The 56,165-nt window shown below is 48.1% G+C and carries 60 protein-coding genes, 10 tRNA genes and 1 pseudogene (2 of these 71 running past the window's edge); 15 read left to right on the plus strand and 56 right to left on the minus strand.

From position 1 onward, the window contains the following. Window positions 1-1,508 carry the beginning of a hypothetical protein gene (locus MJ595_RS21195; protein ID WP_263080120.1) on the minus strand. 2,014 nt of this gene lie to the left of the window's left edge, so only the first 1,508 of its 3,522 coding nucleotides appear in the window; it begins with the start codon at window positions 1,506-1,508; the stop codon falls past the left edge of the window. A 31-nt stretch (window positions 1,509-1,539) separates the two neighbouring features. Between MJ595_RS21195 and MJ595_RS21200 the strand changes: the two genes are divergently transcribed. Beyond that, complete coding sequence (locus MJ595_RS21200; RefSeq protein WP_263080121.1) at window positions 1,540-1,983, plus strand: hypothetical protein; 444 nt, start codon at window positions 1,540-1,542, stop codon at window positions 1,981-1,983. Here the strand turns inward: MJ595_RS21200 and MJ595_RS21205 are convergent. After that, a complete protein-coding gene (locus tag MJ595_RS21205; RefSeq protein WP_263080122.1) occupies window positions 1,970-2,416 on the minus strand; it encodes a hypothetical protein in 447 nt (148 codons plus the stop codon). The genes MJ595_RS21200 and MJ595_RS21205 overlap by 14 nt on opposite strands. Window positions 2,417-2,535: 119 nt before the next feature. Between MJ595_RS21205 and MJ595_RS21210 the strand changes: the two genes are divergently transcribed. Beyond that, window positions 2,536-3,009, plus strand: a complete 474-nt coding sequence (locus tag MJ595_RS21210; RefSeq protein ID WP_263078037.1) for a helix-turn-helix domain-containing protein — start codon at window positions 2,536-2,538, stop codon at window positions 3,007-3,009. Beyond that, a complete protein-coding gene (locus tag MJ595_RS21215; protein ID WP_263322427.1) occupies window positions 2,931-3,584 on the plus strand; it encodes an IS630 family transposase in 654 nt (217 codons plus the stop codon). The genes MJ595_RS21210 and MJ595_RS21215 overlap by 79 nt, the downstream gene beginning before the upstream one ends. Window positions 3,585-3,600: 16 nt before the next feature. Here MJ595_RS21215 and MJ595_RS21220 read toward each other — a convergent pair whose 3' ends face one another. Beyond that, window positions 3,601-6,348: a tape measure protein gene (locus MJ595_RS21220; protein WP_263080123.1), complete on the minus strand. Its 2,748-nt coding sequence runs from the start codon at window positions 6,346-6,348 to the stop codon at window positions 3,601-3,603. Window positions 6,349-6,554: 206 nt separating this feature from the next. After that, a complete protein-coding gene (locus MJ595_RS21225; protein ID WP_263080124.1) occupies window positions 6,555-7,028 on the minus strand; it encodes a hypothetical protein in 474 nt (157 codons plus the stop codon). 131 nt (window positions 7,029-7,159) lie between these two features. Here MJ595_RS21225 and MJ595_RS21230 point away from each other — a divergent pair, with 131 nt between their 5' ends. Continuing rightward, on the plus strand, window positions 7,160-8,485 hold the full coding sequence (locus tag MJ595_RS21230; RefSeq protein ID WP_263078492.1) for a transposase: 1,326 nt from the start codon (window positions 7,160-7,162) through the stop codon (window positions 8,483-8,485). A gap of 133 nt (window positions 8,486-8,618) precedes the next feature. Here the strand turns inward: MJ595_RS21230 and MJ595_RS21235 are convergent, their stop codons facing one another. The 8 genes from MJ595_RS21235 to MJ595_RS21270 are packed head-to-tail and all read right to left on the minus strand — an operon-like array spanning window position 8,619 to window position 14,504. After that, a complete protein-coding gene (locus MJ595_RS21235; RefSeq protein WP_263080125.1) occupies window positions 8,619-9,362 on the minus strand; it encodes a hypothetical protein in 744 nt (247 codons plus the stop codon). Between the two features lie 32 nt (window positions 9,363-9,394). Then, window positions 9,395-9,805, minus strand: coding sequence for a hypothetical protein (locus MJ595_RS21240; protein ID WP_263080126.1), 411 nt, complete (start codon window positions 9,803-9,805; stop codon window positions 9,395-9,397). After that, window positions 9,783-10,403: a hypothetical protein gene (locus MJ595_RS21245; RefSeq protein WP_263080127.1), complete on the minus strand. Its 621-nt coding sequence runs from the start codon at window positions 10,401-10,403 to the stop codon at window positions 9,783-9,785. The genes MJ595_RS21240 and MJ595_RS21245 overlap by 23 nt, the downstream gene beginning before the upstream one ends. Further along, complete coding sequence (locus tag MJ595_RS21250) at window positions 10,393-10,686, minus strand: hypothetical protein (protein ID WP_263080128.1); 294 nt, start codon at window positions 10,684-10,686, stop codon at window positions 10,393-10,395. Before MJ595_RS21250 ends, MJ595_RS21245 begins: the two co-directional genes overlap by 11 nt. Next, a complete protein-coding gene (locus MJ595_RS21255) occupies window positions 10,671-11,666 on the minus strand; it encodes a major capsid protein (protein WP_263080129.1) in 996 nt (331 codons plus the stop codon). The genes MJ595_RS21250 and MJ595_RS21255 overlap by 16 nt, the downstream gene beginning before the upstream one ends. Continuing rightward, entirely contained in the window at window positions 11,663-12,043 is a 381-nt protein-coding gene (locus tag MJ595_RS21260) for a head decoration protein (protein WP_263080131.1), read from the minus strand. The genes MJ595_RS21255 and MJ595_RS21260 overlap by 4 nt, the downstream gene beginning before the upstream one ends. 15 nt (window positions 12,044-12,058) lie before the next feature. Further along, complete coding sequence (locus MJ595_RS21265) at window positions 12,059-13,051, minus strand: Clp protease ClpP (protein ID WP_263080133.1); 993 nt, start codon at window positions 13,049-13,051, stop codon at window positions 12,059-12,061. Next, window positions 13,032-14,504, minus strand: a complete 1,473-nt coding sequence (locus tag MJ595_RS21270; protein WP_263080134.1) for a phage portal protein — start codon at window positions 14,502-14,504, stop codon at window positions 13,032-13,034. Before MJ595_RS21270 ends, MJ595_RS21265 begins: the two co-directional genes overlap by 20 nt. A gap of 47 nt (window positions 14,505-14,551) precedes the next feature. Between MJ595_RS21270 and MJ595_RS21275 the strand changes: the two genes are divergently transcribed. After that, the gene (locus tag MJ595_RS21275; RefSeq protein WP_263080135.1) at window positions 14,552-15,115 is read left to right on the plus strand and encodes a hypothetical protein; all 564 of its coding nucleotides are present in this window, start codon (window positions 14,552-14,554) and stop codon (window positions 15,113-15,115) included. Window positions 15,116-15,121: 6 nt separating this feature from the next. Here the strand turns inward: MJ595_RS21275 and MJ595_RS21280 are convergent, their stop codons facing one another. Further along, window positions 15,122-16,597 (minus strand): hypothetical protein, encoded by a 1,476-nt coding sequence (locus MJ595_RS21280; protein WP_263079044.1) that lies wholly within the window; start codon window positions 16,595-16,597, stop codon window positions 15,122-15,124. 126 nt (window positions 16,598-16,723) lie between these two features. Between MJ595_RS21280 and MJ595_RS21285 the strand changes: the two genes are divergently transcribed. Beyond that, complete coding sequence (locus MJ595_RS21285) at window positions 16,724-17,056, plus strand: hypothetical protein (protein ID WP_263080137.1); 333 nt, start codon at window positions 16,724-16,726, stop codon at window positions 17,054-17,056. Here MJ595_RS21285 and MJ595_RS21290 read toward each other — a convergent pair. The 3 genes and pseudogenes from MJ595_RS21290 to MJ595_RS21300 all read right to left on the minus strand — a co-directional run bounded on the left by MJ595_RS21290 (window position 17,044) and on the right by MJ595_RS21300 (window position 19,591). Further along, window positions 17,044-17,235, minus strand: coding sequence for a hypothetical protein (locus MJ595_RS21290; RefSeq protein WP_263080138.1), 192 nt, complete (start codon window positions 17,233-17,235; stop codon window positions 17,044-17,046). The genes MJ595_RS21285 and MJ595_RS21290 overlap by 13 nt on opposite strands. Next, window positions 17,232-18,992: pseudogene (locus MJ595_RS21295) on the minus strand (phage terminase large subunit family protein). The gene MJ595_RS21290 and the pseudogene MJ595_RS21295 overlap by 4 nt, the downstream one beginning before the upstream one ends. A 92-nt stretch (window positions 18,993-19,084) precedes the next feature. Continuing rightward, the gene (locus tag MJ595_RS21300; protein ID WP_263080139.1) at window positions 19,085-19,591 is read right to left on the minus strand and encodes a hypothetical protein; all 507 of its coding nucleotides are present in this window, start codon (window positions 19,589-19,591) and stop codon (window positions 19,085-19,087) included. Between the two features lie 107 nt (window positions 19,592-19,698). On the opposite strand from MJ595_RS21300, the gene MJ595_RS21305 reads away from it, so the two are divergent. The 3 genes from MJ595_RS21305 (at window position 19,699) to MJ595_RS21315 (ending at window position 21,173) form a co-directional block, all read left to right on the plus strand. Next, window positions 19,699-20,169, plus strand: a complete 471-nt coding sequence (locus MJ595_RS21305) for a DUF3489 domain-containing protein (protein ID WP_263080141.1) — start codon at window positions 19,699-19,701, stop codon at window positions 20,167-20,169. 18 nt (window positions 20,170-20,187) lie between these two features. Continuing rightward, on the plus strand, window positions 20,188-20,517 hold the full coding sequence (locus MJ595_RS21310) for a hypothetical protein (protein WP_263080142.1): 330 nt from the start codon (window positions 20,188-20,190) through the stop codon (window positions 20,515-20,517). 230 nt (window positions 20,518-20,747) lie between these two features. Beyond that, on the plus strand, window positions 20,748-21,173 hold the full coding sequence (locus MJ595_RS21315; RefSeq protein WP_263080143.1) for a DUF393 domain-containing protein: 426 nt from the start codon (window positions 20,748-20,750) through the stop codon (window positions 21,171-21,173). Between the two features lie 150 nt (window positions 21,174-21,323). On the opposite strand, the gene MJ595_RS21320 is transcribed toward MJ595_RS21315, so the two are convergent. From MJ595_RS21320 to MJ595_RS21370, 11 genes are all read right to left on the minus strand, one after another. After that, window positions 21,324-22,109, minus strand: a complete 786-nt coding sequence (locus MJ595_RS21320; RefSeq protein ID WP_263080144.1) for a hypothetical protein — start codon at window positions 22,107-22,109, stop codon at window positions 21,324-21,326. Between the two features lie 78 nt (window positions 22,110-22,187). Next, window positions 22,188-22,559, minus strand: coding sequence for a holin family protein (locus MJ595_RS21325; protein ID WP_263080145.1), 372 nt, complete (start codon window positions 22,557-22,559; stop codon window positions 22,188-22,190). Continuing rightward, complete coding sequence (locus MJ595_RS21330) at window positions 22,556-22,993, minus strand: N-acetylmuramoyl-L-alanine amidase (RefSeq protein WP_263080147.1); 438 nt, start codon at window positions 22,991-22,993, stop codon at window positions 22,556-22,558. Before MJ595_RS21330 ends, MJ595_RS21325 begins: the two co-directional genes overlap by 4 nt. Before the next feature lie 3 nt (window positions 22,994-22,996). Continuing rightward, a complete protein-coding gene (locus MJ595_RS21335; protein WP_263080148.1) occupies window positions 22,997-23,272 on the minus strand; it encodes a hypothetical protein in 276 nt (91 codons plus the stop codon). Then, window positions 23,238-24,515, minus strand: a complete 1,278-nt coding sequence (locus MJ595_RS21340; RefSeq protein ID WP_263080150.1) for a site-specific DNA-methyltransferase — start codon at window positions 24,513-24,515, stop codon at window positions 23,238-23,240. Before MJ595_RS21340 ends, MJ595_RS21335 begins: the two co-directional genes overlap by 35 nt. A 198-nt stretch (window positions 24,516-24,713) precedes the next feature. After that, entirely contained in the window at window positions 24,714-25,079 is a 366-nt protein-coding gene (locus MJ595_RS21345; protein WP_263080152.1) for a DUF6362 family protein, read from the minus strand. Window positions 25,080-25,359: 280 nt separating this feature from the next. Continuing rightward, window positions 25,360-27,453, minus strand: coding sequence for an AAA family ATPase (locus tag MJ595_RS21350; RefSeq protein ID WP_263080153.1), 2,094 nt, complete (start codon window positions 27,451-27,453; stop codon window positions 25,360-25,362). A 64-nt stretch (window positions 27,454-27,517) separates the two neighbouring features. Continuing rightward, on the minus strand, window positions 27,518-28,267 hold the full coding sequence (locus MJ595_RS21355; protein WP_263080155.1) for a Bro-N domain-containing protein: 750 nt from the start codon (window positions 28,265-28,267) through the stop codon (window positions 27,518-27,520). Continuing rightward, window positions 28,264-28,512: a helix-turn-helix domain-containing protein gene (locus MJ595_RS21360; RefSeq protein ID WP_263080156.1), complete on the minus strand. Its 249-nt coding sequence runs from the start codon at window positions 28,510-28,512 to the stop codon at window positions 28,264-28,266. Before MJ595_RS21360 ends, MJ595_RS21355 begins: the two co-directional genes overlap by 4 nt. A gap of 170 nt (window positions 28,513-28,682) precedes the next feature. After that, on the minus strand, window positions 28,683-29,576 hold the full coding sequence (locus MJ595_RS21365; protein ID WP_263080157.1) for a hypothetical protein: 894 nt from the start codon (window positions 29,574-29,576) through the stop codon (window positions 28,683-28,685). Then, window positions 29,563-30,762 (minus strand): hypothetical protein, encoded by a 1,200-nt coding sequence (locus tag MJ595_RS21370; protein WP_263080158.1) that lies wholly within the window; start codon window positions 30,760-30,762, stop codon window positions 29,563-29,565. Before MJ595_RS21370 ends, MJ595_RS21365 begins: the two co-directional genes overlap by 14 nt. 355 nt (window positions 30,763-31,117) lie before the next feature. Here MJ595_RS21370 and MJ595_RS21375 point away from each other — a divergent pair, with 355 nt between their 5' ends. Genes MJ595_RS21375 through MJ595_RS21385 form a run of 3 tightly spaced genes read left to right on the plus strand, consistent with a single transcriptional unit; the run spans window position 31,118 to window position 33,358 of the window. Then, the gene (locus tag MJ595_RS21375) at window positions 31,118-31,564 is read left to right on the plus strand and encodes a DUF2924 domain-containing protein (RefSeq protein ID WP_263080159.1); all 447 of its coding nucleotides are present in this window, start codon (window positions 31,118-31,120) and stop codon (window positions 31,562-31,564) included. Beyond that, a complete protein-coding gene (locus MJ595_RS21380) occupies window positions 31,554-32,894 on the plus strand; it encodes a recombinase family protein (protein ID WP_263080160.1) in 1,341 nt (446 codons plus the stop codon). Before MJ595_RS21375 ends, MJ595_RS21380 begins: the two co-directional genes overlap by 11 nt. Window positions 32,895-32,896: 2 nt before the next feature. Continuing rightward, a complete protein-coding gene (locus MJ595_RS21385) occupies window positions 32,897-33,358 on the plus strand; it encodes a hypothetical protein (RefSeq protein WP_263080161.1) in 462 nt (153 codons plus the stop codon). Window positions 33,359-33,711: 353 nt separating this feature from the next. Here MJ595_RS21385 and MJ595_RS21390 read toward each other — a convergent pair. From MJ595_RS21390 to MJ595_RS21435, 10 genes are all read right to left on the minus strand, one after another. Beyond that, window positions 33,712-33,788, minus strand: a tRNA-Asp gene (locus MJ595_RS21390). A 31-nt stretch (window positions 33,789-33,819) separates the two neighbouring features. Continuing rightward, window positions 33,820-33,895: transfer RNA gene (locus MJ595_RS21395), tRNA-Val, on the minus strand. Between the two features lie 43 nt (window positions 33,896-33,938). Beyond that, window positions 33,939-34,015 (minus strand) — tRNA-Asp (locus MJ595_RS21400). A 31-nt stretch (window positions 34,016-34,046) separates the two neighbouring features. Continuing rightward, a tRNA-Val gene (locus tag MJ595_RS21405) sits at window positions 34,047-34,122 on the minus strand. A 43-nt stretch (window positions 34,123-34,165) separates the two neighbouring features. Beyond that, a tRNA-Asp gene (locus MJ595_RS21410) sits at window positions 34,166-34,242 on the minus strand. A 34-nt stretch (window positions 34,243-34,276) separates the two neighbouring features. Then, window positions 34,277-34,352, minus strand: a tRNA-Val gene (locus MJ595_RS21415). A gap of 43 nt (window positions 34,353-34,395) precedes the next feature. Next, window positions 34,396-34,472 (minus strand) — tRNA-Asp (locus MJ595_RS21420). Window positions 34,473-34,503: 31 nt separating this feature from the next. Beyond that, window positions 34,504-34,579 (minus strand) — tRNA-Val (locus MJ595_RS21425). 80 nt (window positions 34,580-34,659) lie between these two features. Then, window positions 34,660-34,736, minus strand: a tRNA-Asp gene (locus MJ595_RS21430). A gap of 31 nt (window positions 34,737-34,767) precedes the next feature. Continuing rightward, a tRNA-Val gene (locus MJ595_RS21435) sits at window positions 34,768-34,843 on the minus strand. A 176-nt stretch (window positions 34,844-35,019) separates the two neighbouring features. Between MJ595_RS21435 and rdgC the strand changes: the two genes are divergently transcribed. Then, window positions 35,020-35,994: a recombination-associated protein RdgC gene (gene rdgC, locus MJ595_RS21440; RefSeq protein ID WP_263080162.1), complete on the plus strand. Its 975-nt coding sequence runs from the start codon at window positions 35,020-35,022 to the stop codon at window positions 35,992-35,994. Between the two features lie 358 nt (window positions 35,995-36,352). Here the strand turns inward: rdgC and MJ595_RS21445 are convergent, their stop codons facing one another. The 5 genes from MJ595_RS21445 to dapA all read right to left on the minus strand — a co-directional run bounded on the left by MJ595_RS21445 (window position 36,353) and on the right by dapA (window position 41,530). Beyond that, window positions 36,353-36,712 (minus strand): hypothetical protein, encoded by a 360-nt coding sequence (locus MJ595_RS21445; RefSeq protein ID WP_263080163.1) that lies wholly within the window; start codon window positions 36,710-36,712, stop codon window positions 36,353-36,355. Window positions 36,713-36,840: 128 nt separating this feature from the next. Next, window positions 36,841-37,707: a tetratricopeptide repeat protein gene (locus tag MJ595_RS21450; RefSeq protein WP_263080164.1), complete on the minus strand. Its 867-nt coding sequence runs from the start codon at window positions 37,705-37,707 to the stop codon at window positions 36,841-36,843. Window positions 37,708-38,217: 510 nt separating this feature from the next. After that, complete coding sequence (locus MJ595_RS21455; RefSeq protein WP_263080165.1) at window positions 38,218-39,321, minus strand: phosphoribosylaminoimidazolesuccinocarboxamide synthase; 1,104 nt, start codon at window positions 39,319-39,321, stop codon at window positions 38,218-38,220. A gap of 168 nt (window positions 39,322-39,489) precedes the next feature. After that, window positions 39,490-40,626, minus strand: coding sequence for an outer membrane protein assembly factor BamC (gene bamC / locus MJ595_RS21460; RefSeq protein WP_263080166.1), 1,137 nt, complete (start codon window positions 40,624-40,626; stop codon window positions 39,490-39,492). Window positions 40,627-40,654: 28 nt separating this feature from the next. Continuing rightward, complete coding sequence (gene dapA / locus MJ595_RS21465) at window positions 40,655-41,530, minus strand: 4-hydroxy-tetrahydrodipicolinate synthase (protein ID WP_263080167.1); 876 nt, start codon at window positions 41,528-41,530, stop codon at window positions 40,655-40,657. Window positions 41,531-41,798: 268 nt separating this feature from the next. On the opposite strand from dapA, the gene MJ595_RS21470 reads away from it, so the two are divergent. Beyond that, window positions 41,799-42,266 carry a peroxiredoxin gene (locus MJ595_RS21470; protein WP_263080168.1) on the plus strand — a complete coding sequence of 156 codons (468 nt, stop codon included), beginning with the start codon at window positions 41,799-41,801 and terminating at the stop codon, window positions 42,264-42,266. 114 nt (window positions 42,267-42,380) lie between these two features. On the opposite strand, the gene MJ595_RS21475 is transcribed toward MJ595_RS21470, so the two are convergent. Both MJ595_RS21475 and MJ595_RS21480 read right to left on the minus strand, forming a co-directional pair. Then, window positions 42,381-43,442: an AI-2E family transporter gene (locus MJ595_RS21475; protein ID WP_263080169.1), complete on the minus strand. Its 1,062-nt coding sequence runs from the start codon at window positions 43,440-43,442 to the stop codon at window positions 42,381-42,383. An 11-nt stretch (window positions 43,443-43,453) separates the two neighbouring features. After that, the gene (locus tag MJ595_RS21480; RefSeq protein WP_263080170.1) at window positions 43,454-43,684 is read right to left on the minus strand and encodes a sulfurtransferase TusA family protein; all 231 of its coding nucleotides are present in this window, start codon (window positions 43,682-43,684) and stop codon (window positions 43,454-43,456) included. A gap of 318 nt (window positions 43,685-44,002) precedes the next feature. Between MJ595_RS21480 and MJ595_RS21485 the strand changes: the two genes are divergently transcribed. Next, window positions 44,003-45,487, plus strand: a complete 1,485-nt coding sequence (locus MJ595_RS21485; RefSeq protein WP_263080171.1) for a M48 family metalloprotease — start codon at window positions 44,003-44,005, stop codon at window positions 45,485-45,487. Window positions 45,488-45,544: 57 nt separating this feature from the next. Here the strand turns inward: MJ595_RS21485 and nadA are convergent, their stop codons facing one another. The 12 genes from nadA to MJ595_RS21545 form a co-directional block, all read right to left on the minus strand. Beyond that, a complete protein-coding gene (gene nadA, locus MJ595_RS21490; protein WP_263080172.1) occupies window positions 45,545-46,579 on the minus strand; it encodes a quinolinate synthase NadA in 1,035 nt (344 codons plus the stop codon). A gap of 141 nt (window positions 46,580-46,720) precedes the next feature. Next, window positions 46,721-47,401, minus strand: a complete 681-nt coding sequence (queC, locus tag MJ595_RS21495; protein WP_263080173.1) for a 7-cyano-7-deazaguanine synthase QueC — start codon at window positions 47,399-47,401, stop codon at window positions 46,721-46,723. Window positions 47,402-47,406: 5 nt separating this feature from the next. Next, a complete protein-coding gene (queE, locus tag MJ595_RS21500; protein WP_263080174.1) occupies window positions 47,407-48,057 on the minus strand; it encodes a 7-carboxy-7-deazaguanine synthase QueE in 651 nt (216 codons plus the stop codon). A gap of 106 nt (window positions 48,058-48,163) precedes the next feature. Next, window positions 48,164-49,852, minus strand: coding sequence for an SEL1-like repeat protein (locus MJ595_RS21505; RefSeq protein ID WP_263080175.1), 1,689 nt, complete (start codon window positions 49,850-49,852; stop codon window positions 48,164-48,166). 180 nt (window positions 49,853-50,032) lie between these two features. After that, entirely contained in the window at window positions 50,033-50,872 is an 840-nt protein-coding gene (ybgF, locus tag MJ595_RS21510; protein ID WP_263080176.1) for a tol-pal system protein YbgF, read from the minus strand. Window positions 50,873-50,888: 16 nt separating this feature from the next. After that, entirely contained in the window at window positions 50,889-51,449 is a 561-nt protein-coding gene (locus MJ595_RS21515) for an OmpA family protein (protein WP_263080178.1), read from the minus strand. Between the two features lie 175 nt (window positions 51,450-51,624). Further along, window positions 51,625-53,031 carry a Tol-Pal system beta propeller repeat protein TolB gene (gene tolB, locus MJ595_RS21520; protein WP_263080179.1) on the minus strand — a complete coding sequence of 469 codons (1,407 nt, stop codon included), beginning with the start codon at window positions 53,029-53,031 and terminating at the stop codon, window positions 51,625-51,627. Next, entirely contained in the window at window positions 53,028-53,852 is an 825-nt protein-coding gene (tolA, locus tag MJ595_RS21525) for a cell envelope integrity protein TolA (RefSeq protein ID WP_263080181.1), read from the minus strand. Before tolA ends, tolB begins: the two co-directional genes overlap by 4 nt. Before the next feature lies 1 nt (window position 53,853). Next, a complete protein-coding gene (tolR, locus tag MJ595_RS21530) occupies window positions 53,854-54,291 on the minus strand; it encodes a protein TolR (protein ID WP_263080182.1) in 438 nt (145 codons plus the stop codon). Window positions 54,292-54,304: 13 nt separating this feature from the next. Then, window positions 54,305-54,976: a protein TolQ gene (tolQ, locus tag MJ595_RS21535; protein WP_263080183.1), complete on the minus strand. Its 672-nt coding sequence runs from the start codon at window positions 54,974-54,976 to the stop codon at window positions 54,305-54,307. Window positions 54,977-55,011: 35 nt separating this feature from the next. Then, a complete protein-coding gene (ybgC, locus tag MJ595_RS21540; RefSeq protein WP_263080184.1) occupies window positions 55,012-55,446 on the minus strand; it encodes a tol-pal system-associated acyl-CoA thioesterase in 435 nt (144 codons plus the stop codon). A gap of 173 nt (window positions 55,447-55,619) precedes the next feature. Next, window positions 55,620-56,165, minus strand: the final stretch of a protein-coding gene (locus MJ595_RS21545; RefSeq protein WP_263080185.1) for a transposase. It continues 582 nt past the right edge of the window; 546 of the gene's 1,128 nt are visible here — the last part of the coding sequence; the start codon falls outside the window, past its right edge; the stop codon is at window positions 55,620-55,622.

Raw genomic sequence — 56,165 nt, forward strand, 5'->3', positions numbered from 1 at the left:
TACGTCACCGTCAAACTGCCGGGTTTAATACCAGGCTTTTCGGTGACATGGATAAAAGAGGGAGCATCGGCCACAGCATCCCCGGTATGAATAGCCATTTCATCATCATTCTGTGCCACATAGTTAAAGACAATGGCACTGTCCGGGTCGGGCATAGCATCAAGGGTGAGAGAAACACTGCCAGTAGCAAAATCCATAGTGCCTGTGCCACTTCCTTCCAGAAGTCCGTTGCCGGGATCAATCAAATCCTGCCATTTGTTCAAGGCAATAAAACTGATGGCGAGCGTCCCCGGTTTAGGTTTGGCCTCGGCCAGATTAAGGGTGTAGTTAAAGCCCCGATTCTGATTGGTAATCTCAAGGGAACTGCTAATGGCTGCCCCCACAACGGCTGTTGCAGGGGTATAGGTGACTGAAGCCTGGCCGGTGCTATAACTGCTATTGCGCCAGACATTTAACTCCCCGGTTTCATAATCCAGGGTGATACTGGAAAAGCTGTTAGCACCACTGCTATGGATAAACCCGCCCTTGCTATCATCCTGCCAGGTGCCACTTTCAAGGGACAAGGTCACACTACCGGGTAAAGCACCGGTTTGCAGAAAGGTACGGCTCTGGTTGCCGGTGATATGAATCAACTGACAGGATACTGAACGGCTGCTTTCACTGGCTGGCACCAAATTTTTAGCCGTGTATATACCTGACTGATCCAGCAGGGGGCTTTCCACCCGAGCCGATGGCACTAAAGGCGCATAAACCGAACGCACCTTAACGCTTAAATCCCCCTGGGTAATATCCGCCTTGGTTGGCTGGATACTGTAATACTTGGCCGCATCTGCAACTTGTGTGGCATTAATAATACTTTTGGGTTTGGTGGTGCCAGAGGGCGTTACCCGACCGCCAGGGAAATTAAAGGCCAGTGCCGAGCCGATTTCCATATCCACCTTGCGGCGAACCAGGTCAATATAACTGCCGGTGGCGTATTCATAGGTAAAGGTTTCCAGGGTATGCTCAACCGCTGTGACCCGGATAAACTGCTCATTGCCAGTATCCTCATCCAATAGCCGATAGACTTCGCCTACTTCCGGCAGTTTCTGTTCTTCCCGCTGAACCGCACTGATACTCCGCTGCCCGGCCATCTGGTTTCCCAATAATTCAAAACTGGCAATGGTGCTCGGCACCACATAAGCCTCAATCCGGTTACGGGCATCCTTGCGTTCATCGGTCTGGCTATCGGTATTAAACAACAGAACGGAAACATTGGGGTCATTAGGTGGATCAGTGAGGATGACATGACTGCCCAAATACACATCATCATTATCAGTATTTACACCTAAAAACGCCTTCCTTAATGCGACATCTCCAATTGTTCGGTCTATTCTTGAGATATCCTGAAATAGATTATTAATATTCTCATCTATGATTTCATTACCAGTGACTCGACCACCACCATCGTCTTTATCGGTAAGGTTTTCGCTTTCGTAGAGGTTAATGTTTTGATTTTCAATTGACATCAACAATCCTTGTGCTCGGTTATTGGGAGTTATGAAAGAGGTTTCTTTTTATTCAATCGCTTTACTCCTATCCATATTTTTCTTTGGAAAAAGTATTGCTGTAACTTTTGAGCGGAATGAATCTAGTGAAAGTAAAATAGTTCTAAAAGATAGTGATGGAAATCCTATGCCACCTCTTGAAATCACTGAATTAGAAGGTAGTTCTTCATATTTCATAAGTGGAATGATCGGAAGAAGAGCAACCTCCCCTCCAGTTTTTCATCTTTTTCTATTAACAGACACACATTCAATGATGATACCCATTTCTGACAGACAGAAAATAAGGCGACAAGATGCAAAAATCATACAAAGCTTTTCTATGCTCGTAGAGAAAGGTAAATCAGATGCAAGAATTTCTTTTACACATCTAGATTCCAAAAAAAACACAAAATATTATTATTCTGATGGTATAGATCTCGAGCCTATTGATAGATAGTTATTAAATTAATTACAACCTTATAAAAACTTTCTAACTCCCAGAACACCAATGGAAAAACTGGCTGAGCCTTCATAGGACCTCTACTTGCTCGATCCCAAACAACACTAAACTCTCTTCCATCAAACAAAGTCAGCATCATCGTTTCATTAGTATTTTTTACCAAGCTCATTAATTCCAAAACAGTGCCCCTGGTCACCCAGCCTGCCTCATCACCACCGGTTAAGGTAATCGGCCTGCCATGCAGTTTAGGTTGCTCCTGCACCATCAGCGCCCCGGTCAGACTGCGTTCAATATCCTGAGCCACCGGGTTCCAGTCAAATTCATCAACCCAGAGCAGATCATCAGGCAGTTCAATACCATCCAGTGTCATCAGATCGACCTCATCCCAGCCTGTTTCAGAGCATCTAAGTAGGTCATAGTTTGGTTTCAAATAAACTGGATGTTCGGCCAGTACGAGAAATCTACTTCTTGATCTAACGATCAGATAGCTATTGAATGATACATTTACTCTATTATAAAGAGAGTACTGGTCTTTAAATCCCTCTCCCTATGAAGTACGTCACTACAATCACTGATGAAGCTGTTTTATTAACTTTGAAATTCGCCAAACACTACGGACCTCTGAGATGTATAAGGGAAAGAGCCCATAGCCTTTTATTGAGCAATCGTGGCTTTACCCTTGAGCAAATTGCCGAAATACTTGAAATTAGATATCAAACTGCTTCTCAGTGGATTGATGATTGGGAAGAATATGGTATTCGTGCCTTGTACAAGGGGCATGGTGGCGGTAGGCCGTGCATATATGACGAATCCGAAGTGCAACGCATAAAAGAATTAGTGGCTGAAGAGCCTCGTCGCTTATCGTATGTCAAATCCAAGATCGAGGATGAAACCGGTAAATCTTCATCAAAAATTACTCTGGCAAACATTGTAAAAAAGCAGGGCTGGTTTACAAAAGACTCCGTAAATCATGCAAACATAAACGGGACGAAGAGCAATTCCATGACTGTAAAACTGCTCTGAAAGATGCCCAGGAAGCCGAGAGCAAAGGGTTAATCAATTTATTTTATTTTGATGAGTCCGGCTTTACCCAGGAACCTTGTGTGCCATACGGTTGGCAGGAAAAAGGAAAGCAGCTCAGAATACCATCAGTCAAAAGTAAACGCATCAACGTACTGGGGTTTATGAACCGAAGCTGTGAGCTATTTCATTATCCTGTTGTGGGTTCAGTGAATAGCGATACGGTGATTGCGGCCTTTGATGACTTTGCAGAGAAAATGGCAGATGAAAAATACAGCTCAAATGATCGTTACACGGTAGTTATGGTGGATAATGCCAGCATTCACACCAGCAAAAAGTTTTGTGCCAGAATTGATGACTGGATGATTGAAAAGAAATTGCTGGTCTGCTTTCTGCCAACATATTCACCTGAGCTCAACCTGATTGAAATCCTGTGGAGGAAAATAAAGTATGAATGGCTCAACCTCTTGTCAATCAAGAGCTTTGCGGAATTTGAAAAAGAAGTTGAACGGGTGCTTTTTTCATTTGGAGAGGAGTATATGATCTCATTTTCTAATACTGTCCGACTGGATGGTTAAATTATTCGAAAGCAATCTATACACTACTTAGCAACTTACTTTCATCCCTTGGGTCAATACCCACCTGGACATTACCGCCCGGATATTCAAAACGGATCACTTTATCGGGTGTTTTATTTGCCGGGCTTTTCTGCTTTGGTAGTGGTGTAACAGTGGCAGACTGTTCTTGCCGTTGCTGACGGGCATCCTGCCTTCGTTTTTCATCATAAATTTGGCGATTAAGGTTAAGAGCTTGCTGGATATTTTTTTGAGAGTTGTTATCACCGCTGGCCCTGGCCTCGGCTAATTGGCTTTGCAAATCCCGCTGCCGGGCCTGAAACTGTCGTTTTTCTATTTGCTCGTTTTTACCCTGCAATCTATCCAGTTCATTTTGCAGACTTTCCAGTGTGCTTTTGCTGCTATCTGCTAATCTTTCCATTCCAGCCTCGGCCTGCTGGATTGACTGGTTAAGCTGCTCCAGGCTTTGTTGATCCAGCAGATTCATTGTCGATGCAAATGCTTTCCCCTGACTAATAAAGGCCTCCATACTAATCCGCCCTTCCCTGTAAGCCTGCATTAACTCAGTCAGGGTGATTTTCTGCTCAAGAAACTGCGTCTTTATATAAGCGACATTGGCTCCGGTATTTTTTAGCCAGTTATCAATACCTGTTGGATCAGCCGAGATAGTGTCTGCCAGTTTTTGGGCTTCATTCTGTGCGGCTGCAAGCTGCTCTTTCAGACTGGCAATATCATCCTGAGCGTGATTGGTCCGGCTATCATCCACTCCCTGCATTGATTCAAACGCATCCAGCGCCGCCGCACTCATTTCACCCAGCTCGTTAGTTAATCCTGAGTAATAATTGGATAATACCTCTGCTACGGAACCAGCCTCCTTGCCTATAGCCCATTGCTGACTGGCTGCATTTTTTGCAGCGCTACCAAAATCATCAGTAGCCTGTGAAGCCTGCTCTGTTTCTTCTGTCAGCTCCGCCATTTTTTTCTGGCTGGCTGCTAATGCCTTGTTGTAATCCTGTTGGGTTAGAATGCCTTGCTGGAAACTCTGAACCAGTACCACACCCATATCAGCCAGCTCAGCTTTTGTTTCTGCACTATTGATGGCTTTCAGGGCTTGTGAAATATCAGCAAAAGAATTTTTAGCGGTTGCAGCTGTCTCTTCCAGGCTTTCCTGAACATCGGCCTGATCCTGCTTTATTGTTTCAGTGGTTGCTTTGCTTTCAGTACGAACCGCCTGTTGTGCCTGCTGGTTGGTTGCAGTGAAGGCTTCAGTGATACCGCCAAAGGCTGCCTGTATATCCTCCGCATCCTGCTTTATTTCATCAGCAAACTGGTCACCCATAGCTTGCATGGCAGCCTGTATTTCTGCTGCTCTGGCTGCCAGCTCATCGGCTTTAAGCAATGAGAACAACTGTTCAGCCCCTTTTGCCGCCTGACTGAAGACCGAACTCACCGCCAAGCCGAAGGCTTTAACAGACAGGGTAAAGCCATTAAAAAACAGCTTGAGGCCATTACCGGTTAAGGTGAAGGCTTTATTAAGCCCGGCCAGTGTTGAGCTAATAGTATCGCTGGCACTTTTTACCCTTGTGACCACGTCATCAAAAGTAATCCCGGCAAAGTTGGCTTTGATGGCCTCACCCATCTGGACAAAGGCATTGCTGACCGACTGCGCCAGTTTGGACAGACGACCATCATCACTCATTCGGGCTATTTGTTCAGCCATGGCTTTTAACTGAGCCTTGGCGTAATCCAGCGCCCCGCTTTGAGCCACTTCATCAAGAAAATTCTGCCAGCTGTCTTTCAGATTACTGACATAGCCGGATAGCAGGCTCATATTATCCGCTGCTGAACCCGCCGCACTTTTACCAATTTCATCAATCAGCAGTTTGATGGTTTCCTGGCCGAGCTTGCCTGCGGTGGAGAGCTTTTGAAGTTCCTGGACATTTTTACCGGTGGCCTTTTCCAGCAATGACCAGACCGGCACACCCCGTTCCACTAACTGCAAGATTTCCTCACCTTGCAACTTTTGTTTCGCCCATGCCTGACCCACGGCTAAGGTGATACCGTTCAGCCGTTCCATGCCACCGCCGAGCTTGGATGCCTGGTCGACAATGGCCTGCATGGTGCCATCCATAGGATCAAGGCCAAAAGCTTTCAGGCGGACAAAGGATTCGGCTACTTGCCCAAGCTGATAGGGAGTGTCCCGTGTGAATTGCTTAATCCACTGAACTGCCGCTTCACCCTGCTCAACGGAACCCATCACGGCATTAAGCTGCACCCGCAGACGTTCAAATTGATCGCCGGTTGCCAGTAATCCGCTAATGGCTCGCTTCAAACCATAAAGCCCAACGGTTGCACCGACTAGTGCCGCAAAGCGCCCTGATAACCGTTGCAGGCTACCTGATGCCCGGTCTGCATCTTTTGATAACTTGCTGAACGACTGGTTTTTGATATTGCGGGCAGTGCTTTTTACCCGGCTATTTAGGGTTTCAAAAGCTGTACTGGTTTGTTTGAGCTCCTTCTGTAATTTATTTTGCTGTGCCGTCAGGTTTCGATTGGAAAGACCTGCATCTTTTAAGCCATTGCGTAACTGACCCAGTTTCTCCCGCTGTTTCTGATAGGACTGGTTAGCCGCAATAACTGATTTTCTGGCCGCCTCTAATGACCGCTGCATCTGGCGGGAAGGCTTATCAGCATTGCTATACTCCCTCGCCAGCCGTTCAATCTTTTCCTCTGCCTCCCGATAGGCTTTGCCTGCATCCCGCACCACCTGAGTCTGACTTTTAAAAGACGATAACAGCTTGTCCTGTTGTTGCAGGTCAGACAGTCTGGTTTTTAGCTGGCGAGCTTCTTCCCTGAGTTTTTCAAGGGATGAGGCCGACTGGCTAACCGGGCGAGACAGGGCATCCCTCGCCTTTAAAACCAGCTGGATTGCAGATTGTTTGATTGAGGAGATAATAGTTACCTATGTTACGGTTAATTATGCGAATCAAGCTCTTTTTTCTTTAAACCTGTCACAATACCATTGAAATTAACTGACCCAACACTCGTAGCACTTTCAACGTAAGAAACTGATAGTAAATCATCATCTGTCAAATCATTTTCTGAAATACACTGTGCATCGATACGCAGCACTAATACATTACCGTCTTCAGTTGATTCTGAAATTAAACCGCTGAAGCTATTGGGAAATTCTTCTTCTTTTTCTTTATATGATACAATATCTCCAGCATTAAAAACGTACTGAACATTTTGAAGCCACTGATTATTGCCACCTTCTTTAAGTTTTTCTTTATCTTTTATCAGTAATAAAATCCCATAATTACCATCAGGAATATCCATTGTTTGAATGACAGTTTTTCCTTCAACTATTTCAAAAATTACCTCATCTCCAAAGCAAGGGATATAAAAAACCATTAAGAAAAAAAATGGAAATAGTTTGTTTTTCATGAGGATTCCAGCGAACTCAACAAAAATATGAACTCTACTTATAGTCCTCGACTTTAGAGTTACCAAAGAACAATAGTACGATTTTCATCTGAAATCGGTTAATAGCAACCATCTCCAAACAAAATACAAAGATGGTTGCTATGCTCACTTCAGATCATAAAGAGATCCTCCGGGAGCTTGCCTTATATACAACGTTTCTTGCTTCAGCGCTATCCCCAACAGCAGTACCTACGTTCTGCGAACTTCTTTTTGGCTGCATGCTATCCGGGCAAGGCTTTGTCACTCAGGCGCTGTTATCTATTAATAACTTTCAATGCGTATGGAGCAGTTACCACCATTGGCTCTCTCAAGGCAAGTGGCGGTGGAGGAGCCTCGCATGCCGGCTCATTCAGCTGGTATGCTCAAAAGTACCACGGGGTGAACTTATCAACATTGGTCTTGATGATTGGGTGGTGGAGCGTTTTTCTGACAAGGCTCCCGCTTGCCGAACCCATCACCAGCACAGTAAAAAAAGGAACCGGCCAACGTATATCTGGGGACAATGCTGGGTATCCCTGGCTGTTGTATTTGAGCGGGCTAAAGATGAAGTATTTACTGCCATCCCTGTGCTTTCCTTTCCATCTCCTGCTTCAGGCAATGCCAGTAAGCTAAAAATCGCTGTTGCCATGCTAAAAGTAGTGAGGCAAGAGGTGAAGGTGCAAGGACTGCGCTTGCTGACAGACTGTTGGTATATGAACTGGACGCTAATGCAACCCGTTCTGGAAATGGGCTATGAAGTAGTAGGGCAAATCCCGTTAAACCGGGCATTGTATGCCTTACCGTTGGAGTCCACTGCAAAAAAACGTGGGCGACCCAAAAAGTATGGCATCAAAATGACGCCCCCGGAAGTGGAGAAGCTACCGGAATATCAAACAACCGTAAGAATATACGGCAGATTTCGAAAGATACGTTATCGCACCCGGGTATGTCGGGCTCGCTTCCTGAAAGGCCGCAAGGTTCGGGTTGTCTGGGGTCGGTTTGAAAATGATAAAGGACTGACAGAAAGCCGTATATTCATTGCAACCAATACTGGACTTGAAGGTATAGACATCCTTCGTATTTATGCGAAAAGATGGCCGGTTGAACCCATGTTTCAGCAAATTAAACATTCATTTGGTTGCCGCCAGTTATGGCAGCAAAAGCTGAGAACTCTGTTGCGGTGGATGCATCTGAAGATGGCTGGATACGCATTATTGCAACTGTTGACCGTCTGTAAAAATCAAGCAAGCGTGGGCATTTCAAGGATTCCTTGGCGGGATCAGGATACAACCACCGCTGGCATGCTAAGATTTGCACTCGCAGGAATTATCCCCAGATTACCTATTCGTGAGGGCTGGAACCGATATAGCCAAAAATATGAGTTCAATTTTAATAGTTTGACTGACGGAATAGTCAAAGAAAAGAAAAAAGCGGCATAAATAGCGGCAACAACGCAATAATCAAGAATAATACCGAATCTGAAAAAACGTTTGGATGTATTTTTGCACACAATTTTTAAAATATAACCAAACGTTCATGTCATACTAACTCTAAAGTTAAGCTTATAGTCGATCATCCTGCTAAATCAATCTGCATAAACTGACTTAAGCCATTGCCGCTGATAGTGGTATCTGCCAGTACATCCAGTTGCAGGGTAATATTGGCAAAGTCATCACTGATAAAGCCCAGGTTTTGCACCGGGCTAAATTTCACCCGGTGAACCCGGATATTAAACGGGCTGCCTTCCTGGGCATCATTCAAGCCCTCCATAAACAACACAAACTCTTTACCCGAATTCACCAGCGCCTGCACCATACTGGCAGCCACCGGCGTATAGCTGACTTTGACGCCCTGATTATCAATACCACCGCCATCAACCACCTTGATGCCACTGGCAACCCGGACATAATCATCCCCTTCGGTGAGTACTGTATCCAGGGAGTCTTTGACGGTAATGGATTGACTGCTATCGGGCAGCTTATCGAAAGGGATCAGTTCATCGGCAATACCAAACGAAGCCTGCTCTTCATCAACCACCGGGGTAACCGCCACACTTTCAATGCCAGCGCGAAGGGCTAAAGCAAGATTGTCTGAGGTAAAATCATGGGCATTTAAAGAAGCAGTCACACCCGAAACCCGGCTGAGGACATTACGATTGCCGCCACCACCCAGATAATTTTTTAACTCTTTCCGATCTTCTTCAAAACTGAAAGTAAACTCACTGACGTTGCCAATGGGCAATAAAGGCGCGCTTTTATCATAGGGCTGGATATGAATCTGACCCGCACCAATAAAACTACGTTCTTGTAGGCTCATATAAACAATCCTTGTTGGTGTTTTGAGGGAATTTAAAGAATGGCTTCCACCGTCAAGGTGATATCCGCAAAGGACAACTGACTGTGGCCAGGGGCTATATCAAATTCGGTTTCGCTGAGGCTGTGTTTAATAGACGCCGGGCAGAGTTTTTCGTTCAGGGGGAAGACCTCCCTCACCTGCCGGGCATACCGCAATAATTCCAGGGTGGTCTCAGCCTGTGTTTTGACGGCTACGCTGATGATAAATGAGAACTGATAGCGGGCTTTGCTACCCTGGCGATTGATTTCACGCAATGTCTCCAGCTGCACCAGAATCACCGGAAACTGATCGCCATTATCGATGCCCGTGGCTGAATAACCGAGGCGCACATTGTCTATCACAGTAGCCAACTGACCGGTAATGGCATCAACAATGATGGCTTCAGGACTCAATATGGAAGGCATAATGGAGCTCCTGCTTCACCAGGGTGATGTAACGTTGTTCAAGTGATGGCTCAATGTCCTTTAATGCCCGCGCCGCATCGTCATGAAAGCTGTTCTTCTCCAGTTTAATGGGCAACCCCATCCACATCATGCGTCCCTGGCGACGAGAGCGCACATACCGATGACGCCATTCTTTTTTACGCTGAAATACCTGAGCACCATCGCCTGTTAAGCGCGGTACAATAAAGGCTCCCTGCCAGAATAGTCTGCCGGTTTTAACGCCTTTCGCCATCCGCTGGGGTTTGCCGTAATAATGCGCTGCAATCTCATTGGTACCGACAAAAATACCCAGTGTGTAGGCGTTGACCACCACATTGCCCGAGGGACCATAACTGGGGGTATAGAGTTTAACCTTCAACCTTCTGAGTTTTTTTAGCTGCTTCTGGGTAATCGGGTGGGCACGGCTGATCGCCCTTAATACCTGCCGTTCTGCATAGTTGGACAACTTGCGCATGGCCCGATGAACCGCTTTGCTGACCTTGTCCGGAGCCTGGGCAAACTCACCTTGTAATCGTTCCAGTTCTCCATCAATCCAGAGGGTATAGCTGTCACTGCTCATGGAGATTCCAGGTCACAAACTGGCCATCGTCTTTTAGCTTTCGATCCACTCGCCAGGTTTGCCCATCACGAATCACCTGATCACCTCGACGCAGGACAATATGGCGAGCCAGCCGGACTGTGGTCACGCATTGCATCACCTGATCAAACCCGTTAACCGGCTCCAGGGTTGAACGTACAATGCCGTAGCAACTGACCGACTCGCCACTCCCATGGTTAATGGTCACAGGCACACCCCAGGTGGCCTGCACTGCTTCCCCCAGCGCCTTTAACTCATCTTGCATTTGATCACCGCACGGGGCTTCAAACAGATAGGCAGTGGATTGGATTGCGTGTGCAGCTGCACTCCTTTATCAAAATCCAACACTTTCTGTTTGGCATAGCGGGGTAAGCCGATGGTGTTGACCGTCTCAATAAAATCTGCCGGAGCAAACCAGGTTTTAAAGATGCTGGTACCTTCTGGAATCACATAGGCTTCATCCGGTTTGATAAACGGCATATCACCCACCTGCCCCCGATACTCTTCCCAGTCAATATCGCCAAAGCGAAAACCGGCCTTGGGATCATTGCGTAAAAGAGCACTGTCCTGAAAACGCAGGTAGGCTTCTTTGACATAAGGATGCCCCACCAACCCATCGTAAAAGTCGGTGCCGCAAAACGCTCTTAACCCTGAATAAGGTTGTGCACCCAGGGCTTTATCGACTTTTCGGCGCAGCTTGACAGACTCAATGCGCACATCGGTCAGCTCATCAGTAAACTTGTAGGTATGGGTTTGCTGCTGTACCCCAAACTCCTGGAACAGGTCGTAGATAATGGTGCTGCCATCCCCATCCAGAATCTGCCCTTTGATCGCTCCAAGGCGTAAATGCTCCAGAGTCACTTCATGGTTGGCATTCATATCCGCCAGCCGTTGATTGACCACCGTCTTTACCCCTTCCAGGGCACTTTCTGAGCCAAACGCCCGCACATTGCGCACCTCATCGGCAACAACGGTGGCATCGTAGGGAATATGGGGAATCACAAAGCTGCGCACCTGTCGCTTACGGCCTTTGGCCTGAGGTGCAGGCGCACCCCGCTCAGCCGTTGACAGCAGGATCAACTCGCCATTGCGCGATTCAACCACCACCGTCGTGGTGTTAATGCCGCTTTCAGCAAACAGGCCCAATGAACCAATACGCCCCGGTTTATAGGGCTGATCATTGATGGTTGCCGTCAGGCTGGTCAGACTGAAGGCATCATCATTAAATATATCCAGCAAACTCATGGTTGCTCTCCCTGTCGTAAGATAATGTCCACTGCTTTCAACGCTTCAACAGCCGCTGCCTGTTGTTCTTCGGTAATCGCTGCGGGCCAGATCAATAATCGCTCATCGACTTCTGCCAGACGGGCAATGATCACCCCCTCTTTGCCAGTACTGCCGGTACGCTCATGATCCCAAAGGATACCCACCGCTACCTGCAAACCGTTATCAGCGGTGAGATCCAGTGGCCCATAAGTGCCCGTTGCGGTTTCTTTACCAAGCACTGTGCCCGGCAGCAGGGTCAACTCCGCAACCAGTGCGACACACTCCCGGCTGATACTGTTATTTCCTTCAGACACAATGAATTCGCCGGTATGAACCGGCTCGGTTTGCACAGGCATAGTGGTTTCCTTATGTTAGGGAGCGGTGGACTGATTTCGTTTGCGGTAGATGGACTGAGTATCCAACAGGGGTTGAGTAGGCTGGGTTTGTTGTTGCGGGTTCAGGGTGTTATCAATGCTGATATCATCCCTGGTTAACTGATCAAACAGGGCTTTGCGAACATCGTCTTCTGTTTTACCGGACTGGATAAACGCCTTAGCCCGCTCCGGGCAGTGAGCAGCGGCACACAGGGACTGAATCACCTCACACGCTTCCAGCCGTTGTTTGGCTGCTTCCAAACCGAGCTGTTTTTCGACAAACCCTTCGGCCAGCTCAGGATACCCTGCTTGATTACACAGGCGCATAATGGCCAGGGCATGGGTATTATCCGGTGTGATAACACTGGCAGCAGGAGGGGGAGTGACTGCCGGGGCTTTTCTAAACCCGGATAAATCAAAATGGGCTGCCAGGGTCACTGGGCTGTCGATGCTATCCACCAGACCATTCGTTTTCGCCTCTTCAGCAGTGAACCAGGTTTCTTCCTGCATCATCTGCTTGATGGTTTCTGGCTCATGTTCGCAATGATGGCAGTAGGTGTTGGCAATCACCTCGGTGGTTTTATCTAACAGGTCAGCCACTTTACGCATTTCTTCTGCCCCACCGCCTACCCAACCGAACGGGTTGTGAATCATCATCAGGGCATTTTCTGCCATGGTGATGGTGTCCCCGGCCATGGCAATCACACTGGCAATACTGGCGGCCATGCCTTCAATCCGCACATTGACGGTGGCTGGGTGATAACGAAGCGCGTTGTAAATGGCTATGCCATCAAACACCGAGCCACCGGGGCTGTTGATACGCACCGTTATACTGTCACTGTCGATATTTTTCAGGGTACTGACCAGCTCACGGGCAGATAGCCCGGCCCAGTCACCAATCACATCATAAATCAGTAATTCTGCCGGTTGGCCTGCCTGATTTTTCAGGGTAAACCAGGCCGTATTCTTTTTAGGGGTGGGGACGCTCATTATTATCTGACTCCTGTTCCGTGGAGGGGGTTGTTGGTGTGCTCACTCGGGCATCACTGTCATACTGAAGATCCAGCTCATCGGCCCGACGATTATCCGCTGCAATTTCATCATCGATCTGCTCACTGTCATAACCTTGCTCAGAGACCACTTCCGAACGGGATTTGAAGCCACCTCGTACGGCCAGGGTTTGTGCCTGCATATCCTGAACCGGGTGCATATAAGGCCAACCCTGAGGAATCCACTTCACCCGGCGGTAATCGCTTTTTTTCCTGTGATAGCCCGGTGCATGGAGCGCACCACTTAATACCGCAAGATCCAGCCAGCGCTGCCACACCGGACGACACAATTGGAAAATCAACTGATTATGCTGAAGCTGCTGCACCCGTCGACGAAACTCATTGAGCACTACCCGTAATGCCCGATCACTGACGCCTTTCATATCCCCGGACAGCACCTCATAGGGCAAACCAATCCCGGCAGCAACGGCCATTAGCTGCTGACGGATAAAATCCGGGTAATTACTCGCTGCCCCCGGCGGGGTATTGAAGGTAATCTCTTCTCCCGGCGATAACTCCTGCATGGTGCCTGGCTCCATGGCCACCATCGGTACGCCCTGCAAATCATAAACAATCGGTCTGCCGGTCAGTGGATCGACCTTCTCCTGCTCCGGGGCCGGTTTAGTGATAAAGCCGGTAAACAGATTAGCGATTTCCTGTCTGAGCAACGTCGCATCATCAAACTTGTCCAGATGAAACATCCGCAACAGCACCTGGGTTAACAGTGGCTGTCCCCGGAGCTGACCCGGTCTTAACGGCTCGTATAAATGCAGTACCTGTTCTGCCGGTACCCGATGCAAACCGGTGGTATCTAAGGTGGCGTGATCGGCAGGATGGTGCTTGTACATCCAGTAGGCCACCCGCTGACCGATGGCATTCAATTCAATCCCGGCACGAATTTTATGACCATTGCTCAGGTCATCCTGATAATCCCAGGGTACAAACTCTGCTTCCAGTAATTGCACCTGCAATGGAACCGTTAAACCATCGCCGGGCTGGCGCAGTCGTAACCGGGCAAAAACTTCTCCGGCTTCCAACATCGACCGAGCCGCTAACGCTTGCTGGCCATAAAAATCCAGCTGGCCATCGGCATCGGACTCATCGGTCCAATCCAGAAACAGGGTCTGCAGCTTTTTGCGAAACCGGTCACTGCTGGCTTCAGATTTTGGCTTGATGCCGGTACCGACAATATTCGCGACCAGTTTATCCAGGCCCGAGGCGGCCCAGGGATCATTACGAATCGCGGCTCGTGAACGATGAATCAAAGTACCCAGATTACCGGTCAATGCGGTATTGGGACCGGTAGCAGGCGCATGCCAACCACGACTGCGTCGGCTATGCCCGGCAGAGGTGTATACTTGATTATTAATTACTTTGCCTAATATTTTCGACAAAAAGCGCTGCACACCCATAGCTTTTGCATTCCTCATGAGGACAAAACGTGAAGTACTTAGTATTTAATATGCTTTTTGCCCTCATCTTTATCATCAGCTTTCCTGTGGTAGCTATGGACAATGAGGCTTCTGCCAACCACATGTACAGCGCTTTACTCAAAGAAAAAAGCGTTAATGCTTTGTTGAAACGCTCAAATAGCATGCCTGCCTTTCAGAGTTCATCGACATCGAGCGAGCCATTTATTGCTGTAGTTGAGCCTATACCTATCACAAGTTATACCCAATCAGATGAGAAAAGCTCTGAGTCCACAATTATCCATTTAGCTAACTCACTCTCTCGATCATCAATTAGTATGCTGGACGAAATATTAAACCCATCCGTTCTTAGCTCTAGAAGAAACATTAAATCGTTTGAATGTATCCAAGTAATTGGCTCTCGAGCCTTCGTTCATGCTGCAGCAGCAACTATATTAGCCGACAAACTTGGTTATTTTGAGTGGCACACTTATGCAGCTTCGGCATTACCTGTTGCTGTAGTGACCGGTGTAGTAAATGGTTTTTATGATTGCGGCGAAAAGATAGAAAATGAACGGGTGAAAGTCTCATATTGACCACAACTAAACACTGCCACCTTTCTCTGGGAATGGTATGACATTGCTTGTAGCAGCCTTGGTGACTTTCCCGCAATAAGTTGCAGCAAATAACTTCCAGCCATTTTCAAACCAGTGGCTCTGAACTAATGACCGAAGCGTCAATACGCCCTGACCACCCGGATTTCGCCAGCGCATACCTGAGCACTTCATCCGCTGGGTAACCAAGGTTTTACAGGCTGCCTCTACCACACCAGAGCCGATCGGAAGGTTATTCGACAAGTGTTCAGCATAGCGCATACGCTGGCGATTTTTTCTGAAATACTCCAGCTCGGTCTTTAATTTTGAGCGGCGCGGATGCTTTTTATGCTGATAAGCCAGGGCTTTAATAATGCGCTCAACCCCATCGAGTTCCTCTTTTAGGACGTGTCGGTAAGTGACAAACTTTTCTTTGGACTTGATGCTGTTTTCTCCATAAGCCTGGTCAAATGCTTTCTTCAGGTGATCGGCTGCGTGGTAGTAATCAATAACCTCAACACCCGCTGGTAGTTCCTGGGAAAGGTATGACCAGTTGTCCTTGGCGCCATCAGCGACTTTGACCAGTGACAGCTGTGGCTTTTGTCGCAACGCTTCTTGCAATAGTGCTGACAAAGACTGCTTGAGTGTGAGTTTTTTAGTTTCTGGCATTCGTCCTATGCGGACTGTTGATAAACGCTCCCCCTGTTGATCGTAAAACGACAAAGTTCCGCAACTGGCCTCCTTGCAACCTGTTGGCCCTTGAGTCCGTTTGCCTTCAGAAGCGCTCCTGGCTCGCTTTTCTACTCGTTTGCCATCTTTCATGGGCAGCATAACGCCATCCAGGGAGGCGGCTACTGTGACCGCATTGGTGGGCACGTTAAGTTTCTCAATAAGCATCTCTTCAAAAGGCTCACGGTGCTGTTCCCACTGAGTATTAAATTGCCTGGGGAAACGAGCAAGACTGCTTTCTGAGGGAGACATACCTCCCATGAGATCAAGGAGGCTTTTTGCTTCACCGGGAGACATTTGAGCAACAACCCAGGCAGCTTGCTTTGCAGCCCGAGGCGTCCAGAAGCCTTCCACGATCCCGGCTTTCAACTCCATGGGCACGATACACGGCTCTTTGCCGTTACGGTAAAGTGTTCGCATAACCCGGACTGAACCAACCGCTGTCTGGTAGGTTTTATAACTGCGCAACACCTGCTTATAAGTGATCCCGCTGACCTCAATAGCTGGGGTATCAATATCAAGCTCAGCCAGCGCCTCTGCTAAAAAATCTTGCTGAGCTTGATTAAAGAGAGCATTAACGGTCTGCTCAAACTCTTCAAAGTGCCTGATAGGATTGCCAGACTCTCGCAGAGCCTGCAATTGGTGGCCTAACCGTTGAATCGCATCACAAGAAATGGTGGCGGCTTCAGTCCGTAGCTGACATACTTCCATGGGGCGGCCTCTCACTGGCAAGGTGTTGTGTGCTATCAACATCATACCTGTGATTGGCTGCCTTCTGTTTAAGCATTGAAAAAATAGCTGCCTACTACTTTCCCCGGTTGGCAAGCTGAAGAAGCTCGGTCAATTTGAGACTTTCACCCAAATGAACAAACACACTCAGGAGTGTGGTGGCCATTAAAAAAAATAAGTTCATGTGTATACAAATCGATTCATTGCTTAACTCGATGTATTCCTGAGAGCATTCGTCCCTATGTTCGCCCCATTTTGATTGGTGCAAGTGCTTGTGGTACAGCTGCTACCATTATTGCTGACTTTATTGTCCACTTATTTAATGCAGGAGTCTTTACAAATCCATCTGTAACAGGAGTTGCTTGTCCCACTATTATTATCGCTGGAGTTATTTCAGGTGCCGTGCTAAGCGTAATTATTGTATATCGATCAAGGATCTCTGAATCAGATAACACCCTGTCTTTAAATAATATTCAAGTTGAATAGATACCGTACTGCCTTGGTCGTTTTTGCTGTTTGATCATTTCACGCTCAATGGCCTGCAACCGACGTTCCATTTCAGCAAAGCTGCTGTACTCCACTTTTTGGCCTTCAAACTCTACCGTTTTGGTCTGACGCAACAGTACTGCACGCTTGAGCGCTTGGTATTCAGTTGGAGTAATCATGATCGATCCAGGTAAGTACTGCGGGTTCGTCGGCGAGGCCGGGGCATCATGGGTTCCGGCTCAGTGCTTTGTTCTTCATCTATTATCAGTTCCGGAGCTGGGCGCTGTGCGGTCAGGGCATCCAGTTCCAGTCCCCGATGCTGTTGTAAAATACGCACTGCCGTAAAGGCATAGACCCGACAGTCGAGGGCTTCATTGCGTTTTTTACGGGCATCCCATTCAAAATAAGGTACTCCCTTTTTATATTTTCGAACCTTTTCTTCGGCGGTGGCCTGTTTGAAATAGTCTTCATCAAAACACTCTTTGACGGGCCAGTGACAATAGCCATTGCCGGGTTCCAGGATGCGGTAGCGCTGTTAAATGACTTCTTTTGCCGTATCTGTTCCCACCAGGGTGAGATACACCCCTTTTTTATTGCGCGTTTTCGGAAACGTCGCGATGGGTTTACCTGCCTGGGAAGCCCCCTTGATTGGGATTAACCAGTCGGCACCCTGCTTGCGGGAAAAGGCATAAACCTCATCGGTGTAATGGCCACCAGAGTCCATACAAATCTGTGCCAGATTCATTAACACCCCGTCCTGCCGCCGATAGGGTTTGCGCAGCTTATCTGCCAGAATGCTCCAGATGTCCGGTCGGGAAAGATCACCATAGAGGCGAATATAATCAATAGACCAACTTTCTTCGCCTGCTCCCCAGCCCACTACCTCATACTCAATACGGTCATCCTGGACATCGATGCCACAAGTGAGTACTTCAGCATGCCAGGGGACCTCTGCCGGGTAATGTTCACGACGTTGGTAGAGCAGTTCATAATCAACGGTTTCTCCGACTTCCTGCCAGGTTTGGCCGAGTACCGTATTGGTCCAGTCTTTCAATAACACCGGATCAGCTTTCGCTGCTAAAAAATCCTCGACGGCATTGGCCCAGCTGTACCAGCCGTTAGGACTGTAGAGAGAACTGAGATGATAACCACGGACCTTGCCATCAGCGTCAGGATTCATTGCGACCCACTGACCATTGGTCAGCAACTTTGGCTTATCATGCTCCTGCATCCGGTGGCTGCAGCGGATACATTCAAAGCAAGCGGTATCCGGATCATTGTCCTCAAAGCGAATCTGCTGCCATTCAATGGGCTGAAGATGATTACACTGAACACACGGCACATGGTATTGACGCTGATCACTGGCTTCATAAGCCGCTTCTATTTTGCTGGCCCCGGCAATATTCGGTGTGGAGACCATCAATATTTTGCGGTTGCGGGAAAACGTCGCGGTTCGCTTGATGGCCAGATTAATGGGGCTGCCCTCCCCATCCACATCATCGTCATAGGCATCCACTTCATCCAGAAACAGAAACCTCGCAGGCATGGAGCGCAGGCCGGTGGCTGAGTTGGCTCCGGTGATAATCAGGACACCGTTGGGAAACTCCTTCACCATTTGAGTATTGCCGGAATCCCTGGACCGGGGATCTTTTACCCGCTCCCGCAAGATAGGCATTTCCTCAATCATCGGTGCAATACGCTGCTTGGAGGTTCGCTTGGCCATATCCAGAGTAGGCAGCACATACATCATCGGACCGGGAGTATGGTGGACGACGTAGCCCAACCAGTTATTGCCGCATTCAGTGCCGCCTACCTGTGCGCCTTTCATAAACACGACTTTTTCAACTGGTGACGAAGGAGAGAGACAATCCATAATCTCTTGCAGATACGGCGTTCTAGCCGTCCGCCACTTGCCAGCTTCCTTTGCTGACTTCATGGGCAAGATACGGTACTTGTCCGCCCACTCAGAAACCGTTAGTCGTGTATCCGGTTTAAGTCCGGCAAAAAAACCATCAAGGTAAGGAGAGCTCATCCGTGGCTTATATCCGAGAGAATCATTTCCAGTTCCTCTTCCAGAAGCTGCCGCACCTGCCGCGGATCTTGCTCAGCAGCCAGAATGTCTGCTAACCGGTCAGGAATACCTAACAACGCATCCCGAATAATCCGCCCTGCCCGGAAGGCATCCTCGCGTACCTTCGAAGCATCCGTGAGCTTGCCTGCCTTTTCCTCATACTCCATCTTCGCCATCTTGGCCCGGAAGGCTTCGCGCATGGTGCGGGCGGAGGCGAAATCCACGGCTTTACGATTATCTACCGGGTAGCTGGTACTGGCGATCACCTCGCCCCGAGAAGGGTTACTCTGGCGCAATGCAGCGGATGGCTCGGCCAGTTCCTCTATCGCCTTTTTAGCCGCCACAGGGTCGATTCTGCCGCCTTTTACCTTGATCCGGCCCTGTTTTACCAGTTTGTTCACATATTGCCGGGACCAGCCGTTCTGGCGGGCAAATTCGGCCTGTGTCAACCACTCTCCGGCCATGACCTGCTCCGTCCGGAATCCTTGGATTTATTCCCCTGAATAACTTGCTAAGTGGCCAACACTGAGCCTGTATGTAAGTAGCCCGAACAATGATAACCAAGGAGCATATGATGAAAAAAACAACCCTTAGCGACAGCCAGAAAAACGTCCTGCAACTGGGCCATGACAAAGGTACCTTCACCGCAGATGATCTTCCCCTGAAAGGCGCACCCCGGAAAAAAGTGCTGGAAAGCCTGCTAAACAAACAGCTAATCAAAATCATCAAGCGTAATGACCAATGGCAGGATTACGCCCTCACCCCGGAGGGTCGGCAGGCTATCGGTGCAGAAGAACCAGAAAGCAAACCTTTAGGTAAAATCAGAACCGGCACCAAGCTGCACAGAGTCATTGAGTTACTCAGCCGACCCGAAGGCGCTGCCATTTTTGAAATTATGCGGGAAACCGGATGGCAGCAGCATACCGTCAGAGGCACCCTGGCCGGAGCCCTGAAAAAACGACTGGGGCTGACCATTGACTCAGAAAAACCGGAAGGCAAAGACCGCATTTACCGGATTACCGCAGGGCTGGAAACCCTTTGATCATCAACGGATAGCAAAATGCATAATCCCATTCTACTGGCGGTGAAACTGAGTAGCCGCCACTTTATGACCTGCAAGCTTTTTCATCCGGACCAACACACCCTCAGCCACCTGAACCGATGGCACTCCCCTTTGCACAAAGCCATTTTTCTTGTAGAGCTGGGTAACCTGCACAGTGTTGCTGGGCCGAAAGCCACCGCTATGCATCGGGACTGGGGAGAGAACCGCATGGACCATCAGGTTAAATTTGCCAGGAGCCAACGGGAGCTCCTGAGTCTGGCCAGAAGTGCAAAGATTTCTACCCTCTACTGCTTCGATAATAACTGTTGGCCGACACAGCCACTGTAACCGTCGGAAGCACAAAGAAAAACTTGAGTCACTCAGGAAATCAGTGGATAACTCGGTGAATAAACGGTTAAGAAGTAATCAACACCCCGAGGAAAATAGATTTAAAAGATTACTGTTTGTTTTTTAACCAGTGTAGATAAGTCACTGTTTTTGTGTATAACTACAACCCCATGATCTTACCCGGCATAAGCTACGTAAAAAGTGAGTACCGTTGCTCATGAGGGAATTCTATGACTATCAGCAGGAAAGATATCTCATTCCCTGTCACTCTGTTTTACGATGGCTCCTGCCCCTTGTGTATGAAGGAAGTGCATTGGCTGCAATCGAAAAACAACCGAAAGCGACTCCGCTTTGTTGACATAAAGCAAGCTGACTTTGCCCAACACTATCCTCATTTAGATGTTGATGCACTCGATAACACTTTGCATGCCCAGTGGAGCAACGGAAAAATAGTCAAGGGGGTTGATGCCACTGTATCAGCCTGGGAGGCTGTCGGTAAGGGCTGGCTGTTAACACCACTGACCTGGCCACTCTTTTCAGATGTGGCAACCTGTACCTATAAGACATTTGCCCGGAACAGGCACTGGCTTTCATCAAAGCTGGGGCCGTACATGGGTGACATTCCATGTCAACCACAAGCGCCTGACAAAAACTAAAAACGCTGGAGTTTAAAGCGGTTAGACCTACAACTGTCAACCAGTGTCAACCCCGATTTTCACCCTGTCGCTAGCGAAACTCCGCGGTCGGGCATACCCGCACTTGGCACAAGGCCCCAGGGTCCCCAGAAGAATGCTACAAATAGCATTTTATTTTTTCTTTGGCCTACGCTCTCTTTGATCATGTGTTTTTCTCATATCATCAGCTAATTTTTCTTTAGCTTTCAAAAAGTCTTGCGGCATTAGCATCCTAAAGGAGTCATAATATTTTCTCTCATAACTATGAGGCTTTATTTTTGAGACTCTTTCCTGATCAAGCTCTAGCGTAGACATTTTTCCTGTCTGCCTTTTACTATCTATTTGCCTTTGAAGTAAATTACATTGCCTGTCTGCCAAATATAAAATCAAATCATCTTCATTAAAGTCAAAGTTTCTTTTTTGCCGGATGCAAAACTCTCTATACTCCCGGCCTTTATCAATAAACTTTCTTGCCTCATCTAATTTCTCTCCTATTTCAGCCCAACCCTCACTATCATCCTCACCAATTTTAAACTGCACATAAGACATTACACACCTGGCTTTCAAGAAAAACATATATGATGGAAGGAAAAGTCTACATCTACTACAAAAAGGCCAGACTCCTTCAACATCATCAACTTCATTTAACCCCACAGAAGCCATTATATCGTCAATAGAACCATCAAAGTTTTCTAATTGATTATTGGTTCCTTCATTAACACCATGCTTAAACCCTTCATCTAATACATCTTCATGCTCCCTCTCAAAAGCACTCCATTGTTGTTCATCAGGAGTAACATCTTCCATACCATCAATTTGAAATGCGTACTGCTCCATACTTTTTGGGGGCATAGCGTTAACGGTAACGACATTAACAACAAGTAAAACAAATATAAAAAAATTATACTTTTTAAACACTATAAACTCCTAAACCCCAATAAACGTACAACATAACATTAGCTAACCAATAAAATTCAATACCATTTTTTTGGAATATTAATGCTTCTTAAAATTCCCCATTATTTTCTCCATACCACGGCTGGCAATGTAACCGCCAATGCCCAGCTGAACGATGGAGAACAGTTTCATTTCCAGCTCCGGTGTCAGTTCAGGGCTTGACCAACCCAGCCAACGACAAACGACCAGTGCCGTAAAGACCAGCATTACCAGGGGTCGCCAGTTGCGCTGCAACCAACTCTCTCCCTTGGCTTCTGTCTCAATCACACCGGCTTGCCTGGCCAGCTTATCCAGCTCGCCGTTGAGCATCATTTCAGCCAGCACCACTTTGACCTGCCCAGCGTTTTCAGCATCCGGGAAGACTTTATCGATGACCTTACCCAGCAGAGGGATAGCGCTCATCCAGCTCATTGCAGCACCGCCAGACCTTCATCATCCAGCCACTGCGCAACATCAAAGCAAGGACAATCTTTGGTAGGACGCAGGGAAGCATGACCTTTGACTTTCGCCTCGGCATACAAGCCATGCAGCCCGGCAACCAGCATCTTCAGCATTCTTTTTTGTGCCACAGTAAAGTTATCTTCAGGCTGGCTCTCCGCATCCAGGCCGCCGACCAGACAGATCCCAACACTTTCATGATTAACACCACGACAATGTGCTCCCCAGTCGTCCAGGCCTCTTCCCTGTTTCAGCGTGCCATCACGCTCAATAACCCAGTGATAACCAATATCCATAAACGCTCGTTCGAGCATATGCCAGCGCTTGATATCATCAAAACCGATATCCTGATTGGCCCGTGTTGCAGAGCAGTGCACCACAATCACCGTTGTTGCTGTCCGTTGCATGAATCATCCTCTGAGGTAGTACGATAACAAACCAATACAGGCGGTCAGCACCAGCCAACCGAAACGCTCAATGTAACCCAGCACCACACCCCGCGTGCTGGACTGGTATTCCAGTTGCCGCAGTCGTTTTTCCTGCTCGGCCAACCGTTCATCCTGACGGGCCAGGCTTGTGGTTTGATGGGTGATACGCTCTTCAATCATGGCCAGGCGAGAGACGGCATCGCTGAGCTTGTCGAGCTTCGAATCAATCTGATCCAGTCGCCGGGAGAGTTCGTCCATGCCGGTTTTGTCTTTCCTGGGAGAAGGTCAGCTGGGAGCTGTCAAGGTAAGCCTCCTTACCGGTGTACTCCTCCCAGCGGCGTACAATGACATCGACGTATTGGGGATCAAGCTCCATCAGCCGGGCACTGCGATGGGCTTTCTCACAGGCCATCAGGGTTGAGCCGGAGCCACCAAATAAATCCAGTACTACATCCCGTGATTTGGATGAGTTGCGTACAGCCCGCTCCACCAGCTCAACAGGCTTCATGGTCGGGTGCAGATCATTACGGGCCGGTTTGTTATAAAACCAGACATCCCCCTGATCCCTGGCACCGCACCAGAAATGATCATTGCCGTCTTTCCAGCCGTAGAGAATCGGTTCGTATTGGCGTTGATAATCGGCCCGCCCGAGCGTGAAGGTGTTCTTGGCCCAGATGATAAACGTGGACCATTTACCACCGCCTTCCCGAAAGGCTTTCTGCAAGGTATCCAGCTCTGACGAGGACATGCAAACGTAGATGGCCCCTTTGCACACCGCCAGCAGGTGAGTCATGGCCACCAGCAGAAAGCCATAAAATTCCGAGCCCAGGTTATCGTTTTTGATCCGCCGGTCTTTTCTGGCTTTGCCATTTTTTTCCGGATTAGCGTAATCGACGTTGTAGGGTGGATCAGTGAACACCATGTCTGCCAGCTGGCCAGCCATCAAGGTTTCCACATCGGCCAGTTCAGTGGCACTGCCGCACAGCACACGATGATCGCCCAGCACCCAGAGATCACCTGCCTGACTGACCGGCTGTTCTTCCGGTTCAGGAATATCATCCTCACCGGATTGTCCCTCGGGTTCGTCGGTGAGCAGCAAGCCTTCCAGCTCCTCATCAGAAAACCCCATGATATCCAGATCAAAGTCCATGTCTGCCAGGGCTTGCAATTCACTGGATAGCAGCTCTTCGTTCCAGGATGCCGTCGTCGCCAATTGGTTATCAGCAATCACCAGCGCCCGACGTTGTGCTTCGCTGAGGTGACCCAGCACAATGACCGGAACCGTGGTCATCCCCAGCTGCTTCGCTGCCATCAAACGACCATGACCTGCTACCAAAACCCCGTCACTGCCCACCAGCACCGGATTCACAAAGCCAAACTCGTCAATGGAGCGGGCAATCTGACCCACCTGCTCATCGGAGTGAGTGCGGGCATTCTGAGCGTAGGGAATCAGGCTCTCAACCGAGCGATGTTCGATGGTTTCAACCAGCACTCTGGACATGAATCTTCCTTGACCAACGGGCAATAAAAAACCCCGAACCTTTGCTGGCCGGGGCTTGGATGTACTTTGCTTCGAGCTTATCGAAAAGTATGGGCTAAAACCCCGATTTTGTCCCACCCCTTTTTTTCTGAATCCTACGCAGGACTACGCAGCATTACTCAGGCTTACGCAAATACCCGCAAATGCCCGCAAATACACTCATCGATTTAAGCGTAACGTCAGCTGCAACAGTGCTCGATGCCAGTGGCGGTGAACTGTGGTCCGGGGCATCTTCAGGTGTTTTGCAATCACCCGCCAGGGCATACCCGATGCCCGTAACCAGATCAGCTCCCGTTCGTGCTCATCCAGCCAACGCAACCAGCGCATGCATTCCACCATCCGCTCAACGGCATCGGCTTCCGGTGGTGTTCTTGCTGGCTGACGACCTTCGGCACAATAAATCTCCCATCGATTGGGTTTGATCTCTGGCCAATAGTTCGAATAACCCAGTGACTGATGACCGGGCACCTGACGGGCCACTAACCAGGCTTCACGATATCGTTGTCCAAGAATTTCTGGGGTCATAGCGGGCTCCTCCCTGCCGGAGTTTTTGTTATTTGAATAGGGGTGGAAATGACCTTTCCACCCTTATTTATATAAATAAGAGGGCGTGGAAACCGGAAACGGGTTATTTTTCAATGAGTTAACGTTTCCAAAATGCACCCAATTTCCGGAAATCTGGAAATGCGACAATTGTCTTTTTACTTGAAAATAATCGTTACTATTCAGCCGGTTACAACCATTTCCACGATTTAGCACCGTTTCCAAAACCCCCTCCAATTTCCGGAAATCGCCGGAAACGGTCCTATTTTGGAAACGCTTTTTTTGCTCTGAACTGACCCTCAACACCCTCGGAAAACGCACCCTGACCTTTGGCAAAATCCCCAAAAGGCGAGTCCAGCCATTTACTCTCTCTGGTGCCTTTCATCGTCCCCTTGACCAGCCTCGGCGGTCGTTCATTCAATAACTCCTGTACCAGACTTTCCAGCTTGTGCCGGGACTGGTGGTGAAAGGCTTCCGGCAAGCGATGACGTTGAGCAAAGACACCATTAACTCCCGTATGCGTAAATGGATACCCCTGCTCCGCTGCCGTTCGAACCGCTTCCGCCAGCTTCGCCAACAAGTCATACTCTGACGGTTTGCAACCATTAAGACGTGCCGTCAGGTCTTCCAGTAAACCGATACGGTTGCGTTGATACGTGCGCACACCACGATCAACCAGACCATTAGCTTTGACCACCGCGCCTTGATAAAAGCTGCGAGGAACAGGGACTTTGTTGAGACTGGTACATACCTGCTGCACGGTTTGATCAGAGGCAGGCCATAGGGCATAAGCCATTCGGACACCATCCACCAGCGCCGTTGTTCCTCGAATGGCATCTCTCGCCTGATCCGGACTATCGATAGGCTTTTGGCCGATGGCTTTGCGCATATGATGAACCAGAATCACCGATGCTCCCGTTTCTGTAGCCAGGTTTGCCAGCTGCCCGGTCAGATAACTGCCCGCTGCGGGGTCAGCATTAATATCGGCATGGACAAAGGATGATAAGGGATCAAAAATCACCAACTTTAAATCATCAATGGCCCGGAGTTGTTTAACAATGGCTGCAAAAGCCGGAGTACTGACAGGCCCCGAGGCTGAGTTTTTCATGACTGCAAATGGGCCACCAGCATTGGGCAAAGGAATCACCACCAGCTTATTGCTATACATCAGTCGTCGTTCCTGAGGATCAAGAGCCTGTAACCGTCGATGGATTTCACCCTGGTCATCTTCAGAGCTGAAAATCACCGATGTCCCATGGCTTGCAACCCGTCCCCCCAAAACATCGACGGTTTGCTCATGTTGGCAGGCTACTTCCAGCGCCAGCTTTAGGGTTAACATACCTTTACCGGTATCCCCCATAGCGGCCAAAAGACAGACGACACCCAAAGGCATCACACCATCGATCAAATATTCCTGTACCGGCGCTGCTCCCTGATATCTGCTGGCATACCAATCCGATAACTGCAAACCGGCAGAACGAATCACCTGACGCTCAGCCGTTTTTAGCCAACGCTTAATATCCATCTTCTCCTCGACAGCATCAGCGGCATCCCATTTATCCGGTTTATCAGGTGGCGGTGTGATGATGCTAATAGTTAAGGCTGTGGTTTGTTCAATGGCACTGGCCACTGTTTTTGCATAAGCTTTTCCTGGATCATCATTATCGGGCCAGATCAGCACATGCTTATTGTTTAACGGTGTCCAGTCGGTTTTATCAGTAGGCGCTTTGGCCCCGTTCATGGCTGTGGTGGCACAGAGCCCTTGATCAATTAATGCCTGTGCTGCTTTTTCACCTTCAACCACAATCACCCGTTTAGCCTTCAGCATACCAGGCTGGTTATACAGCGGTCGTACGGGAGGAGCCTGGTAACGTTTGGCGACAGCATCCCAGGGACGATAGGTTTTACCACTTGGTGTATCAAAGCGAAAAACCGAAGCCACTACCCGACCATTGCTATCAAAATAATCCCATTGACCAGCAAGCTTTCCTAAACCTGACTGGGAAGACACTTGCTTGGGCAGAGCAATAACCGGTGCATCAACAGGAGCCACTCCCAGCCAGTCAGACATAAAACGAATCACCGATAAAAAGTCACGACTGGTATCTAACCCCTGTTGTGCAGCGGTTAAATCCACAATGTCCCCACCCTTGCCTGTTGCAAAGTCATACCAAAGCCCGGCCTTTTCTCCGGTCAATGCCACTTCCAGACTTTGGCCTTTATCCCCATGGACATTGCCCACTCTAAATTTACAGCCCTGTCGCTTCCCCTGAGGAAAGAGATACTGTAAGTAATCAGGCAGCTGGGCCACCAGCCGTCGTTTCACCTCATCAGACGCTAATTTATTTTCCACCATGTTGTTATCCTTTTGCGGTGTTGAAGCCAGGCCTGACCAATGGTTCGGACAGGCCAGTGACCGATCACTCTGTCAGCTTTTTACATAACAGCCGGGCCAAGGCTCCACGTCCTTTGCTGTTGTAGAAAAATTGCTGCACTTGTTTATCGCTATGGGGGGACTTGCTGATACGGAACTCACCGTAGTCATCGCTTTTAAGATTGTTCTGGTTTGCCACCCGCCCCAGCTTCTGAGCGGAAATACCAAACTCACTGGCTAACTCTGTGGCCGTCCAGAACTTCTCTTGCACTTTTGGGAGTGGTACACACTCAACCCCAATAATTTCGCGGGTCAATGTTGCCATCAGTTCCTGCTTTGCTTGTTCTCCCAAACTGGGCAGGCTTTCGGTGGTTACTTTGAAATAATCCGTTACCGCTTCCAAAGCTTTGACGGGGTGAACAGGCTCAGGGTTGTGAAGGGTACCCCTATTAGGTGTACCCTTTAACAAGCTGTAATAACCGTTTTTTCTGAGTCCTGGTAATACATCATGAGTGACCCAGCGTTTAAACTTTTTGGCTTCAGGCTTTCTCGATTTCAGGATGCAGGCATAGAGGCCTGATTCATTGATAATACTGACCTGCTGCTCCCCTCCAGAGGTACTCATAATGTGAGTACCTTTTTCATCATCGTCCAAACCTTTAATCCCCGTATAAGCATCGCGAAAACCCAACGCATCCGTCACATCCTTTGCCACAAACCAGGTATTGTCCTCCTCATCAGACAGGGTACGGATATTGCCAAACTGCTCATGGTTAAACACAGTAAGTGCTTTCATTGATCAATCTCCTTTTGACTCTGCTGTTGATCATCCTGCTCAAGTTCTGGATTAACGGACTGACTGGTACTGATATAGCAATGACGGCGTTCAAATTCTTCAATGTCCTCCTCCCTGTACATCACCCGTCCACCCAGGCGTAGAAAGCAGGGACCAAATCCGGTGTGCCGCCAGCGCTCCAATGTCCTTATCTTGATTCCCCAACGACGGGACAGCTCACGAACATTCAAATGCTTCACTGCCATACTTAGCTCCTTGTGTTTTTATGTTGTCGTATTGGCATTGTGCAAAGCGCAAAGGAGGAGAATGGGAGGAAAAGGAGGAGATTTGGGAGGAGAGCAACAATTAATGATTTTTTTCATCAGACACAAAAAAACCGGCGCAGAGACCGGTTACAGGACATCATAGAAATTATTTATTCAGGAATCATCAACCAACACATACCCTCTTTCCAATCAATGACTTCACGCCAGTGATCGTGCCCCTTAAAAAGCTTGGTAATATGCGGACAATTAGACCCTATTTCTTCCAGCAGCGCCTGAATATTCCACTTGTTGTCCTTATCCAAACAGCGCTCATACATCAACTCAATGGCCATACTTTGCATGGTTCCTGAAAAACGAATAGGTTCCTTGCCCTTAACATAGAGCAGCTTTCGATTCTTGTCCCAATAAACAAGATCCTCCTCTGTTCCTCCCTGACCGTTAATAAAGCGATTCAGAGACAGGTGCCCCCGCTCATTTATCAGCTCATCGACTCGAACCAATGAAAAATCACCAGGTAACCGGACATTTTTATAGACCGGCTTTTGCTGGGTTAATATGATCCCCTCTTTCTTTTCAGGGTATCGGGCAAAAAACTCATAAACGCTGTCAAATGCACTGCCACTCAGAGACCGGCAAAGCCATACCTGTGTTTCTGTTGCATGTTTTTTATAGGAACCCAAATGCCATAATGTATCGGGCAGTGCTTCTTTCAGCTTGCCGCCAAGGTGCAATCGCTTCCTCAGCTCTGCTGGAAACCACGGCAGCTCAAAGCGATACAGCTGAATTTCTGCATCAGTCAACATGACCCAGCCACGGTCGAAATAAGCGTATTCACCGGGTGACGTCATCTCCACATCACGCCAGTCATCCGTTTCGATTTCCACAGAATCAGCAATACCATCAAGCACAAAACCGGATGCCAGCAATTTTTTTCTGTCGTAAGGGTATCTAAACACCAGCTTCAACTCTGACCATGTTCTACTGGCATGGCCTGCCTCAAAGGAGCTGATCAAAAAGTTAAAATAATCTTCATCCCACTCCATGACTTTCCTCCTGATTCGTTTTGACCAGCCCCCACTTGTCCAATAACCGATGCAGCCGTTTATCAATACCAGAAGTCGCTTTTAAATTGCAGCCTCTGGGTAAGGTGATCTCAACGATACGCGTTCTTGTACGATCCTCGGAGATCTTCATGTACCGGACAGATATCCGGGCACCCGTAATTTCATAGAGACTGCCATCAAGATAATCCTGTCGCTTATCTTCAGCCAAAAGTTCATAGATATCTTTGGTTTGATAACCTCGCCCCGGAACATTAATGCGATATATGCCACCACTTGCCCGAGATCGTAACACCAAGCCTTTTACCATAACTTGGCTGATAGCATCCTTAGGCTCACAGGCAAAAGAAGGCCGTGGCAGAGTGCGGAGCACATCTAAATCGTATGCTCGGGGTGGTATCACAAGAGGGAGGTCATTACAGGCCAGTACATACTCAGCAAATAACTGAGCTACCGTATCTCGATCCTGCTTTCTGTTAGAGATAATTTCCAACTGCCGAAGAACACCATCCCAAACCATAGTGGTTTCACGAGCAGGCTTAACTATCTTTGATTGGAGATCGTTTTGACCAACCTTACGGTCGACTTCACTGACTAATGATGGCATCCCCTCCCGATAAATAACGACCTGATAAACTGTATAAACCTTTCCAGAAGGCGCTTCATGAGGGCGCTCATACACTTCAATTAAAAACGCCTCACTGTCTTTAAAGTAATCCTTCAACTTGTGATAAAAAGCGTGATGAACCTTGCTTTTATCAAACCCTGATTTTGCACGAATCTGATATCTGGCCCACATACGCCCATGGCGATGTGCATCATGAAAGTAATGATGTTCAGCACACTTAAACGCTTGGGGTTCATTGCAAAATAACCAGGCACTGCGATCATAAGGGTTATCCAATGATCTCAGGGTCGTTAGATCCTGAGCGACAGACATTATAGTTTCCTGCCCTAACTCATTCTGACTTAATTGCAGTATCTGCTCTGAAGCTGTTCTTATTTTCTCCTGCTCGGCAATCGGTTTGTTATTTAAAAAATCCGTGATGTTGCTTACCGGCTCTTCCTTTGTTTGCCAGTTATCCGGATAGTCAATGGCAATAGTATCCAGTACAGCGTTGCGATACTTCCTTTTTGTGTTGCGGACAAACGTTGTCAAAGCAACCATTTTTATTATTCCTTCCATGCAGGATGGTTTGCATAACGCAACGACCAAGTATGAAGAAATACTTATATGTACGCAATAGCCGACAAATACAACCAATAACTGCCAATACCCCGCTATTCCCCGCAATTGCACCATAGATATAAGCACGTTATTGCATGCACAATAAAAAGCCCAAACGGTCAAAACAACAAAAACAATGAACAAAACTGACGAAATTCAAACCCTGATCGCCCTCGCCATTATGCGTTTGCGCCAACGACAGCAGCAGTCCCCAAATAAAGAGCCTGACTGACTGGATATATTCGCTATCTCCTGCCTGTATACAGACGCCCAAACAAAACGACAGAGGTAGATCATGAATAAACGATCCATTGCAGCACGGTTAGTAGCGCTTCAGCGCATGGATTCCAAAGAACTAAAAGCCCTGTGGCAGGAGCTTTATGGCAAGCCTGCACCTTTTCAGGATAACCGTATGCTATGCCAGCAGCTGGCACACCGCATACAAGAGCTGGCGTTCGGCAACCACCAGCGTGCTCAAATCGATAAACGTCTGGAACAGGCAGGCAAGCACAGTGAACATCGCAAGCCCCTGGGTAAAAAACGGCAGATCATGCCGCCGCTCGGCACTGTCATCTGCAAAGAATATAACGGTGAAAAGCATGAGGTGACGGTAACCCCTCAGGGATTGGAGTACCGGGGACAGGTTTATAGCAGCCTGACACGGATTGCCAACCTGATCACCGGCACCCAGTGGTCCGGCCCCTTATTTTTTGGCGTGAAAGGACGCAACTATGAAAAATAAAAAGAATGATGAACCCGTGATCGTGAAAAAACGCTGTGCGATTTATACCCGAAAATCATCAGAAGAAGGTCTGGAGCAGAGCTTTAATTCACTCCATGCCCAGCGGGAAGCCGCAGAGGCCTACATCCATTCACAACGTCATGAAGGTTGGGAAGTACTGACTGACCAGTATGATGACGGGGCATTTTCTGGCGGTAATACGGATCGCCCGGCGCTGAAAAGATTACTGGCTGATGTTGAAGAAGGACGAATTGATGTGGTGGTGGTTTACAAAGTCGACCGGCTCAGTCGCTCTCTGGCAGATTTTGCCCGGCTGATCGAGTTGTTTGAACAACATAATTGCTCCCTGGTTTCTGTTACTCAACAGTTCAATACCACCAGCAGCATGGGGCGGTTAACCCTGAATATTCTACTGTCATTTGCACAATTTGAACGGGAAGTCACCAGTGAGCGGATCAGGGATAAGGTGCAACTCTCCAAAGCCAAAGGGATGTGGATGGGAGGCAACCCGGCTCTGGGGTATGACATCAAAGAACGAAAACTTATCATTAACCGGGAAGAGGCCAGGATCATCAAAGCACTCTTTAAGCAGTTTGTGAAAACCCAGTCCATTATCAGCACGGTAGAATGGCTCAATAAAAAAGGCTATCGAACCAAAACCATTATTCTCAGAGACGGCTCGCTGCGCGGAAACATTCCCTTCAGTAAAGGGGCTGTCCACCGAATATTGCATAACCGACTTTATATCGGAGAGATTGGTAACCGGGGTCGGTGGTACCAGGGAGAACATAAAGCGATCATTCCTACCGAGCTTTGGCAGCAGGCACAGGATACGTTTGATGTTCATGCCAGTATTCGCTCAAGGTCTTCCTTTGCCCGAGCCAACCCTGCTTTCCTGAAAGGGCTTATCACAGGTCCGAACGGCAAAGCCCTCTCCACCAACACCACCCGCAAACGGGGCCAACAGTTCCGTTATTACGTGAGCCAAACCGCCCAACAGTATGGTGCGCAACAAAGCCCACTGCCGCCCCTGTCGGCCAGCACGCTGGAAGGCATGGTGGTAAACGACACACAAAAGCGGCTGGTCAGCCCAGAGCTTCTATTTAACGTTTGCCAGAGAGTACAGAAACAGCTTCCTGATACCACAGAAGATGAGATCCGAAGCGCCCTGAATAATCTCGGTGAGATATGGGGAGAGTTATTCGCACCAGAGAAGCGCAGACTGACTGAGCTGCTGATCGCTCGCGTCGAAGTGACACAGGAAAGTCTAACACTCTATTACCAACCCGATGGCATGCAGGCTGTTGTCAAAGAATTGCAAGGAGCATAGTCATGGCAACGATTAAACAAATCGGTGAAGAAACGGTCGAATACCTGGAAGATGAAAACCTGATCAAGGTCACCATTCCCATCAAGATTATTCGTAAAGGCGGCAGTAGTCATATTTATACGCCAGAAGGAGCCACCAGCATGGAAGCCATGCGTCCTTTGGAGAAAGCACTGATACAGGGACACCGCTGGCTGAAAATGATGATGAAGGGAAAGTTTTCTACGGTGAAAGCGCTGGCAGAAAAAGAAGGTGTCGACAAATCCCGTGTATCAAAGTGCATTCGCCTTACCGGCCTGGCACCGGATATCCAGGAAGCTATTCTGTGCAAAACGGGGACGTGGGTACTGATGCTCAGTGACTGTATGAAACCCTTCCCCTTGTCCTGGTCGGAACAACATGCACATTTTTCCAGGGTGGCTCTTATCTCTCCACACAGCAAAGAGAATGAGAGAAAGAGAGCCTGAGAGAAGCCAAGAGAGAGTAAGACAGAGAGAGAAAGAAAGAGAGTGGAGAAACTTACAAAAAAGTTCGCAGGGAGTTGTATCCGCCTACCACTCTGTCGCACTCAATCGAAGTAAAAAATAGACGACAATAAAAATCATTACTCTGTTGTTTTAAAACGATTTTTCAAAGTGGAGGAAGTGAAAATGAAAATCCGCCAGGCAGAGAGAGAAAAGAGGTGAAAACCGCAAAAATGGGAAAAATTCGGACGTGTAACGGTTTTTCCCATACCCCGCACAATAGCAAAACACCCCGTAAATACAGGGTTATAACGAAAAAAGCCCACGAAATGGTTCACTTCGTAGGCTTTAAATAGTGGCGGACCGGACGGGACTCGAACCCGCGACCTCCGGCGTGACAGGCCGGCATTCTAACCAACTGAACTACCGGTCCGCTACATTCTTGCTGCTCTTTCGAGCTAATGTGGTGGGTGATGACGGGATCGAACCGCCGACATTCTGCGTGTAAAGCAGACGCTCTCCCAGCTGAGCTAATCACCCTTACTCAATCATTTTGATGAAGTCACGCATCATCAGTAATAAGTGGCGGACCGGACGGGACTCGAACCCGCGACCTCCGGCGTGACAGGCCGGCATTCTAACCAACTGAACTACCGGTCCGCTACAAACTTGTTGCTCTTTCGAGCTAATGTGGTGGGTGATGACGGGATCGAACCGCCGACATTCTGCGTGTAAAGCAGACGCTCTCCCAGCTGAGCTAATCACCCTTACTCAATCGTTTTGATGAAGCCACGCATCATCAATAATAAGTGGCGGACCGGACGGGACTCGAACCCGCGACCTCCGGCGTGACAGGCCGGCATTCTAACCAACTGAACTACCGGTCCGCTACAATTTTTATTGCCCTTACCGAGCAAAATATGGTGGGTGATGACGGGATCGAACCGCCGACATTCTGCGTGTAAAGCAGACGCTCTCCCAGCTGAGCTAATCACCCTTACTCAATCGCTTTGATGAAGCCACGCATCATCAATAATAAGTGGCGGACCGGACGGGACTCGAACCCGCGACCTCCGGCGTGACAGGCCGGCATTCTAACCAACTGAACTACCGGTCCGCTACAAACTTGTTGCTCTACCGAGCTAATATGGTGGGTGATGACGGGATCGAACCGCCGACATTCTGCGTGTAAAGCAGACGCTCTCCCAGCTGAGCTAATCACCCTGAAGCGGTGCTGAACTATACCCGAAGGTATTTTTTATTCAACCCCAAAATCTCTAAAACCTTTAAAGATTTAAAATAAGTGGCGGACCGGACGGGACTCGAACCCGCGACCTCCGGCGTGACAGGCCGGCATTCTAACCAACTGAACTACCGGTCCGCTACAAACTTGTTGCTCTTTCGAGCTAATGTGGTGGGTGATGACGGGATCGAACCGCCGACATTCTGCGTGTAAAGCAGACGCTCTCCCAGCTGAGCTAATCACCCAAAGTGGCCGCTGTGTCTCTCAACGACGCGGCGCATTATAAGCATCAAAACCTTCTACTGGCAAATTTTTTTAGTCGGTTATTTTATAAACCCTTTTTTGGCGCCTGAAGATAGAAGCACGAAAATAACGACAGAGTGCTACCATAGGCTATCGTAACGATAATTCAGGAATAACCATGTGGTTTAAAAATCTGATTTTTTACCGCTTTACCCAACCGTTCACCCTCAATCAGGAAGCGCTGGAAGAAAAGCTTAAGGAAAAGCGTTATCAAAGTTGTGGCAGTCAGGATATGAGCACGTATGGCTGGGTACCACCACTGGGGCGCCATGGCGACTTGCTGACCCACTGCACCGGCTCCTTTATTATGGTGACAGCCCATAAGGAAGAGAAGATTCTCCCTGCCAGCGTCATTCGGGATACCCTTGAAGAAAAAGTTGAAGTCATTGAGCAAGAACAGGATCGCCAGGTTTTCAGCAAAGAAAAGAAAGCCCTGAAAGATGATGTCATTATGGAGCTGTTGCCCAAGGCCTTCTCTCGCCATCAGGACACCTTTGCCTACATTGACCCTGTGGGAGGCTGGATGGTTGTTGATGCCTCTTCTTTTAAAAAGGCTGAAGAATTAACCAGCTGCCTGCGGGAAAGCCTGGGTAGCCTGCCAATAATCAACGTACCCTTAAAAAACCATCCTTCCCAGTGCATGACCCAATGGCTGGAACAAAAGGTTGAAGTACCCTCCCCTTTTAGTCTCGGCGATGAATGCGAACTGCGGGAACCCGGTGATGAAGGAGGACAAATAAAGGCCAGTAAACAGGAACTGATTTCAGAAGAAATTGGCGTTCACCTGGAAGCGGGCAAACAGGCTAGTAAGCTGGCACTGTGCTGGGACGATGCACTGACTTTCGTTCTGGGTGATGACCTGGTTATCCGCAAGCTGAAATTCACTGAAGTGGTACAAGAGCAGTTAGATCAGGTTGAAGCTGAAACGGCAGCAGAGCAGTTTGATGCTGATTTTTCTGTGATGAGCCTGATGTTGCAAAAATTACTTACTAATCTGATTGAAGCACTGGGTGGAGAAAATACCGACATCAGCACAGAGGAATATATTGAGAAAAAAGTACTCAGTGTCAGCAAGCAGTTTGAGCCAGCCTAATAAACAGCTCTACTCGTTCTCAGGGTCCTGAGGGTATCGCGAAAGCCTGAGTTCTCTCCGTCGTCATCCCGCACAGGGATTGTACGGGATCCATATCACAGGGAGGTGAATCTCTCAGCCCGCATGATACGTGCGGTTAGACTGCCTTCCATCGCAGATGGATCCTGTACAATCCCTGTACAGGATGACGGCATTGAGTCTATTTCAGACTTCCGCGACACCCTCGGAACGCCGGGAACGAGGAGAATCATGTTTCCATGACCGGATTAAAGCGTAATTCAAAAGTGGCGTTTACTCAGAATATTTACAGGCTCCGGCCTGCAACAAGATGCTTGCAGGCTCTCATAGCCTCCACAAATCACGCATCGAACCCAATATCTTTAGCTTTTACATTCAGCTGAAAAGGTTGCCACTCTCCTCCTGAAAATTTAATTCGTGCTTTGACGGCTATCTCTTCAGGTGCATAAACAATGTTCTCTTCCCGGTATATTTTTCCATCCAACATTAGGTCTGTTGCTTTTTTCATTCCTCTTTTAATACCTCTCTCATACCAATCCAACGCCTTAGTTTTCATGGCATCAGACATATCCTCAACAATTTCCAAGAAATCGTCGCTTGGATTAGCAGTATGCCTGGGTTCAAGCTTGGCTGCCTCTGCAATTTTGTTGGTTGCCTTACGATAGGTAGCACTAGCAGCAGCTATGGGCGAATTTGACATTTTTTGACTCCTAAACTCCAGCCAATCCAAAAACCAAGTATTCGTAACTTGCTATCCGTTTAGCCCTTTCTAAAGCGCGCTTTGCCAAGATCCAACAACCCGTTCAACCTCAACAGCGCGCTTTAGGATTAGTGCAGCAAGCTAAACAGCTTACCCCGGTAGCGTTTAGCCAGCGGATGGCCCGCTCCCAGCTGGTCAAACACCTTGAGCATTAACAGACGGGCGCCGTCTTCACGAAAGCCTCTATCCCGGCGGACGATCAACAGCAGGTTTTCCAGCGCTTGCTCACTATTATCTGCAATCACTTCACGGATAGCTAACTGGTAACGGGCTTCATGGTCATTTTCATCCTTGGACAGGCTTGCTTCCAGCTCTGGCTTTAACGGTGCATCAGCCACCATCTCATAAAACATCAGCTTGGCTTTTGGCTGGGCAATCCCCTGTGCATCATCTGGTAGGGCTGAAATAATTTGGCGAGCCTGGTCAACCTGTCCCAATTCAAGCAGCAAATTAACTTGAATCACCTGCAAGTCATGATTATCCGGCTCTTCCTGCAAAATTTGCTGTACCAGCGTCAAGGCCTGATCCATCTGCCCCGCAGCAATCAACTCATCAATTTGCAATTTGATTCTTTCCACAGGACTCAGTGTCAGTGGATCCAGAACAGCCCTTAGCTGAGCTTCTGTCTGAAGCCCTGACAACACCTCCACCGGCCGCCCCTGATGAAAAATAATCAGCGTCGGGATACTTCGCACACCCAGCTGGGCCATCAATTGCTGAGCCAGCATTTGCTGCCCTTCCGCATCCAGCTTAGCCAGCAAGAACTTTCCCTGATACGCCTGAACCAGGTTTTCCAGAATAGGTAACTGTGCCTTACAGGGTTCACACCATTCCGCCCAAATATCCAGCAACACCGGTTTTTCTGTAGATTGCTGAAGAATATCCCGAATATTGCTTTCCGTGACCTCTATCACATTGAGCTGCTCATTCATCATTGTTTTCCACACTGTCAGAACCTGAGGCCACTTTAATATAAATAGTTAAGTCACTGCACCCCTATTGAAGGGCTTTTAATCCGGACTCAATGGTTGCTGCGCGGAACAATCTATTCCCGATCCGGCTTGCTGGGGGTTTATTGTGCAAAAAGACGATACACACCCGGATAGACAGGTACGAACATGGCTAAAAAAACACGTTCCGGGATGGCGATAAAACCCCTGTTTTTTCAGACCGATATGCTCCTGAGTACACCGCTAAAAAAACATCCAGAATGTTACCCACAAAACTTGTGGATAACATTGTGGAATTCTTTAGAACACCTTTCAGAAAGACTGATGAATACTGAACACTCATCAAATTGATCATTTTTTGATCAATTTTTTCCTTTTGATATCAATAGCTTAGAAAGTATGCACAGAGGATCTGCCATGAGAAAAAAACCAAAAAATAATGTTACAAACTCTTGACATTTGTGCATAAACACAAAACACAGATTCAAAAAAATATTAGTCAATCAAACCGTAATCATCCCGAAGCACCTGGATAATTTCAGCCTTGGGATTAGCAGAAAGATGCAGTTTTTGTCCCGTGATTTTTTCGGCAATATCCAGATAAATATTGGATATTTCCATCAGGACCCGCTCAGGCAATACATTATTCTTTGCCAGCGCCAGACGTTCATCCATTCGCTGTTTATTGAGCAACACATCAGGGTCAGGAAAATGATTAAGCAATAGCTGCCGGAAGGCCTCCTTGGAGTTTTCTACCACGCGCCCCTTTCGATAGGAGGGGCCATCCCAAATACGGGACGAATCCGGTGTTCCCACCTCATCCATATAGATCAGTTTTTCCTGACCGTTCTGGTCAGTGACGTAGCCAAATTCAAACTTGGTATCCACAAAAATCTGATCAAGCCTGGATAGCGAGCGGCTAATAAGATTAAAGCCTTCTTTTAAAAGCTTTTCATAGAGATCAATATCATCGGGCGAGCGAAAATTAAAGGCCGCATAGTTATTTTCAATGTCTTTTCGGGTGATATTGACGTCGTCCACTTCAGGGACACCGGGGATTCCAGTCAGAATTCCCTTGGTTGAGGGGGTAATCAGTAACTCAGGGAGTTGTTGGTCCTTTTCCAGTCCATCAGGAAGAGGTATCCCGCAACATTCACGTTCGCCCTTGGCGTAAGCACGCCACATGGAACCTGTAATATATTGGCGGCAAATGGCCTCGATCATTACCGGCCTGGCTTTCTGAACAATCCAGACAAAAGGATGGGGAATATCCAGGATATGGCTGTCAGCCAGCCCCTGATCACGAAACAACTTAAACCAGTGGTTAGAGACTGCATTCAGTGCCGCCCCTTTCCCCGGCACCCCGTTCATTCCCCCTTCACCGCGCCAGATACAGTCAAAGGCAGAGATTCTGTCACTGATCACCATAATGGCCAATGGCGCATCATCGGCAACAGGGTAACCCCTCTCTTTAATCAAGCGGTGACTATCCGCTTCCGTAAGCCAATAGACCGAGCGGACTTTGCCACTATGAACCGGTCGATCAGTACGAATTGGCAAATCGTTGTTTACTGCCAAAACCTTATCAGCAAGACTCATGACCCACTGTCCTTACGTGTTAATCGAGATACGGAACACTCGATCGCGAATTCTAACAGATCCTGAAAGGCCTGCCACACTTAACGGACGATGGGATAAAAATAATAGCTGGGGATTCAGGGGGCATGGCAATGGTTGCTTACCACACCCCATAATCATTTCGGCTTATTATTTCAGGTTCTTTCTAATAAGCTCCAGAAGCTTCTGGCTTTCCTCTTTTCCGGCAGAGGTCGAGGAGTCTTTTTCAACGGATACCTGTACCATATCAGGGAACTGACTGACACGAAGATGCAGGTTCTCCCCTTTGGCTTCAGGCTCTTTTTTGTCGCTGCCAAACAGCCTTGAGAAGAAACCCTTTTCTTTTTCAGGTGCTGTTATTTTCTTGGGGTCAAGTGGCAAATAATATATACCCGCTGAACGGTTTCTATCACTGACGGGTATCCCGGCCTTAGACAGAGCATCACCAATAGCTGCCCAGCTCTGGGCATAGGAAAGCCCTCTTATGGCCAGCAGCGGATTACCGTTGCCATCCTGGCTTAACTCGGTATTGCCTTTGATATCAAGCTCCTGGGCAAGATAAGACACAGAACCTTCATCGGATTTGGCCAAGAAAACCAGCATATCTGCAGACAGTGCCTGAATCACCCGGAGGCTTCTATCCCCCAGATTATTCCAGACTGCCGGCTCAGGGGCTTTCCCGGAACCTGATGGCGGGCGGCCTTTATGCTGAATATGGATTTCGGATGTCCCTTCCCTGGTGCCACGAATCACTTCAATACGGAACCTGTCCTCTATGGGGTCCAGGTCCTTGACTCCAACCCACTTCCCTACCGTTCTTAGTACCAGGCCATGTTCACTGTCTTTACCGAGATTAATCCAGCCGGTTTCCAGCACACCTTTTTTGGCATCCGCCCTGGTCACCGGTAGCTCCGCCTCTCCCACAAAGGCTTCCACCCGCGGCCATATTTCACTGGGATTTCTGGCAGCAAGCAACCAGGAGCGATCCCCGTCACGCTCTATACTGTATGTTTCGCCATCGCCCCTGGTTAATCGCTGGGCAGGCCTTGGTACCTCATAGTCTTCGGATAGCTTGACATGTTCATTTTCAATAGGGGGAATCACCAGGACACTGCCCAGGGACTTTGCATTCATTCCTTCCGGAACCTTAGCAGGCCCCGCTGTTTCAGCCTTGGTATAGTCCCCGGATTTATCCCGCAAATACCCTTGCTTACCAAAAGGGTTGGAACAACCTGCCAGCGCAACAGCACAAGCGATCAATGGCAAGCTTTTCAGCATAACTCTCATTTTTTACTAAGCTCCTTGCCCTGTTATATCAAAGCAGATCTAACTGAGCCAAAACCTGGCGAATAACGGGTTGATGGTTCTCTGCAAGCGGCGTTAAAGGCAGGCGAATCCCGCCTTTGATTAACCCCATCTGCTGCAAGGCCCATTTGACGGGAATCGGGTTGGACTCCACAAAGAGTTTTTTATGGAGACCTTGCAGTTGACCATTAATCGCCTCAGCGTCTTCCCGCTGGCCTTGCAGAGCGGCAATACATAGCCTGTGCATAAGTTTTGGAACCACATTATTGGTGACCGAGATCACCCCGTTAGCTCCCCTGAGCATTAACTCCATTCCTGTAGAATCATCACCGGAATAGATAGCAAAGTCACGACCGCATAATTCGCGTATCTCTGCGCCTCTTTCAATGATCCCCGTGGCTTCCTTGATCCCGACAATATTATCCAATATGGATAATCTCGCCACCGTCTCCGGCAGAAGATCAACGGCAGTCCTCCCCGGTACGTTATACAGAATTTGAGGTATCGCCACCGATTCAGCAACGGTCTTATAGTGGCGATAAAGCCCCTCTTGTGTTGGTTTATTGTAATAAGGAGTTACCAACAGACAGGCATCAGCACCCAGTGCCTTGGCTTCAGCTGTCAGGTGAACCGCCTGCTGGGTGGCATTGGCCCCGGTACCCGCAATAACCGGCAAGCGACCTGCAACCTGATCTATAACACGCCTGAGGACTTCGCAGTGTTCCTGGACTGTGAGTGTCGCGGACTCGCCGGTAGTCCCTGCAATAACAAGCCCGTCAGAGCCTTCCCTGATATGGTATTCCACAAGATTGTGTAGGCACGTCCAGTCCAGCTCCCCATTCTCATGCATAGGGGTGACAAGTGCTACAAGGCTACCGGTTATCATCAATTCACTCCTGTGAGCTTAAATCATTGTAATGTTACCGATGGAAAAAAGCCTTCACAAGTAACCTGACCACACTAGGGGCTGTTGAGGCAACCAATGAAAACTGTAAAGATATTAGCACTTATATGCTTGCAACAGGTTTGTCCGGACTTGGATTCCTGACGTAAACTAGGACAATCAGACATAGGCCTAATTGAATTTTCTTTCCAAAGGCTATTTATGTTTTCTTGTTACCTATCTCCAGAGACAATAAACTGAAGGACTGACAATGAGTATTGCACTAGGCCAGCAGGTCACGGACTTTACCGCAAAAGCGACTGGCGACCAGGATATTAAACTTTCAGCCCTGAATGGTACCAAAGTAGTTCTTTTCTTTTACCCTAAAGATAACACTCCCGGATGTACCAGTGAGGTGCAGGCCTTTCGAGACCATTATCAATCTTTCAGAGAAGCTGACACAATAATCTTTGGCATATCAAGAGATAGCCTGAAGTCCCATGACAACTTCCAGCAGAAACATCAGCTACCCTTTGAACTGATTTCAGATCCCGATGAAACCCTGTGCAACCTGTTTGATGTCATTAAACTCAAAAAATTATACGGCAAAGAGTACATGGGGATTGAGCGCAGTACCTTCCTCATTGACCGCAAAGGCATATTGCAGCACGAATGGAGAAAAGTGCGAATCAAGCATCATGTTGAAGACGTACTTCAGGCTGCTCAGGCTATTGAATAGGGAATAGGGAATAGGGAATAGGGAATGGTGAATGGTGAATGGTGAGCAGCCTACAATACGTCTTAGCACTAACCATTCCCTATTTCCCCATTCACTATTCCCCACTAATAACGACTAGACTCCCACATCCTGCACCTTAGGCCAGGCATTCATAACCGCTTTCAGCAGTGTTGCCAAAGGAATGGCAAAGAACACTCCCCAGAATCCCCAAAGGCCGCCAAAGACCAGAACAGCAATAATAATGGCAACAGGGTGAAGGTTAACGGTTTCCGAAAATAATAATGGCACCAGCACATTGCCATCCAGGGCCTGAATCACGCCGTAGACAATCATTAATATCAGGAACTCATTACCAAAACCCCATTGAAAAAAGCCAATGATAGTCACAGGCAGAGTGACCACTGCCGCCCCAATATAGGGAATCACCACTGACAGGCCCACCATCAGGGCCAGCAAGGCAGAATAATTCAACCCTAAAATAACAAAAGCAATAAAACTGACAACCCCGACAATAACAATCTCTATGGCCTTACCACGAATATAATTGGCAATCTGGTCATTCATTTCATCGGCAACCTGATTGATCAGGCGGCGCCTTGCTGGCAAAAGCCCACCAATCCAGGCTAGCAGGGGTTCCTTATCCTTAAGGAAAAAGAAAATAAGAATGGGAACCAGAATCAAATAAATGAGTATACCAAGGGCACCCGGCAGCTTTGACAGTGAAAAAGAAAGAGCCCACTGCCCCATACCAGCCAGTCTACTACTGATGGCGTCGGCAATAAGCACCGCCTGTCTCTCTGAGACAAACCCCGGGTATAGCTCAGGCAGGCTTTTAAACAGTTTTTGTCCCACATGTACCATTCTTGGCACTTCATTAAGTAAATGGGTAACCTGCTCCCAAATTAATGGAACCAGCACCAGAACAAACATGAGGAGAACAGCAACAAACGCAGCAAAAACCAGATTGACAGAAAGCAGGTGAGGCACTCCCTTTGCCTCCATGCAGTTAATCACCCCCTGCATAAGAAACGCAAGTACCAATGCAGCAAATACCGGTGCCAGCATATACCCCATGGTCAGCACCACAAGAAAGCCAAACACCAGTAACACTAATAATACCAGCGCTTCATAATCAGATAAGTAACGTTGAAACCAATCTTTTATAATCTCAAGCATTCACCCACCCACTATTTATGCCGTAACACATGGATAAAAACACCGCCAACCGTCTCGCTTGAGACCAGTGTATGCCCCACAATACGGGCATAACTGGCAAAATCCCTGACAGAACCCGGATCCGTTGTCTGCACTCTAATTACCTGTCCGGAACTCATCTGGCTCATGGTTTGCTTGGTTTTCAACAAAGGTAACGGACAATTCATCCCTTTAAGATCCAACTCCAGATCCGCTTCAATCATGTGACGGATAAACTCCCGTTTTATTTTACAAAATTCATTTCGACAAGACACCTAATAACAGAACCCTGTGGTGTAAAAGCAAGAGACCGGTTACTATCTTAAAAGTATTATCAATAGGTACACTGTTTAGGGACTGTTGAGCTCATGATAAAACCTCAACAACCCCTAAGAGCAACCCTGCATACTTTTTTACACCTGTTTATTTTCAGGCCTGACAAAATATAAGCCAATCCGTGATAAACAGATAACAGTCTCAGATTGAGCCTTGCAACCTTTACCGCTAGAGTGTACCGCAGATCACACAAAGATGGATAACCTATGAAACCACCGGGTTTTTTTCCGGCTATTTTTCTGAGCTTCTGGATAGCTGTATTTCCTGTCCACGCCAGCAAGACCTCCATTGATCTACCCAGCCTGGGAGACGCCACTTCTGGCATCATATCACCACAGCAGGAATATGAGCTTGGCCGCACTTACCTTAAAGTCATTCGCAGCCAAACCCCAACAGTCAGTGACCCTGAACTAAAAGACTATCTGGAGCGCCTGATATCCCGACTGGCTGCCTCCAGTGAAATCATTGATCACAGGCTGATCACCCTGGTTATAGACAATACCACCATCAATGCTTTCGCGGCACCCGGTGGCATCGTTGGTGTCAATACAGGACTTTTTCTCAATGCCGATACCGAAGCCCAGTTTGCCGCGGTACTGGCCCACGAATTAGCCCACTTAAGCCAGCGCCATTATGCCCGTAACGTGGAAGAAGCCAGAAACAAAAGTTTGCCAACGGCGGCCGCCATTCTTGCCTCTGTTCTTATCATGGCGGCAGGTGGTGCAGATGCCGGAGCGGCTGCTCTGACAAGTACGGTGGCAGGCCTGCAAAGCTCACGTCTGAAATTCAGCCGTCAATATGAGCGTGAAGCCGATAATATGGGTATACAGACCCTGGCGAGGGCTGGATTTGACCCCCATGCCATGCCGGAAATTTTTGAACAAATGAACAAGTCAAGTCGCTATGGCAGCCGTCCTCCCGAGTTCCTGTCCACTCACCCGGTTACAGAAAACCGGATTGCTGACTCCAGGGCCCGGGCAGACCAGTTTCAATCCGGCGGTTCAAAAGGGGGTATCGACTTCCAATTAATGAAAATGCGCACACTGGCCCTGAGCGCTAAAAATCCCCATGAGTTGATAAAACAACTTAGCAGGGAGCTGGAAACCGGCCACACCGGAGCCCCCAATATCAGCCGCTACGGCCTGGCACTAACAGCCATTCAAACCCGGGACTTTACCACGGCAGCCAAACAGCTGGATAGGCTTCTAAAAACAGCGCCCGATAATCTCCACTACATTCTGGCCAGGGCCAACCTGGATGCGAACTCCGGAAATGCCACCACAGCCCTTAAGACCATCGACAAGGCACTGGAGATTCATCTTGACTACTATCCCCTACTGGCCACTAAAGCAAAGATCCTGACCCAAACAGCCGCACATATGAAAAAGGAAGATCCCTTAACCAGGCAATATCAACAGGACGCCCGCACCATTTTATTAAAGCTCAGTCAAATGCGCCCGGAAGACCCTGATATTTGGTATGAACTGGCTGAGGCCCAGGGACAGGCACAGGATATTCTTGGACTACACCAGGCCAGGGCAGAATATTTCTTCCTGACGGGTAATCTGGATGATGCCATCAGGCATATTGAATACGCTAAAAAACTGGCTGGAGATCGCTATGCCATAAAGGCAAAGCTCGATAAAAAGCTGGCTGATATGTACGAGTATCGTCGCAAGGTTATTAAGTAATACTTTTATAACGGGAATGGTTACACTGCCAACCATTCCCTATTCCCTCCCTCCGCTCTACAAAGGAAAGTTCACCATCCGTTCCAAAGGAACCAAAGCCTGACGTCGAATGTTTTCAGGCACTTTTATTTCATTCTGTTCGGATGGTGCTGCAAGACAATCAATAAGGCTATCCAGTGTATTCATCGCCATCCAGGGACAATGGCCACAGCTTTTGCAGGTTGCCCCATTGCCTCCGGTGGGTGCCTCAAAGAACTCTTTCTCCGGGCATTGCTGCTGCATTTTATAAAAAATCCCCCGATCTGTTGCCACAATAAACCGTTGGTTTGGCAGCTCATAAGAGGCTTTTAACAGCTTGCTGGTTGAGCCCACCACATCAGCCATTGCCACCACCGGTTCCGGTGATTCAGGATGTACCAGCACCGCTGCATCCGGGTAAATCTTCTTAAGATCAGCCACCCCTTTCGCCCGAAACTCCTCATGGACAATACAGCTACTATCCCAAAGCAGCATATCAGCACCAGTTTGCTTCTGGATATAACCCCCAAGATACTTATCTGGCCCCCAGATAATCCGTTCACCCAGGGAATCAAGATGCTCAACAATTTCAAGGGCACAGCTTGATGTTACAACCCAGTCCGCCCGCGCCTTGACCGCAGCCGATGTATTGGCATAAACAACCACGGTTCTATCAGGGTGCTGATCACAGAACCGGGAAAAACCTTCAACGGGACACCCTAAATCAAGTGAACATTCCGCCTCAAGGGTTGGCATTAATATTCGCTTGTCAGGACTCAATATCGAAGCGGTTTCCCCCATAAACCGGACACCGGCAACAACCAGCGTGGAGGCAGGATAGCCACTGCCAAAGCGCGCCATTTCCAGCGAATCCCCAATAAACCCTCCGGTTTCCTCCGCCAGGGACTGAACCACCGCATCTGTATAGTAATGGGCAATCAATACCGCATTGTGCTGCTTTAATAGCTGATGAACTTGCTCTCTTTTATTCTTTTCATCCCCCGGCACCAATGGCTCTGCAACGCCCTGTGAAAAATGACCCTGCACCTGCTTTCTGAGATTTACTGCGCTCATAGGCTCTTATTTACCGTAGTCAAAAGTATTCCCGGCACCTGAATAAGGTATTGTTTTTTATAACCGGAGGCATTCTAGCACAGGACTGAAGGGAGATTAGAAGCAACCCTGGGAGCTGCTTCCAGAGATTAACTATAGATGCTACTGATAAGGTGTCACATCCTCAACACCCGCATCCTCAAATCCCTTTTTGCGGTAACGACAACTGTCGCAGACACCACAGGCCTTGCCTTCATCATCAGCCTGATAACAGGAAACGGTTAGTGCATAGTCAACACCGAGACGAGTCCCCTCTTTGATGATTTCACCCTTGGTCAGTTTCAACAGAGGGGCACGGATATGGAAATAATCCCCCTCAACACCGGCCTTTGTCGCCAGATTGGCCATTTTCTCAAAGGCATCAAGAAATTCTGGACGGCAATCCGGATAGCCAGAGTAATCCACATCATTGGCGCCGATAAAAATATCCCGTGCCCCCAGCACTTCTGCCCAGCCAAGAGCAAGAGATAAAAATACGGTATTTCTGGCGGGTACATAAGTTATAGGAATCTCGGAACCCAGCTCCTCAGGCACATCCAGATCATCATCAGTCAGGGCAGACCCCCCAATATCACGCAGCCCCAGGCGAAGGATTTTATGGGATACAGACCCATGAGCCTTAGCCACCCGCTTGGAGGCTTCCAGCTCAGAGCGGTGTCGTTGACCGTAGTCAAAACTCACCGTATAGCACTCATACCCCTGATCCCTGGCAATAGCCAGCACAGTGGTTGAATCCAGTCCGCCGGACAATAAAACAACAGCTTTTTTCTTCACTTTTTCCATCTCCATTAAACCCCCGTCTTATCTCCCCAAATAAGGCGATGCAACTGCAACTGAAAGCGTACATTCAGACCATCATCCAGAATCCATTGAGCCAACAGTTCAGGTTTCATTTGATCCGCCACCGGTGAAAACAGCACATCAGAAACCTTATCATCAAGGCCATACTCTTTAAGCTTCGACACTGACCACTCATAATCTGTGCGATCGGCAATCACAAACTTCACCTGATCCTTGTTATCCAGATACTGAATATTTTCATGCAGGTTTCGTTTCACCTCACCGGAGCCAGGGGCTTTAAAATCCATAACCTTGACAACCCTGGGATCAACCCGGGAGAGATCCATGGCACCACTGGTCTCAAGGGACACCTCATAACCCTGGTCCACCAGTTTTTCTAACAGGGGAATACAGTTAGGCTGCGCCAGTGGCTCGCCACCGGTAACCGTAATATAACGGGGGCTATACTTCTTGATTTCAGCCTCAATGGCTTCCAGGGTCATTTTTTCACCGCCCTGAAAGGCATACTCCGTATCACACCATACACAACGCAGAGGACACCCGGTCAAGCGTACAAACACTGTAGGCAACCCGGCAGTTCGGGTCTCACCTTGCAGGGAGTAAAACATTTCAGAAATTCTAAGGGTATTGGTTATCATTAATTCTACACCAGTTAACTGGTGCAGAATGGTAGTCAGTCAAAAGAAACTCTGCAACCTGCTTCCCTGCCCCCGGCATTATTTTTGTAGGAAACCCCGTTTTTCTTTAACCCTCTCTTTCATTGCTACTGTAATCTTCGATTATTTTGTCCAAAGCTTGTTCATAGGCAGTTAACTCTTGCAACGATATAGACCGCCTGCCGCCTTTTAACATGTGTTTCACGCTGGCTGAATCTATTTCCCCTTCAGTCAGAAAGGCTTTAATCCTTTCAACTGGCTCCTCAATACTGACCTTACCCATTGCAATTTCAAGCCCTTTCATACTTGCATTTATACCGTCCTCTTCCTTTATTGACAGACTTTTCCATGAAAATCCGGGGGAAACACAAACGTTTAACTGACGCAGTACTCCACGAATGTATTCACAGGCTTCAACCATTGCTTTTCCCTTCGCTGGGCTACTAATCTGATAACCTTCATCAAACGATATACTGCGTTCTCTCCCCTTGAGTTCTTTCAATTGTTTTCTCGTTAATGGGCATGCTTGATATTTATACAACACCTCAATATCATCCCTTAAATCACCAAGAACAGAAGCCTGCTCTAAATGCTTTTTGATATCACTTTCAGCTTTAAAAAAGCTGGATAGCTTTCGATAAGCTGCCGGATAACATAATCTTGCAGCCTTGATATAAAATCTCTCTGCCTTCTTCCTATTAACTGCCACCCCCCAACCCAATTCACACATTTGACCCAGTTTAAAATAGGCTGGCGCATAGGGATGACCGTTATTTATAAGAAGACTCAATAGATTAATAGCTTCTCTATAATTCTTTGATTCCAATAGATCCAGGCATAAAGAAAACTGGGTATAACAGTCCATTACTACCTGCTTCCTCAGATGCCCAGGATGATAGACCAGCCCGTACAAATCCTTAGCCTGACAAGCCCCGCAGGGGGCCTCTCCTAATAACCTTATAGGTGCATCTTTATAAATCTCATTCAAAACTGCTACAGCTTCTGGCTGGCCATATTTTGCGGCCTTTTTATAATATTTCACCATCTCGTCTGGCTTACTGTCTTCTTTATAAAGAATCGCTACTTTATATAGCAAATCACCCCCGGCAAATTCTCTGGCCCACAGGGGCCAAGATGGAACACTGGCAGCCATTTTTTTATATCCTTTATCTGTCCCCCTGCCCTGATAATTAAGCTCTACAAGCATTAGCCCTGCAAGCGCAAAGCCTTTCTCCTCCGAACTATCAAAACAAATACAAGCCTTTTCTTCACTTTGAGTCACTCCCCAACCATTGAGATACATCATGCCTCGCTTATATTGAATAAGCCCGGTAAGTTTTTTAGATAATTTCTGCTCACATGCAGTCTTGTAATAATGTTCTGCCATTTGATCATTTTGATCAGTGCCAATCCCCAGCTCAGTCATCACAGCAACTTTCAGTAAAGCTGGCAAAAAATCTTCATCTTTTAATTGCCTATAAATTTCAAATGCCTCTTTTTCATTCTTTTCCCCTCCCAAACCGTGCTCTAGCATATACGCCCAATTTGCCCTCAATGCCTGAATTTCACTCCCTCCATCAATAGCCCGCTTAAAAAAACCAAACGCCTTTTTATAAAAACCCTCTTTTTCAAACTTGTCTTCGCTTTTTTCTGCTTGTTTTACTAACCACATTCCATAATTACAACAAGCCTCTGGCATGCCTTGAGTAGCCGCTTCCACAAGAAGCGTATCTGGCTTACCAAAGGCATCCGACCTTTCCCACTGGAAACCAAACACTAGCACTAAAGAAACACAAAAGAGTCGTGACAGAAAGGAAACACAAAACATGCTGGATAAATACCGCAGGATATACTCAGACCTGAGTATAGACAGTCTTTTAACAGGGCAAAGTAAAGGTGTAAAAAAAGGGCTTTGCGCCCTTTTTTATGTCAACAGACCTACAATGTATAAACGTGCTCAGTCGCCCAGGTTCCTGAGATAGGTATCAGAAAGCCTTGATGCCGCTGACTCAGGATACTTACTAATGACAGATTCCAGGTATTTGCGAGCCTGTTGCTGATCACCCTGAAGATCAGATAAACGTCCCAGTTTATAGATGGCATCCGGTATCTTGGGGCTATTCGGGTAGTTATTCAATACACCAGAGAATGCCTCCTGTGCCCCCGGATAATTCCCCTGAGCCATATAGACTTCACCTAACCAGTACTGGGCATTGTCCGCATACTGGCCCTTTGGATAATCAGCCAGCTGTTTTTTCAACGCCTGACGGGCTTCATCGAAACGCTTATCCCTGATTAACTGAAACGCTGCATTATAGGCAGTTTCTTCCGTTTTCCCGGAACCAGCAGCGGGGAAAGCGGTTGTTTTTCCCGGAGAAACACGGCTTTTCCCTGCTGGTACTTCACTGGTATCACCCAAGTGGGCAATCCGCTCATCCAGATCCAGGTAACGATCCCTGTTTTCCTGTTGCAACTGCTTTAACAAATACCCCTGCTCTTCCAATTGCCCACGCAGTTCCATGACATCACTGCGCAATTGGTCAATAACATTCAGCATATGCGCAACCCCAGCTTCAGAACCCAGGGTTTTAGCCTCAGAAACCGGCTGAGGAAATCCATCCCCACCGCTTTCAATAGCCATCGCAGGCGTAGAGTCAACCACTGGCACTGATGATGCATTTGCATAACCGGAGATAATGCCGGGGGCTAACAGCAAGGCGATCCTCGCTGCCTTAACAAGTGAAGAAGCCTGACAGGCGTATTTATTTAAAGAACGTTTAGGAGCTGCAACAGTCATTCAAATCCAATCCGTATTAGTTCATTACGATGACAGCACGACGGTTTTTAGTCCACGCTGAATCGTTATGCGCAGGATCAAGAGGCTTTTCAAAACCAAAGCTGATCACTTCAATACGACCCTCAGCCACACCTTTGGATACCAGGTAATTTTTCACCGCACTGGCACGACGCTCACCCAGTGCCAGGTTATAAGTACGGGTACCCCGCTCGTCAGTATGCCCCTCAATGACAATCTGCTTGTTACGTCCCTCACTGGAGTTCAGGTAAGCAGCCTGTACATCAAGTGCCTTATAATCCCGGTCTTCCAGCCTGGAGCTGTCAAAACCAAACTGGTACTCATTGTGATTCAGCAATGCCCCGATTTGCTCAGGGGTAGCGCTGATCTTACCGCTATCAACAACCGCCTGAACAGAAGGATCCAGAACCGGTTGGGTTTCTACAATCACTTCCTCTTTAACCACAGGTTCCATTGTTGATACATCGGAGGTACTTTCTCCACCTGTTGTGGTACATCCGACCAGCCAGAGCGCTGTTGCCGCAGCAGCAGCCACCTTGACGAAGTTAGCACGTTGCATGTCAAGCTCCACTCATTCCAAAATATTCATTTACTTTTGCAGTACCCTACCAGAACTGCCCTCACCCGGCCAGTATACAGTCTTGCCTGATGGGCGATGACTGATCTGGCAACAATCTCAGGAGCCTGGGAACGAACCTAACCACTAAACCCATAATAAAACCTCAAAGCCCCTATTACAGGTTCACGGCAGGACCCCAAACAGGCTCGCGAATATCTCCTGCCGCTGAGGGCAAGCGGTACTTCACCCGTCCATCTGCCGAGACAATACCCAGCTCTCCATGCTGTTTACCCTGGGCAGAGTAAATCAGTCTGCGTCCTCCGGGAGCCACACTGGGAGAATCTTCCAATGTTGAGGAAGTCAGCAACCTCAAACGCCCTGTATCCAGGTCTTGAATGGCAATATTAAAGTCTGCCGCCTGTCGTCCTTTATGAACCAGAGCCAGGGACTTGCCATCAGGGAATACCTTGGCCCGGGCATTAAACCGCCCTTCAAAGGTCAATCGTTTAGGCTTGCTGCTGGCTACCACGCTGCCATCGGACTTATAGGCAACATCTATCTGGTATATCTGGGCACTGCCCCCCCGGTTAGAGGTAAATATAATGCCCCTTCCATCCGGCATCCAGTCAGGCTCGGTATCTATGGAGTAGTGGGAAGTCAGCTGACTCAGTTTCCCTGAATCAAGATCCATCACATAAATATCAGGACTCCCCCCCTTGGATAGCATAAAAGCTATTTTTTTACCGTCAGGTGACCAGGCCGGAGAGCTGTTCAGGCCCTTATAAGCCGCCAGCTGCTTTCTTTTACCGGTAGCCAGCTCCTGCATAAATATGGAAGAACGGCCGGATTCAAAGGAAACATAAGCCACATGCCTACCATCGGGAGACCAGCTGGGCGACAGGATTGGCTCCCTGGAACGGAACACAGTACGAACCCGCTTACCGTCGGCATCCGCATATTTCAGCTGGTAATTATAAACAGGGGGAACCTTGACGGTTTTTTTACCTTCTCTCTTTTCAGAAGCAGGCTTCACCATTTCCGCCGTGATATAAAGCAGTCGCGTTGAAAAATCACCCTTGATCCCTGTAATTTTCTCATACACTGCATCGCTCACATGATGAGCCAGCGCCCTCATCTGGGTTCCATTACCCTTTACCTGTCCCGACAACATACTGCGCTGTCGGACAACATCAAAGAGCTGGTAGTGAACATGGTAATTTTCACCCTGTTTCTCAACCTTGCCTGTTACCAGGTAAGAAGCTCCCAGCACCTTCCAGTCTCTATAGTACACCTCGGATTCCTTGCCAGGAAAACTCAGCATATTTTTTCGTTCCAGCGCCGTAAACAACCCACTGAGCTTCAGGTCATTATCAACAATGGCTGCCATATCCTCAGGCAACACCGTTTTTCCCGACCAACTGAAAGGCGATACGGCAACGGTGACTAATTTATCATTACCCTGGGTCACCTCCAGCACAAGCTCAGCCCTGGCGAACTGCGCAAAAATAACAAAGGTAACCAGTGCAAACCATGCTGCCAACTTTGTGGTAGCCGTGCTTATGCGTTCATAGCTATTCATCATCTAACCAGATCCTCTGGACTAAACTTAAATGTAAAGCGCCTGAAGTTTTTTTCATAGATGCGCCGGTCAAGCTGTTTCAACTCTACAATAGGTGTTCCCAGCTTTATTGCCTGAATGACAGACCGGTCAAATGCTTCATTGCCACTACCCTTTATTATTATAAACCCCTGCAAGTCACCAAACGGCGATAGCCGTATTTCAATGACTGCTTCCATACTATTACGGGCACTGGGGGGGCGGTTCCAGTGTGCTTTCATACGATTAACCAGCAAGGCACTGTAATAAGAGACTTCAGAGGCATCCTTTTCCGCCTGCTCCGCCTGCCGTTGCTCTTTTTCCCTTGCAGCCTGCTCCCGGGCCAGTTGTTCCCTTAACTCGGCCTGCTCTTTTTTCCGCCGGGCCTCCAGTTGCGCCAGGCGTTCCTTTTCCTTTCTCTTTTGCTCAGCCTCTTCCCGGGCTTTTTCTTTTGCCTCCTGTTCCCTTTTCAGGGCAAGCTGTTTTTGCCGTTCCGCTTCTTTCTTTTTGCGAGCCAATTCCTGCTTTCTGCGCTTCTCAGCAACAGCCTTGGCCTTCCTGGCCTTTTCCTCAGCAGCACGCCGGGCAGCCCCGTCATCCACAGGCCGTTTTGATTCTGGTCTGGGCGCCTCAACCAGGCTGGCTTTAATATGCAGTGGCGGTGTTATTTTCTGTTGCGCAGACTGAGACCAGCTTACCATCAGCAATGCCAGCATCGTGCAGTGAAGCGCCACCGACACAAACACAGGAAGCCCATAACCATGAAGTAATGCCCAGCGAAACTTTTTCACTAATACTGTCTTCATTTCACTTTTCATTCAATGAGACCGGATCGGTTATGAGTCCCACATTTTCAACCCCTGCACTTTGCAGATAAGCCATTAACTCAATCACTGAGCCATAATCAACTTTTCTGTCTCCCTTGATAAGAACCTGTGTGTCAGGCCTGGCAGACACCACTTTACTCACTTTCTCCTGAATCACTTTCAGACTGGTGGCATGCTCCTGCTTTTTACCCAGGTCAATAAAGTAGTCACCACTCGCCTTTATGGAAAGAATCAGATTTTCCTGATCGTCCTTTACCGGCATGGGTTTGCTAACCACTTTGGGTAAATCCACTTTTACGCCCTGGGTCAGCATGGGAGCGCTGACCATAAAGGCCACCAGCAGCACCATCATGATATCGATAAACGGCACCATGTTGATTTCAGCCATGGGTTTTCGTCTGATTCTGGACCTGGCCATATCACCTCCCTGGCTACTGCGTACGACTATGAACCTTGCGATGAAGAATACTGGAAAACTCATCGGCAAAGGTTTCGTAACTGGATAGTATGACTTCTACTCTGGAGGAGTACCGGTTATAGGCCACCACGGCAGGAATAGCGGCCACCAATCCCACCGCAGTGGTTAGAAGGGCCTCGGCAATACCCGGTGCCACAGAAGCCAGGGTGGCCTGTTGTACCTGTGCCAGACCACGAAATGAATTCATGATACCTACCACGGTGCCAAACAGTCCCACATAAGGGCAGGTTGAACCCACACTGGCCAAAAACGGCAGGTGCATTTCCAGCTTTTCATGTTCACGGGATATGGCCACCCGCATGGCCCGCTGCGTGCCTTCCATAATGGCATCAGCGTCGGTGGCGCCCTGGCTTCTCAACCGGGAGAATTCCCGAAAGCCTGCCTTGAATATTTGCTCAAGGCCACTATCACCATTTTCTTCTTTCTGAACATCCTGATAGAGTTGGGTTAAGTCCATACCAGACCAGAAACGGTCTTCAAATTCCACCATGGACTGCCGGGTTACCCTCAACAGTAATCCCCTTTGAACAATCATCACCCAGGACACAGCTGATGCCATAATCAGCATCAACAGAACCAGCAATACAACCCAGCTGGCATTACCAATCAGCGTCAGAAAAGACATGCTTTCAGCCACCGAGAACCTCTCTTAATTAATCGTTAAACAGGGCTATCAACCAATCGATGAATCCCCTCTGCTATCTCAGCGGGAATGGCTACGGGTTTCATGGATTGGGTATTAACACAGGCAACCACTATCCGTCCAGAGCATAGCCTGGCATTATTCTTCTGTAACGTGACTTGCTGGGTAAATATCAACCGGCTCCGTCCAACGGATTCAAGCTCTGCCGTTACCTCCAGGACATCATCCAGTCTTGCTGGCTGATGGTACTTGACCTGTGCATCAGCTACCACAAAAATCAGGTGCCTGTTGATCATCTCACCGCTTTCAAAATGGACAGTCCTGAGAAGCTCAGTGCGAGCTCGCTCCATAAATTTCAGGTAATTAATATAAAAGACAATACCTCCTGCGTCAGTGTCTTCAAAATAGACACGCACAGGAATACTGAAAGGTTTTTTAATAACCAGGGACATTTGAAACCTCAGGCCAACAGCAAAAACATTATTTTTTCATGGGAAGGCCAGTATAGATAGTCAAGCAAGTCATATTTACAGAATTGACATCCTCCCCCACCTAATTTCGGTGGGGGATTCCCGTTAGTCACCCAACAGGCTTCCTGATTCAACACGCCTTCCCTGGATTGCAGCTAGGCCGCAATCCCCGTTCCAGTCGCTCCACAGGCTAACCCCGCCAGTCCGGCGGTTTTTATATTGATAGCTGCCGCTATATCTCTATCCCAGTGTGTCTTGCATTCTGGGCAATTCCATTCACGGATTGATAGCGGCAGACTTTCATGGACATATCCGCAACTGTGGCAACGCTTAGAACTGGGGAAGAATCTATCAATGACAGACACAGTACGATCAGCCCATTCAGCTTTGTACTGCAACTGTCTGACAAACTCTCCCCAGTTGGCATCCGCGATATGCTTTGCCAGCTTTGGATTTTTAACCATATTCTTCACAGCCAAATCTTCGACACAGATCACTTGGTTCTCGTTAATCAATCTGCGGGATGCCTTGTGGGTAGCATCCATCCGGCAATCGGCTATTTTTGCATGAAGACGGGCAACCTTGAGCCTTGCCTTAGCTCGGTTTTTGCTGCCTTTCTGCTTCTTAGCCAGTTTACGCTGTAGGTAGGCAAGCTTTCGCTCATAGCGTTTGAAGTACTTTGGATTACCGGATTTTTCACC

This window comes from Endozoicomonas sp. Mp262, from assembly GCF_025643335.1.
Taxonomy (GTDB): Bacteria; Pseudomonadota; Gammaproteobacteria; order Pseudomonadales; family Endozoicomonadaceae; genus Endonucleibacter.

Coding starts and splice junctions, on each gene's coding strand:
- MJ595_RS21255 (WP_263080129.1), bottom strand. CDS start 11,666: ATGAGTTTGCTGGATATATTTAATGATGATGCCTTCAGTCTGACCAGC.
- MJ595_RS21475 (WP_263080169.1), bottom strand. CDS start 43,442: ATGCTTGAGATTATAAAAGATTGGTTTCAACGTTACTTATCTGATTAT.
- rdgC (WP_263080162.1), top strand. CDS start 35,020: ATGTGGTTTAAAAATCTGATTTTTTACCGCTTTACCCAACCGTTCACC.
- MJ595_RS21225 (WP_263080124.1), bottom strand. CDS start 7,028: ATGAAAAACAAACTATTTCCATTTTTTTTCTTAATGGTTTTTTATATC.
- MJ595_RS21300 (WP_263080139.1), bottom strand. CDS start 19,591: ATGGCCGGAGAGTGGTTGACACAGGCCGAATTTGCCCGCCAGAACGGC.
- MJ595_RS21245 (WP_263080127.1), bottom strand. CDS start 10,403: ATGAGCAGTGACAGCTATACCCTCTGGATTGATGGAGAACTGGAACGA.
- MJ595_RS21305 (WP_263080141.1), top strand. CDS start 19,699: ATGATGAAAAAAACAACCCTTAGCGACAGCCAGAAAAACGTCCTGCAA.
- MJ595_RS21445 (WP_263080163.1), bottom strand. CDS start 36,712: ATGTCAAATTCGCCCATAGCTGCTGCTAGTGCTACCTATCGTAAGGCA.
- bamC (WP_263080166.1), bottom strand. CDS start 40,626: ATGAGAGTTATGCTGAAAAGCTTGCCATTGATCGCTTGTGCTGTTGCG.
- MJ595_RS21350 (WP_263080153.1), bottom strand. CDS start 27,453: ATGGTGGAAAATAAATTAGCGTCTGATGAGGTGAAACGACGGCTGGTG.
- MJ595_RS21335 (WP_263080148.1), bottom strand. CDS start 23,272: ATGGACGAACTCTCCCGGCGACTGGATCAGATTGATTCGAAGCTCGAC.
- MJ595_RS21240 (WP_263080126.1), bottom strand. CDS start 9,805: ATGCCTTCCATATTGAGTCCTGAAGCCATCATTGTTGATGCCATTACC.
- MJ595_RS21380 (WP_263080160.1), top strand. CDS start 31,554: ATGAAAAATAAAAAGAATGATGAACCCGTGATCGTGAAAAAACGCTGT.
- ybgC (WP_263080184.1), bottom strand. CDS start 55,446: ATGTCCCTGGTTATTAAAAAACCTTTCAGTATTCCTGTGCGTGTCTAT.
- MJ595_RS21230 (WP_263078492.1), top strand. CDS start 7,160: ATGGTTGCTATGCTCACTTCAGATCATAAAGAGATCCTCCGGGAGCTT.
- MJ595_RS21325 (WP_263080145.1), bottom strand. CDS start 22,559: ATGAGCTGGATGAGCGCTATCCCTCTGCTGGGTAAGGTCATCGATAAA.
- MJ595_RS21455 (WP_263080165.1), bottom strand. CDS start 39,321: ATGAGTCTTGCTGATAAGGTTTTGGCAGTAAACAACGATTTGCCAATT.
- MJ595_RS21290 (WP_263080138.1), bottom strand. CDS start 17,235: ATGATTACTCCAACTGAATACCAAGCGCTCAAGCGTGCAGTACTGTTG.
- MJ595_RS21235 (WP_263080125.1), bottom strand. CDS start 9,362: ATGAGCCTACAAGAACGTAGTTTTATTGGTGCGGGTCAGATTCATATC.
- tolQ (WP_263080183.1), bottom strand. CDS start 54,976: ATGTCTTTTCTGACGCTGATTGGTAATGCCAGCTGGGTTGTATTGCTG.
- MJ595_RS21315 (WP_263080143.1), top strand. CDS start 20,748: ATGACTATCAGCAGGAAAGATATCTCATTCCCTGTCACTCTGTTTTAC.
- MJ595_RS21355 (WP_263080155.1), bottom strand. CDS start 28,267: ATGAAAGCACTTACTGTGTTTAACCATGAGCAGTTTGGCAATATCCGT.
- MJ595_RS21480 (WP_263080170.1), bottom strand. CDS start 43,684: ATGATTGAAGCGGATCTGGAGTTGGATCTTAAAGGGATGAATTGTCCG.
- MJ595_RS21250 (WP_263080128.1), bottom strand. CDS start 10,686: ATGCAAGATGAGTTAAAGGCGCTGGGGGAAGCAGTGCAGGCCACCTGG.
- MJ595_RS21330 (WP_263080147.1), bottom strand. CDS start 22,993: ATGCAACGGACAGCAACAACGGTGATTGTGGTGCACTGCTCTGCAACA.
- MJ595_RS21280 (WP_263079044.1), bottom strand. CDS start 16,597: ATGATGTTGATAGCACACAACACCTTGCCAGTGAGAGGCCGCCCCATG.
- MJ595_RS21450 (WP_263080164.1), bottom strand. CDS start 37,707: ATGATGAATGAGCAGCTCAATGTGATAGAGGTCACGGAAAGCAATATT.
- queC (WP_263080173.1), bottom strand. CDS start 47,401: ATGGAAAAAGTGAAGAAAAAAGCTGTTGTTTTATTGTCCGGCGGACTG.
- tolR (WP_263080182.1), bottom strand. CDS start 54,291: ATGGCCAGGTCCAGAATCAGACGAAAACCCATGGCTGAAATCAACATG.
- MJ595_RS21310 (WP_263080142.1), top strand. CDS start 20,188: ATGCATAATCCCATTCTACTGGCGGTGAAACTGAGTAGCCGCCACTTT.
- MJ595_RS21200 (WP_263080121.1), top strand. CDS start 1,540: ATGAAAGAGGTTTCTTTTTATTCAATCGCTTTACTCCTATCCATATTT.
- MJ595_RS21345 (WP_263080152.1), bottom strand. CDS start 25,079: ATGACCCCAGAAATTCTTGGACAACGATATCGTGAAGCCTGGTTAGTG.
- tolA (WP_263080181.1), bottom strand. CDS start 53,852: ATGAAGACAGTATTAGTGAAAAAGTTTCGCTGGGCATTACTTCATGGT.
- ybgF (WP_263080176.1), bottom strand. CDS start 50,872: ATGACTGTTGCAGCTCCTAAACGTTCTTTAAATAAATACGCCTGTCAG.
- MJ595_RS21365 (WP_263080157.1), bottom strand. CDS start 29,576: ATGGAGTGGGATGAAGATTATTTTAACTTTTTGATCAGCTCCTTTGAG.
- MJ595_RS21385 (WP_263080161.1), top strand. CDS start 32,897: ATGGCAACGATTAAACAAATCGGTGAAGAAACGGTCGAATACCTGGAA.
- MJ595_RS21485 (WP_263080171.1), top strand. CDS start 44,003: ATGAAACCACCGGGTTTTTTTCCGGCTATTTTTCTGAGCTTCTGGATA.
- MJ595_RS21370 (WP_263080158.1), bottom strand. CDS start 30,762: ATGGTTGCTTTGACAACGTTTGTCCGCAACACAAAAAGGAAGTATCGC.
- queE (WP_263080174.1), bottom strand. CDS start 48,057: ATGATAACCAATACCCTTAGAATTTCTGAAATGTTTTACTCCCTGCAA.
- MJ595_RS21375 (WP_263080159.1), top strand. CDS start 31,118: ATGAATAAACGATCCATTGCAGCACGGTTAGTAGCGCTTCAGCGCATG.
- MJ595_RS21210 (WP_263078037.1), top strand. CDS start 2,536: ATGAAGTACGTCACTACAATCACTGATGAAGCTGTTTTATTAACTTTG.
- MJ595_RS21340 (WP_263080150.1), bottom strand. CDS start 24,515: ATGTCCAGAGTGCTGGTTGAAACCATCGAACATCGCTCGGTTGAGAGC.
- dapA (WP_263080167.1), bottom strand. CDS start 41,530: ATGATAACCGGTAGCCTTGTAGCACTTGTCACCCCTATGCATGAGAAT.
- MJ595_RS21470 (WP_263080168.1), top strand. CDS start 41,799: ATGAGTATTGCACTAGGCCAGCAGGTCACGGACTTTACCGCAAAAGCG.
- MJ595_RS21515 (WP_263080178.1), bottom strand. CDS start 51,449: ATGCAACGTGCTAACTTCGTCAAGGTGGCTGCTGCTGCGGCAACAGCG.
- MJ595_RS21265 (WP_263080133.1), bottom strand. CDS start 13,051: ATGAGCGTCCCCACCCCTAAAAAGAATACGGCCTGGTTTACCCTGAAA.
- MJ595_RS21360 (WP_263080156.1), bottom strand. CDS start 28,512: ATGGCAGTGAAGCATTTGAATGTTCGTGAGCTGTCCCGTCGTTGGGGA.
- nadA (WP_263080172.1), bottom strand. CDS start 46,579: ATGAGCGCAGTAAATCTCAGAAAGCAGGTGCAGGGTCATTTTTCACAG.
- tolB (WP_263080179.1), bottom strand. CDS start 53,031: ATGATGAATAGCTATGAACGCATAAGCACGGCTACCACAAAGTTGGCA.
- MJ595_RS21260 (WP_263080131.1), bottom strand. CDS start 12,043: ATGCCTGTGCAAACCGAGCCGGTTCATACCGGCGAATTCATTGTGTCT.